The sequence below is a fragment of the Rhodococcus sp. NPDC004095 genome, assembly GCF_053604015.1.
In genome coordinates this window covers 55,729-99,143 of the sequence record NZ_JBSGGS010000016.1, presented here as the reverse complement: position 1 = coordinate 99,143, position 43,415 = coordinate 55,729, and the positions used below count along the sequence as shown (strand labels likewise).

The 43,415-nt window shown below is 69.8% G+C and carries 42 protein-coding genes and 3 tRNA genes; 23 read left to right on the top strand and 22 right to left on the bottom strand.

The window, feature by feature from the left end; all coding sequences use genetic code 11:
* From cysC to ACWEPG_RS24745, 6 genes are all read left to right on the top strand, one after another.
* Nucleotides 1-702, top strand: a 702-nt coding sequence (gene cysC / locus ACWEPG_RS24770; RefSeq protein WP_452595558.1) for an adenylyl-sulfate kinase, incomplete at its 5' end; no start/stop codon positions are given.
* Between the two features lie 40 nt (nucleotides 703-742).
* Nucleotides 743-1,102 carry a nuclear transport factor 2 family protein gene (locus ACWEPG_RS24765; RefSeq protein ID WP_450117247.1) on the top strand — a complete coding sequence of 120 codons (360 nt, stop codon included), beginning with the start codon at nucleotides 743-745 and terminating at the stop codon, nucleotides 1,100-1,102.
* Nucleotides 1,099-1,905, top strand: coding sequence for an SDR family oxidoreductase (locus ACWEPG_RS24760; RefSeq protein WP_450117248.1), 807 nt, complete (start codon nucleotides 1,099-1,101; stop codon nucleotides 1,903-1,905). The genes ACWEPG_RS24765 and ACWEPG_RS24760 overlap by 4 nt, the downstream gene beginning before the upstream one ends.
* A 25-nt stretch (nucleotides 1,906-1,930) precedes the next feature.
* Complete coding sequence (locus ACWEPG_RS24755; protein WP_450117249.1) at nucleotides 1,931-3,073, top strand: sulfotransferase family protein; 1,143 nt, start codon at nucleotides 1,931-1,933, stop codon at nucleotides 3,071-3,073.
* 25 nt (nucleotides 3,074-3,098) lie between these two features.
* On the top strand, nucleotides 3,099-4,163 hold the full coding sequence (locus ACWEPG_RS24750; RefSeq protein ID WP_452595557.1) for a DUF1214 domain-containing protein: 1,065 nt from the start codon (nucleotides 3,099-3,101) through the stop codon (nucleotides 4,161-4,163).
* Between the two features lie 11 nt (nucleotides 4,164-4,174).
* Nucleotides 4,175-5,047, top strand: a complete 873-nt coding sequence (locus ACWEPG_RS24745) for a TIGR03619 family F420-dependent LLM class oxidoreductase (RefSeq protein ID WP_452595556.1) — start codon at nucleotides 4,175-4,177, stop codon at nucleotides 5,045-5,047.
* Between the two features lie 82 nt (nucleotides 5,048-5,129).
* On the opposite strand, the gene ACWEPG_RS24740 is transcribed toward ACWEPG_RS24745, so the two are convergent.
* Together ACWEPG_RS24740 and ACWEPG_RS24735 are read right to left on the bottom strand one after the other, a co-directional pair.
* The gene (locus ACWEPG_RS24740; protein ID WP_450115623.1) at nucleotides 5,130-5,891 is read right to left on the bottom strand and encodes a decaprenylphospho-beta-D-erythro-pentofuranosid-2-ulose 2-reductase; all 762 of its coding nucleotides are present in this window, start codon (nucleotides 5,889-5,891) and stop codon (nucleotides 5,130-5,132) included.
* Entirely contained in the window at nucleotides 5,891-7,342 is a 1,452-nt protein-coding gene (locus tag ACWEPG_RS24735; RefSeq protein WP_450115622.1) for an FAD-binding protein, read from the bottom strand. Before ACWEPG_RS24735 ends, ACWEPG_RS24740 begins: the two co-directional genes overlap by 1 nt.
* Nucleotides 7,343-7,524: 182 nt before the next feature.
* Here ACWEPG_RS24735 and ACWEPG_RS24730 point away from each other — a divergent pair, with 182 nt between their 5' ends.
* Nucleotides 7,525-7,992 (top strand): GtrA family protein, encoded by a 468-nt coding sequence (locus tag ACWEPG_RS24730; protein ID WP_450115621.1) that lies wholly within the window; start codon nucleotides 7,525-7,527, stop codon nucleotides 7,990-7,992.
* On the opposite strand, the gene ACWEPG_RS24725 is transcribed toward ACWEPG_RS24730, so the two are convergent.
* The 4 genes from ACWEPG_RS24725 to rfbA form a co-directional block, all read right to left on the bottom strand.
* On the bottom strand, nucleotides 7,989-9,110 hold the full coding sequence (locus tag ACWEPG_RS24725) for a S1C family serine protease (RefSeq protein ID WP_452595555.1): 1,122 nt from the start codon (nucleotides 9,108-9,110) through the stop codon (nucleotides 7,989-7,991). The two genes, ACWEPG_RS24730 and ACWEPG_RS24725, sit on opposite strands and share 4 nt — an antisense overlap.
* 312 nt (nucleotides 9,111-9,422) lie before the next feature.
* Nucleotides 9,423-10,352, bottom strand: a complete 930-nt coding sequence (locus tag ACWEPG_RS24720) for a S1C family serine protease (protein WP_452595554.1) — start codon at nucleotides 10,350-10,352, stop codon at nucleotides 9,423-9,425.
* Nucleotides 10,353-10,411: 59 nt separating this feature from the next.
* Nucleotides 10,412-10,999 (bottom strand): dTDP-4-dehydrorhamnose 3,5-epimerase family protein, encoded by a 588-nt coding sequence (locus ACWEPG_RS24715; protein WP_452595553.1) that lies wholly within the window; start codon nucleotides 10,997-10,999, stop codon nucleotides 10,412-10,414.
* A 1-nt stretch (nucleotide 11,000) separates the two neighbouring features.
* Nucleotides 11,001-11,876: a glucose-1-phosphate thymidylyltransferase RfbA gene (rfbA, locus tag ACWEPG_RS24710; protein ID WP_450115617.1), complete on the bottom strand. Its 876-nt coding sequence runs from the start codon at nucleotides 11,874-11,876 to the stop codon at nucleotides 11,001-11,003.
* Nucleotides 11,877-11,917: 41 nt separating this feature from the next.
* On the opposite strand from rfbA, the gene rfbB reads away from it, so the two are divergent.
* Complete coding sequence (gene rfbB, locus ACWEPG_RS24705; protein ID WP_450115616.1) at nucleotides 11,918-12,913, top strand: dTDP-glucose 4,6-dehydratase; 996 nt, start codon at nucleotides 11,918-11,920, stop codon at nucleotides 12,911-12,913.
* Between the two features lie 170 nt (nucleotides 12,914-13,083).
* On the top strand, nucleotides 13,084-13,776 hold the full coding sequence (locus ACWEPG_RS24700) for a pentapeptide repeat-containing protein (RefSeq protein ID WP_450115615.1): 693 nt from the start codon (nucleotides 13,084-13,086) through the stop codon (nucleotides 13,774-13,776).
* Nucleotides 13,777-13,841: 65 nt separating this feature from the next.
* Here ACWEPG_RS24700 and ACWEPG_RS24695 read toward each other — a convergent pair whose 3' ends face one another.
* On the bottom strand, nucleotides 13,842-15,458 hold the full coding sequence (locus ACWEPG_RS24695; protein ID WP_450115614.1) for a DUF2142 domain-containing protein: 1,617 nt from the start codon (nucleotides 15,456-15,458) through the stop codon (nucleotides 13,842-13,844).
* Nucleotides 15,455-16,414, bottom strand: a complete 960-nt coding sequence (locus ACWEPG_RS24690) for a glycosyltransferase (RefSeq protein ID WP_450115613.1) — start codon at nucleotides 16,412-16,414, stop codon at nucleotides 15,455-15,457. Before ACWEPG_RS24690 ends, ACWEPG_RS24695 begins: the two co-directional genes overlap by 4 nt.
* 113 nt (nucleotides 16,415-16,527) lie before the next feature.
* On the opposite strand from ACWEPG_RS24690, the gene ACWEPG_RS24685 reads away from it, so the two are divergent.
* The 3 genes from ACWEPG_RS24685 to ACWEPG_RS24675 all read left to right on the top strand — a co-directional run bounded on the left by ACWEPG_RS24685 (nucleotide 16,528) and on the right by ACWEPG_RS24675 (nucleotide 20,492).
* Nucleotides 16,528-16,995: a GtrA family protein gene (locus ACWEPG_RS24685; RefSeq protein ID WP_450115612.1), complete on the top strand. Its 468-nt coding sequence runs from the start codon at nucleotides 16,528-16,530 to the stop codon at nucleotides 16,993-16,995.
* A gap of 97 nt (nucleotides 16,996-17,092) precedes the next feature.
* On the top strand, nucleotides 17,093-18,982 hold the full coding sequence (locus ACWEPG_RS24680) for a glycosyltransferase (protein WP_450115611.1): 1,890 nt from the start codon (nucleotides 17,093-17,095) through the stop codon (nucleotides 18,980-18,982).
* 4 nt (nucleotides 18,983-18,986) lie between these two features.
* Nucleotides 18,987-20,492, top strand: a complete 1,506-nt coding sequence (locus ACWEPG_RS24675; RefSeq protein WP_450115610.1) for a glycosyltransferase family 39 protein — start codon at nucleotides 18,987-18,989, stop codon at nucleotides 20,490-20,492.
* A gap of 24 nt (nucleotides 20,493-20,516) precedes the next feature.
* On the opposite strand, the gene ACWEPG_RS24670 is transcribed toward ACWEPG_RS24675, so the two are convergent.
* Both ACWEPG_RS24670 and ACWEPG_RS24665 read right to left on the bottom strand, forming a co-directional pair.
* Nucleotides 20,517-21,365, bottom strand: a complete 849-nt coding sequence (locus ACWEPG_RS24670) for a class I SAM-dependent methyltransferase (RefSeq protein ID WP_450115609.1) — start codon at nucleotides 21,363-21,365, stop codon at nucleotides 20,517-20,519.
* 475 nt (nucleotides 21,366-21,840) lie between these two features.
* The gene (locus tag ACWEPG_RS24665; protein ID WP_450115608.1) at nucleotides 21,841-23,064 is read right to left on the bottom strand and encodes a hypothetical protein; all 1,224 of its coding nucleotides are present in this window, start codon (nucleotides 23,062-23,064) and stop codon (nucleotides 21,841-21,843) included.
* Between the two features lie 347 nt (nucleotides 23,065-23,411).
* On the opposite strand from ACWEPG_RS24665, the gene ACWEPG_RS24660 reads away from it, so the two are divergent.
* Entirely contained in the window at nucleotides 23,412-24,107 is a 696-nt protein-coding gene (locus ACWEPG_RS24660) for a hypothetical protein (protein WP_452595552.1), read from the top strand.
* Here the strand turns inward: ACWEPG_RS24660 and ACWEPG_RS24655 are convergent.
* The 5 genes from ACWEPG_RS24655 to ACWEPG_RS24635 form a co-directional block, all read right to left on the bottom strand.
* On the bottom strand, nucleotides 24,064-27,327 hold the full coding sequence (locus tag ACWEPG_RS24655; protein WP_452595551.1) for a BTAD domain-containing putative transcriptional regulator: 3,264 nt from the start codon (nucleotides 27,325-27,327) through the stop codon (nucleotides 24,064-24,066). The two genes, ACWEPG_RS24660 and ACWEPG_RS24655, sit on opposite strands and share 44 nt — an antisense overlap.
* A gap of 62 nt (nucleotides 27,328-27,389) precedes the next feature.
* Nucleotides 27,390-28,277, bottom strand: coding sequence for a galactofuranosyltransferase GlfT1 (glfT1, locus tag ACWEPG_RS24650; protein ID WP_450115605.1), 888 nt, complete (start codon nucleotides 28,275-28,277; stop codon nucleotides 27,390-27,392).
* Nucleotides 28,274-29,086, bottom strand: a complete 813-nt coding sequence (gene wzt / locus ACWEPG_RS24645) for a galactan export ABC transporter ATP-binding subunit Wzt/RfbE (RefSeq protein ID WP_450115604.1) — start codon at nucleotides 29,084-29,086, stop codon at nucleotides 28,274-28,276. Before wzt ends, glfT1 begins: the two co-directional genes overlap by 4 nt.
* A gap of 10 nt (nucleotides 29,087-29,096) precedes the next feature.
* Entirely contained in the window at nucleotides 29,097-29,972 is an 876-nt protein-coding gene (gene wzm / locus ACWEPG_RS24640) for a galactan export ABC transporter permease subunit Wzm/RfbD (RefSeq protein WP_450115603.1), read from the bottom strand.
* A 97-nt stretch (nucleotides 29,973-30,069) separates the two neighbouring features.
* Nucleotides 30,070-30,660 carry a bacterial proteasome activator family protein gene (locus ACWEPG_RS24635; protein WP_450115602.1) on the bottom strand — a complete coding sequence of 197 codons (591 nt, stop codon included), beginning with the start codon at nucleotides 30,658-30,660 and terminating at the stop codon, nucleotides 30,070-30,072.
* A 142-nt stretch (nucleotides 30,661-30,802) separates the two neighbouring features.
* Between ACWEPG_RS24635 and ACWEPG_RS24630 the strand changes: the two genes are divergently transcribed.
* Nucleotides 30,803-32,002, top strand: coding sequence for a cysteine desulfurase-like protein (locus ACWEPG_RS24630; protein WP_450115601.1), 1,200 nt, complete (start codon nucleotides 30,803-30,805; stop codon nucleotides 32,000-32,002).
* Between the two features lie 108 nt (nucleotides 32,003-32,110).
* Here ACWEPG_RS24630 and ACWEPG_RS24625 read toward each other — a convergent pair whose 3' ends face one another.
* Nucleotides 32,111-33,097, bottom strand: coding sequence for an NAD(P)H-quinone oxidoreductase (locus tag ACWEPG_RS24625; RefSeq protein WP_452595550.1), 987 nt, complete (start codon nucleotides 33,095-33,097; stop codon nucleotides 32,111-32,113).
* Between the two features lie 98 nt (nucleotides 33,098-33,195).
* Here ACWEPG_RS24625 and ACWEPG_RS24620 point away from each other — a divergent pair, with 98 nt between their 5' ends.
* From ACWEPG_RS24620 to ACWEPG_RS24600, 5 genes are all read left to right on the top strand, one after another.
* The gene (locus ACWEPG_RS24620; protein WP_450115628.1) at nucleotides 33,196-34,353 is read left to right on the top strand and encodes an alpha-hydroxy-acid oxidizing protein; all 1,158 of its coding nucleotides are present in this window, start codon (nucleotides 33,196-33,198) and stop codon (nucleotides 34,351-34,353) included.
* 88 nt (nucleotides 34,354-34,441) lie between these two features.
* Nucleotides 34,442-34,876 (top strand): MarR family winged helix-turn-helix transcriptional regulator, encoded by a 435-nt coding sequence (locus ACWEPG_RS24615; protein WP_450115627.1) that lies wholly within the window; start codon nucleotides 34,442-34,444, stop codon nucleotides 34,874-34,876.
* 50 nt (nucleotides 34,877-34,926) lie between these two features.
* Nucleotides 34,927-35,014, top strand: a tRNA-Ser gene (locus ACWEPG_RS24610).
* Between the two features lie 153 nt (nucleotides 35,015-35,167).
* Nucleotides 35,168-35,446 carry a hypothetical protein gene (locus tag ACWEPG_RS24605; RefSeq protein ID WP_450115599.1) on the top strand — a complete coding sequence of 93 codons (279 nt, stop codon included), beginning with the start codon at nucleotides 35,168-35,170 and terminating at the stop codon, nucleotides 35,444-35,446.
* A gap of 13 nt (nucleotides 35,447-35,459) precedes the next feature.
* Entirely contained in the window at nucleotides 35,460-35,594 is a 135-nt protein-coding gene (locus ACWEPG_RS24600; protein ID WP_450115598.1) for a hypothetical protein, read from the top strand.
* A gap of 11 nt (nucleotides 35,595-35,605) precedes the next feature.
* Here the strand turns inward: ACWEPG_RS24600 and ACWEPG_RS24595 are convergent, their stop codons facing one another.
* A complete protein-coding gene (locus ACWEPG_RS24595) occupies nucleotides 35,606-35,962 on the bottom strand; it encodes a hypothetical protein (protein WP_450115597.1) in 357 nt (118 codons plus the stop codon).
* Between the two features lie 207 nt (nucleotides 35,963-36,169).
* The gene (locus tag ACWEPG_RS24590) at nucleotides 36,170-36,985 is read right to left on the bottom strand and encodes a DUF5602 domain-containing protein (RefSeq protein WP_450115596.1); all 816 of its coding nucleotides are present in this window, start codon (nucleotides 36,983-36,985) and stop codon (nucleotides 36,170-36,172) included.
* 258 nt (nucleotides 36,986-37,243) lie between these two features.
* Between ACWEPG_RS24590 and ACWEPG_RS24585 the strand changes: the two genes are divergently transcribed.
* A complete protein-coding gene (locus tag ACWEPG_RS24585) occupies nucleotides 37,244-38,233 on the top strand; it encodes an alpha/beta hydrolase (RefSeq protein WP_450115595.1) in 990 nt (329 codons plus the stop codon).
* A gap of 7 nt (nucleotides 38,234-38,240) precedes the next feature.
* On the opposite strand, the gene hisC is transcribed toward ACWEPG_RS24585, so the two are convergent.
* Nucleotides 38,241-39,323: a histidinol-phosphate transaminase gene (gene hisC, locus ACWEPG_RS24580; RefSeq protein WP_452595549.1), complete on the bottom strand. Its 1,083-nt coding sequence runs from the start codon at nucleotides 39,321-39,323 to the stop codon at nucleotides 38,241-38,243.
* Nucleotides 39,324-39,393: 70 nt separating this feature from the next.
* On the opposite strand from hisC, the gene ACWEPG_RS24575 reads away from it, so the two are divergent.
* From ACWEPG_RS24575 to ACWEPG_RS24565, 3 genes are all read left to right on the top strand, one after another.
* Entirely contained in the window at nucleotides 39,394-40,110 is a 717-nt protein-coding gene (locus ACWEPG_RS24575) for a dienelactone hydrolase family protein (protein WP_450115593.1), read from the top strand.
* An 83-nt stretch (nucleotides 40,111-40,193) separates the two neighbouring features.
* Nucleotides 40,194-40,285 (top strand) — tRNA-Ser (locus tag ACWEPG_RS24570).
* A gap of 50 nt (nucleotides 40,286-40,335) precedes the next feature.
* Nucleotides 40,336-40,408: transfer RNA gene (locus tag ACWEPG_RS24565), tRNA-Arg, on the top strand.
* 136 nt (nucleotides 40,409-40,544) lie between these two features.
* Here the strand turns inward: ACWEPG_RS24565 and ACWEPG_RS24560 are convergent.
* The 3 genes from ACWEPG_RS24560 to ACWEPG_RS24550 all read right to left on the bottom strand — a co-directional run bounded on the left by ACWEPG_RS24560 (nucleotide 40,545) and on the right by ACWEPG_RS24550 (nucleotide 43,405).
* Nucleotides 40,545-41,990: a PepSY-associated TM helix domain-containing protein gene (locus ACWEPG_RS24560; RefSeq protein ID WP_452595548.1), complete on the bottom strand. Its 1,446-nt coding sequence runs from the start codon at nucleotides 41,988-41,990 to the stop codon at nucleotides 40,545-40,547.
* A gap of 267 nt (nucleotides 41,991-42,257) precedes the next feature.
* A complete protein-coding gene (locus ACWEPG_RS24555) occupies nucleotides 42,258-42,785 on the bottom strand; it encodes a hypothetical protein (RefSeq protein ID WP_452595547.1) in 528 nt (175 codons plus the stop codon).
* Between the two features lie 98 nt (nucleotides 42,786-42,883).
* Nucleotides 42,884-43,405, bottom strand: a complete 522-nt coding sequence (locus ACWEPG_RS24550; protein WP_450115590.1) for a hypothetical protein — start codon at nucleotides 43,403-43,405, stop codon at nucleotides 42,884-42,886.
* Nucleotides 43,406-43,415: the final 10 nt, after the last annotated feature.

Sequence of the window (43,415 nt, the reverse complement as noted above, 5' to 3'; positions counted from 1 at the left end):
CCGTTCGACGCCTACGCCGACAACCGGGACACGGGCGGGTTCATCCTGATCGACCGGCTGACCAACACCACGGTCGGTGCGGGCATGATCGCGCACTCGCTGCGCCGGTCGGACAACATCCACTGGCAGGCCGTGGATGTGAACGCCGAGTCCCGGGCGGTCCTGAACGGTCACCGGCCGCAGGTGCTGTGGTTCACGGGTCTGTCCGGGTCCGGCAAGTCGACCATCGCGAACGAGCTCGAGCGGCAACTGCACGCAAGCGGCTGCCACACCTACCTGCTCGACGGCGACAACGTACGCCACGGTCTGAACCGGGACCTCGGGTTCACCGAGGCCGACCGGGTGGAGAACATTCGGCGGGTCACCGAGGTCGCCCGGCTGATGGCCGATGCCGGGCTGGTCGTGCTGGCGTCGTTCATCTCCCCGTTCCGGGCCGAGCGGGACGCGGCCCGCGAGCTGATCGGCGAGGACCGCTTCTGCGAGGTGTTCGTCGACACCCCGATCGACGTCGCCGAGTCGCGGGATCCGAAGGGGCTGTACAAGAAGGCGCGGCGGGGCGACCTGACGAACTTCACCGGCATCGATTCCCCGTACGAGTCGCCGGAGAACCCCGAGCTGCGAGTCGACACGACCGTGACGACTCCCGCGGAGGCCGCAGTTCAGATTGTCGAGAAGCTCCGCAGCCGCGGCGTCATCGCCTGATCCAGCCCGATTCACCAACCACACCCGAGGAGCGTTCCCTGTGCCCACCCGAGACGAAATCTGTTCGGTGATCGATTCGTACGTCAAGCATCTCGGCGATCACGACGTTGATCAGCTGGTGTCGCTGTTCGCGGCGGACGCGGTCCAGCACGAGCCGCTGGGCATGCGGACCTACACCGGTGTCGACGAGATCCGGGCCTTCGGCACCGAGAACGCGAAGGTGGCGTTCACGGTGAGCCGGTACTCGCCGATCACCGTCACCGGCCGGTTCGCGGCGATGCAGCTCCGCGTGCAGCGCGAGGGCATGCCCGACTTCCTGTCCACCGACCTGTTCGAATTCGGTGAGGACGGGAAGATCGTCTCGCTGAGCGTCGTTCTGGACCCCAAGGCGCAGGTATGACCTTGGGGTTGCAGCCGGTGATGCCGGCGATGCTCGACGGCAAGGTCGTGGTCGTCTCGGGTGTCGGTGAGGGGTTGGGACGCTCGGTCGCCGTGCGCAGCGCGCTCGCCGGTGCCCGGGTCGTCCTGGCCGCGCGGACCGAGTCCCGGCTGACGGAGGTCGCCGACGAGATCCGGGAACTCGGCGGTACCGCGCTGTCCGTGCCGACGGACCTCACCGACGACGCGTCGGTCACGAATCTCGCCGATGCGGCGCTGGCCGAGTTCGGAGCGGTCGACACGGTGGTGCACAACGCTTTCGTGCAGCCGCCGCACGAGCGGCTGCTCGACGCCGAGTTCGAGTCAGTCCGGCAGGGCCTTGACATCAACCTGCTGGCCGCACTCAACCTGACCCGCAAACTCGCTCCCGCACTGGAGAAGTCCGAGGGGTCGATCGTGGTGATCAACTCGATGGTGCTGCGCAACCAGCTGCCGAACTTCGGTGCCTACCGGGTGCAGAAGGCCGGGCTGCTCGCGCTCGCCCGCAGTCTCTCGGTGGAGCTGGGCCCGATGGGTGTCCGAGTGAACTCCGTTGCACCCGGCTATATCTGGGCGCACCGGGTCAAGGCGATGGTCCAGAAGCAGGCAGAGCAGCGCGGCGTCGACCCGGCCGAGGTCTACGCCGAGATCGCGGCAGACACCGACCTGCGCCGGCTGCCGGAACCCGACGACATCGCGAACGCGGTGATCTTCCTGGCCTCCGACCTCGCCCGCGCGATCACCGGGCAGTGCCTGGACGTCAACTGCGGCCACGCACATCACTGATCCACCTTTCGCAAGGATGTAGGAAATGACTCAGGATTACGACGGAATCGGTTCCATCGAGGACCTGCACGCGCAGGCGCGCAAGGAGACCGGCCTCGGCGACTTCGGCAGCGACGAGTACCTAAAGGGCCTGACGGTGCTGCTCGACTCGTTCGAGCGGGAAGCCGACCTCACCCCGCACGGAAAGGTGATCGCCCGCAAGATGATCCTGTCCGCGCTCCGGGGCCGGCTGATCAGCGAGGCTGCGTTCGCGCGGCACCCCGAGCATGTCGACGTTCCGATCGAGCGGCCGATCTTCATGTGCGGACTGACCCGCACGGGCACCACCGCGCTGCATCGCCTGCTCAGCGCCGACCCTGCCAACCAGGGTGTCGAGATGTGGCTGGCCGAGGCGCCGCAGCCCCGTCCCGCCCGTGAGACGTGGTCCGCGAACCCCGATTTCCTCCGCGCCGACGCCTTCTACCGTGCTCGCCAGCAGAACGAGGCGGACCTGATGAAGGTGCACTTCATGGGCGCCGAGGAGGTCGAGGAGTGTTGGCGACTGCTCCAGCAGACGCTGCTGTCGACCTCGTTCGACACCGTGGCGTACGTACCGTCGTACACGGAGTGGCTGGCGAAGCAGGACTGGACCGACACCTACGCCCGGTACAAGAAGAACCTGCAGCTGATCGGTATGAACGATCGTGATCGCCGCTGGGTTCTGAAGAGCCCGAGCCACGTCTTCGCGATCGACGACATCATGAAGGTCTTTCCGGACGCGCTGTTCGTCCGGACCTTCCGCGACCCGCACACCTCGATGGCGTCGACCTTCAGCCTGGCCGAGCAGGGCGGGCACGACATGTCGAAGGCCTTCGACCGCAAGACCATCGGACGGACCCAGTTGGACCTGTGGGCGCGCGGGAACGCGAACTTCCAGGAGGCCCGGGCCCGCCACAATCCGGAGCAGTTCATCGACATCGACTACCGGGACTTCGTGGCCGACCCGATCGGGACGGCCGAGACGGTCTACGACCGGTTCTCCCTGCCGTTCTCCGACGAGGCGCGCCGCGCGGTCGGCGCTGCCCACGAAGCCAGCCTCGCCGACCACCGTCGCCCGTCGCACAAGTACTCGCTAGAAGACTTCGGCATCACCGCGGCCGAGGTCGACGCCAAGTTCGCCGCCGTCTGACCCTTCACCTGGATAGGAATTCACAATGAACGCCACCTGGGAAAAGTTCTGCACCGACCTGCTCGAGGTCGGGAACATCCTGTCGGATCCGATTGTCCCGCAGGACGAGCTCACACAGGCCGAGGGCGTGCGCTATCTGTCACGACTGCTGCGCTACGCGACGATCAACTGCGTCGAGTACACCGACCCGCGGTGGCCGCAGTTCACGTCCGCGCCGAACCCGAACATGATGACCAAGATCGGCGCCGACAACCCGGACAACATCTACATGCGCGCCAACATCTCCGGGAAGTACACCTACCGGATCACCGGAACCCGGGGCACGATCCCGCTGATCACCTTCGGTTCCCGCGTCAACCGCTACCACATCGACGGCACCATGTTGCAGACCGGTGACCTGCACATCCACGACCTCGAGGTCGACGAGAACGGGCGTTTCGAATTCATCGCAAGCGCGGAGAAGCCTGCGGACGGCACTGCGTGGCTGCCGATGGATCCGGAGAGCAACCTCATCTCCGTGCGGCAGACCTACGCGAACCGGCGCGCCGAGGTGCCCGGCGAGCTGTCCATCGAATGCCTCAACCCGGACGGCGAATTCGTTCCGCTGACCGAGGACGAGCTGGGCCAGCGACTGGACCGGGCGATCGGCATGCTGAAGGGCTCGGCCGCCACGTTCCTCGAGTGGTCGCGCGACTTCATGCCGCAGCCCAACGAGATCTTCGACCGCGGGCAGGAGCAGTTCCAGAAGGCCGGCGGCGATCCGACGATCTTCTACTTCCACGGCTACTGGAAGCTCGCCGAGGACGAGGCATGGGTCATCGAGACCGAGGTGCCGAACTGCGAGTACTTCAACTTCGTGCTGCAGAACTTCTGGGTCGAGTCGCTCGACTACAACCGGACGAACATCTACCTCAACAACCACACCGCCAAGCTCAACGACGACGGGACGCTGACCATCGTGGTGGCGGCCAAGGATCCGGGCTACGGCAACTGGATCGACACCGACTTCCACACCGAGGGCACGTGGGCGATGCGCTGGATCAAGGCGGATTCGCACCCGATTCCCACGTCGAAGGTCGTGAAGGTCTGAGGGGCGGCGCAATGAAGTGGTCACTCGCCGCGGCGATGATCGACGCCCGCGACCTGTGCGAGCTCGCACAGGTCGCGGAGGAAGTCGGGTTCGACTCGATCGCGATGCCGGACTCGGTGTTCTACCCGGAGACGGTGTCGGCCGACTATCCGTACACGGCCGATGGCAAACGCATGTGGTCGGGCGAGACTCCGATGCCGGACCCGTTCATCGCGATGACCGCGATGGCCGCGGTCACCGAGCGGCTGCGCTTCTACACCAACGTGCTGAAGTTGCCGCTGCGTGATCCGCTGCTGACCGCCAAACAGATCGCGACCATGGCGGTGATGTCGGGCAACCGCATCGCCGTCGGCGTCGGGCTGTCGTGGATTCCGGAGGAGTTCCGGTTCACCGGTACCGAGATGCGCACGCGAGGTGCGCGCACCGACGAGGCGATCCAGATCGTCAAGGCGGTGTGTGCGGGTGGCGGTCCGCAGTGGGTCGAGTTCCACGGGAAACACTACGATTTCGACCGACTGATGATCAGCCCGGCGCCAGACCTGCCGGTACCGATCTACGTCGGTGGCCACAGCGAGCCCGGCCTGCGCCGCGCTGCGCGTCTCGCCGACGGCTGGATCTCCGTCAACGTCCCGGTGGAGGAGTTGACCACCGCGATCACGCGGTTGGAGAAGCTCCGCGCCGAGAACGGTCGCGCCGGTGAGCCGTTCGAGATCAACGTGTCCCCGACCGGGGTGCGGAATTTCGACGAGTATCGCGCGCTCGCGGACATCGGCGTCACCGAGTGCCGCGTCTCGCCCTGGTACCTCTACCGCGCCGATTTCACCAGCCGCACCGCCCGGCTCGACGCGGTCCGCCGGTTCGCGGACGAGGTCATCGCCGCCTGACGCCCCGAAACGCCGAACGGGAGTTCGCCGCACCTGTCGAGAAGGTGTGCGGCGGACTCCCGTTCGGGTGTTCGCGGCGGTACTAGACCGGCAGCTTGCGGAAGATCGCGCGCGGGACGTGCCGCAGCACCATCATCACGAAGCGGAACGGGCCCGGCGCCCAGACGATCTCCTTGCCCTTGTCGGACGCGGCGACCGCCAGCTTGGCGACATCCTCCTTGTTCACCGTCAGCGGTGCCTCGTCGACGTGCGCGCTGAACTGGGTGCGCACCATGCCGGGGCGGACGACCGTCACCTTCGGGCCGAACGGGGCCAGCGCTTCGCTCAGACCGAGGTAGAAGCCGTCCAGGCCGGCCTTGGTGGAGCCGTAGACGAAGTTGGCGCGCTTGACGCGCTCGCCGGCCACCGAGGACATCGCGATGATCCGGCCGAAGCCCTGCGCCTTCATCTTCTCCGCGAGCAGCACGCCGACCGAGACGGACGCGGTGTAGTTCACATTCGCCACCAGCACCGCCTTGCGCTGGTTCTGCCACAGCTCCTCGGCGTCGGCGTCGAGGGCGAACGCGACGATGGCGACGTCGACGTCGGACTTGGCCCACGCCTCGTCGATCACCTTCGGGTGCGACTCGGTGTCGAGCGCGTCGAAGTCGACGATGTCGACCTCGGTGGCACCGGCGTTCTTCATCTGCTGGGTGGCCTTCTCGCGCAGCGGATCACCCGGCAGCGCGGCGAGGATCACCCGCATCGGGGACTTGCGCAGGTACTCCTCGCAGATGGCCAGGCCGATCTCGGAAGTCCCGCCGAGCAGCAGCAGCGTCTGGGGGTTGCCCACCGCGTTGATCATCAGTTCAGCTCCAGCCTTCTGGACATGTCGGAGGCGAAAACGCCTGTGGGGTCGTACTTGCGGCGGGTGGCGATCCACTCGCCGATCCGCGGGTACATCGCGTGGAAGGTCTCGGCGTTGGTCCGCGAGTCCTTCGCGGTATAGAGCCGGCCGCCGAATTCGAGGACGCGCCTGTCGAGGTCGGTGACGAACTCGTTCAGGCCGGCCTTGATCGGGAAGTCGACGCAGACGTTCCAGCCGCGCATCGGGAAGCTCAGCGGCGCCTGGTTGCCCTCGCCGAACAGCTTGAACACGTTGAGGAACGAGTAGTGCCCGGACCGCTGGATGTCGACGATGATCTTCTTGAACTCGTCGACCGCGTCGGTCGGCACCACGAACTGGTACTGCAGGAAGCCCTTCGAACCGTAGGCGCGGTTCCACTCACCGAAGAGGTCGAGCGGGTGATAGAACGCGGTCAGGTTCTGAACCTGCCCGGTGGCGTTCTTCGTCTTCCGGTAGTACAGCTCGCCGACGATCGTGAAGTCGAACTTGTTGGCGAGGCCGTTCGGGAAGATGTCCGGGAACGTCACCAGCGGCTTGGCGTTGAACCGCAGCGGATCCTTCTGCAGCTTCGCGGGCAGCTGGTCGAGCTTGGCGAGCGAGCCGCGGGAGACGGCGGCGCGACCGAGCTTCGGCGGCGCGGAGATCGCGTCGAACCACGCCGACGAGTAGTCGTAGTTGTTCTCGGAGCCGTCGCTGTGCAGGGCGATGGTCTCGTCGAGGCCGCTGGTGCGCACGCTGTCGGCGATGAAGTACGCCGTCTCGGTGTGCGTCATCTGGATCGTGGCCTTGAGGATGATCCCGGTCAGGCCCATCCCGCCGACCGTCGCCCAGAACAGCGCACCCTTCGGGTCCTGCCTGCCACCCTTCGGGGTCAGCGTCCGGACCTTCCCGTCGGCGGTGAGCAGGTCCAGCGAGACCACGTGGTTGCCGAAGCTGCCGGCGCTGTGGTGGTTCTTGCCGTGGATGTCGGAGCCGATGGCGCCGCCGATGGTGACCTGCCGGGTGCCGGGTAGGACGGGAACCCACAGCCCGAACGGCAGCGCCGCGCGCATCAGCTGGTCCAGGTTCACGCCGGCGTCGACCTCGACGAGGCCGCTCTCCCGGTCGATCCGGTGGATCTTGTTCAGAGCATTCATGTCGATGACCAGGCCGCCCGCGTTCTGGGCCGGGTCGCCGTAGGAACGGCCGAGGCCGCGGGCGATGACGCCGCGGCGCAGGTGCGATGGCTTGCCCTCGTTCTTCTCGGCGACCTGGGCGACCGCGGCTGCGATCACCTCGACGTCGGGAGTGGAGAGCACCTCCGCGGTGGTGGGCGCGGTGCGCCCCCATCCGGTGAGGGTTCGGGTCTGGGTGGTCAGAGGCCGCGGTGCCGCGGGGGCAGTGGGCGCCTCGTCTGCTGTCGTGGACATCGCCACAGAGGTTACTCGGGCGGCAAGATCCGTGCGGTTCGCCGGACCGCTGTCGTCGAGTGTGCACCGGGGGGTACCTCCCTGCACGACGTGCTCGGGGGAGCTTCACCGCCACCCGGCCGACGCCCCGACAACTGCACGCTCGACGACAGCGGGCGGCGACCGTCGCCTACCCTCGACCCGTGCCAGGAACCCCGCATGCCCCCGAACCGCATCTGCCGACGGCCGTCGATCTGCCACTGCGCGACGAGGCCGGCGCCCCGGGAGTGGGGCTGATCACGCAGATCATCCGCTTCGGAGTGACGGGCGGGTTGTCTGCCATCGTGGACTTCGGGCTGCTCGTGGTGCTGCTCAAGGCCGGGTTGCCGTTCGTGGTGGCGAAGTCGATCAGCTTCGTCGCCGGTACCACCACGGCGTATCTGCTCAATCGTCGTTGGACCTTCCAGGCCGAGCCGAGCCGGGCCCGCTTCATCGCCGTCGTCGCGCTGTACGCGGTGACGTTCGCGGTCCAGGTCGGGATCAGCACCGCGCTGAACAGTCAATTCCCCGACGACGCCTGGTGGCGTGTGCCGCTGGCCTTCGTCATCGCGCAGGGCACCGCGACGGTGATCAACTTCATCGTCCAGCGCGCGGTGATCTTCAAGCTCTAGGGGGTTCCGGTCGCGAGGACCAGCGTCGCGGTGCGGCGCTGTCCCGAGCCGTCCACCCAGCCGAGTTCCACCCGGTCACCGGGTTTGCGGGCGGTCATCTCGACGGTGAGGTCCGTCTGCGAGCGGATCGGGCGGCCGTCCCAGCTGACGACGACGTCACCGCGCACCAGGCCGGCCTGCGCCGCCGGGCTGTCCACGCCGACCGCGACGACCTTCGCGCCGTCCTGTGTCTGCCCGACGTCGGTGACCGCGACGCCGAGCAGCGGCGTCGGTCCGACGTGCACGGTCTCGGAGGAGCGCCCGGTGCGGATCTGCACGGCGATCGCGACGGCGTCGTCGATGGGCAGCGCATAGGACTCGACCGGGATCGGGGTGCCCGTGGTCGGTTCGGCGGGATCGGGACGCATGCCGGTGTTGCCCGCGGTGCTGACGCCGACCACCCGCCCATAGGCGTCGACGAGCGGTCCGCCGGAGTCACCGGGCCGGATGTCGGCGTTCACCTCGATCATCCCGGTGAGCCGGTTGCGGCTGCCGTCGGTGGAGTTGCGGGCGACCACCGACTCACCGAGGCCGGTGACCACGCCCGGCGCGGACAGCAACACCCCGCCGCCGTCGGCATTGCCGATCGCGGTCACCGCGTCCTGCAGGCGCAGTTCGGCGGACCTGCCGAGCGGCGCGACGGGCAGCCCGTCCGCGCCGAGCAGTCGCAGCACCGCGACGTCGCGGAACCGGTCGTAGCCGAGGATCTCGGTGTCGTATCCGGTGCCGGTCGCCATGGCTACCGCATTCACGTCGTTGGCGCCGTCGATGACGTGGTGGTTGGTCAGCACCAGGCCGTCCGGGCTGAGCAGGATGCCGGTGCCTGCGGTGGTGAGTGCGCCCGCGGACGCGTTCAGGGTTACGAGGGTCGGGACCATTCGCGCCTCGAGCGCGGCCGCGTCGAGCGGTACCGGAGGGGACGGTGGCGGTGGCGCCGCCGTGATCGGCACCTCGGACGGGGTGGGCTGTGTCGGTAGTTCGTGTCCGACGAGCAGCAGGCCGGCGAGCGCGACGAGCACCAGGGCGGCAGACAACACGCGGCGGCGCTGTGGTCGCGTTCGGTCCGGTGTGCTGTTCATGACCCCGCATCTCAATCTGCGCACTGGTGTGCAACGACCGTACTGCGTCTGGGGACCGGCTGCGGGATGGTCCGCCGTGCGAAGGAGATGGGCCGCCAGGACAGAAAGAGTGAAGCCGCCGACACGCAAGGTGTCGACGGCTTCGGGGCGACAACGCCCGCCATATCGCCTCTCGGCAAGTGGTCGCTCGCAGCGACGAAATAATTTGGTACCCGGGGTATGCCCGGACGCTGTCGCACGGTCCAACCTACTCCGTTGACGGGATATTCCACGAGTTCCCGGAAGGTCGGAATCGTCACGTCCGTCGTACCGCTACGAGCCGGGCTTCAGTTCGCGGGGCACGGCGATCACATCGACGAGCGCCCCGGACCGCCAGACGGTGATCTCCACCGGGCGGTCGATCGCGTTCTCCATCATCAGCGACTGCAGGGCGGTCGCGGTGGCGACGTCGGCGCCGCCGGCCGCGACGACGATGTCCCCGGTGCGCAGCCCGGCGCGATCGGCGGGACTGCCCGCGACGACCTGCGCGATCCGCAGGCCGGTCCGACGACCGGTCCGGGCGGCCAGCGCCGCAGGCAGCTGGGCCTGGGCTCCGGCGAGGCCGAGCCACGCCCGGCGCACCCGCCCGGCGGACATCAGCGTCGCGATGATCCTGCGGGTGGTGGAGTTGATCGGGACCGCCAGGCCGACGCCGATCCCGGCGACCGCGGTGTTCACCCCCACCATCCGGCCCGCGCTGTCGGCGAGCACGCCCCCGCTGTTGCCCGGATTCAGAGCCGCATCCGTCTGGATCACCTCGTCGACGACGCGTCCCTCGCTGGTCGGCAGGGAGCGGCCCAGGCCGGAGACGATGCCTGCGGTCACGCTGCCGGCCAGGCCGAGGGGATTGCCCACCGCAACGACCAGTTGGCCCACGCGCAGCCGTGCCGCGTCTCCCTGGTCGAGCGGGGGCGGCACCGGTCCGCGGGCACGTAGCACCGCGAGGTCGGAGAGCACGTCACGGCCGACGACATCCGCCCGGATCTCGGTGCCGTCGGCGAACGCCGCCTCGACGGCCGACGCACCGCCGACGACGTGTGCGCTGGTCAGCAGGAATCCGTCGGCGGTGAGCACGCTCGCGCTGCCTGCGCCCGTGCCCCGAGGCAGGCGCACCCGCAGGCTGGCCACGCTGGGCAGCACCCGTCGAGCCACCCCGGTCACCACCGCCGAGTAGGCGTCCAGCGCCTCGTCGTCACCGGCCATGACCGGTGGAACACCGTGGAGGCCGCCGGCATGCCCGGTTTCGCCGACAGCGGAGCCGCTCACCGGGCGAAGGTCGGCAGCACCCCGTCCGCGAGCAGCTGCGCCAGCGGCGGCGCGGCGGCGTCCTTGTCGGACAGCTGGTAGTCGAGCGGGCGGCCGTCGCGGCCGACGGTGGGCCAGTCGATGGCCAGGTCCGGGTCGAGGGGATTCAGGTCGCGGTCCAGGGCAGGGTTGTACTCGATCGAGCACAGGTACATCACCGTCGAGGCGTCCTCGAGCGAGAGGATCGCGTGCCCGAGGCCTTCGGACAGGTAGACCGCGCGGCGGTCGACGTCGTCGATCAGCACCGAGTCCCAGGTTCCGAAGGTGGGGGAGCCGACGCGCAGGTCGACGATCACGTCGAGGAACGCGCCGCGCACGCAGGTGACGTACTTGGCCTGGCCGGGCGGGTGGTCGGTGAAGTGCACCCCGCGCAGCACCCCGGCCGCGGACACCGAGCAGTTCGCCTGGCGCAGCTCCAGCGGCTGCCCGACCGCGTCCCGGAAGGCGGAGTCCTTGAACCATTCGAGGAAGACGCCGCGGTCGTCGCCGAACTGCCGGGGGGTGATCTCCCACGCGCCGGGGATGCTCAGTTCACGAAATTCCACGTCACCCGTCCTTGCCTCGCTCGAGCAGGTCGAGCAGGTAGTTGCCGTATCCGGACTTGACCAGGCGCTCGGCCCGGATGCGCAGCGCGTCGTCGTCGATGAACCCGCATCGCCACGCGACCTCTTCGGGCACCCCGATCTTCAGGCCCTGCCGCTGCTCGATGGTGCGGACGTAGTTCGACGCGTCGAGCAGCGAGTCGAAGGTGCCGGTGTCGAGCCATGCCGTGCCGCGGGGCAGCACCTCGACCTGCAGTCGGCCGGCCTCGAGGTAGGCGAGGTTGACGTCGGTGATCTCGTACTCACCGCGGTCGGACGGGCGCAGGTCCCGGGCGATGGACACGACGTCGTTGTCGTAGAAGTACAGCCCCGGCACCGCGTACTGGGACCGCGGCACCTTCGGCTTCTCCTCCAGCGACACCGCGCGGCCGTCGCCGTCGAACTCGATCACGCCGTATGCCGACGGGTCCGACACGTGATACGCGAAAACGGCTCCGCCGCTGAGGGATTCGAATCGGCTCAGTTGGGTGCCGATACGGGGGCCGTAGAAGATGTTGTCGCCGAGGACGAGTGCGACGGTGTCGGATCCGACGTGGTCGGATCCGATCACGAACGCCTGCGCCAGGCCGTTGGGTTCGGGCTGCACGGCGTAGCTGATGGCGACGCCGAACTGCGAGCCGTCGCCGAGCAGGCGGTGGAACTGCGGTGCGTCGTCCGGGGTGGTGATCACCAGGATGTCGCGGATCCCGGCCAGCATCAGTGTGGACAGCGGGTAGTAGATCATCGGCTTGTCGTAGACGGGCACCAGTTGTTTGCTCACCCCGAGGGTGATCGGGTGCAGCCTGGACCCCGTCCCACCGGCCAGAATGATTCCGCGCATGGCTGCCAGTGTCCCACGCCCGGTCGGTAGTCTTGACCCCCATGAGGCTGCTCGTCACCGGCGGTGCCGGATTCATCGGTGCGAACTTCGTCCACCAGACCGTCACCGAATGGCCCGACGTCCACGTCACCGTCCTCGACGCCCTCACCTACGCGGGCAACCGCGCCTCCCTCGAACCGGTCGCCGACCGAATCACGTTCGTGCACGGCAACATCACCGACGCCGATCTCGTGAACGGGCTCGTCGGTGCATCCGACGCGGTGGTGCACTTCGCCGCCGAGTCGCACAACGACCACTCGCTGGCGAACCCGCTGCCGTTCGTGCAGACCAACATCATGGGCACCTACACGCTGCTCGAGGCGGTGCGCAGGCACGACGTGCGCTATCACCACATCTCGACCGACGAGGTGTACGGCGACCTCGAACTCGACGACCCGGCCCGGTTCACCGAGACCACCCCGTACAACCCGTCGAGCCCGTACTCGTCGACGAAGGCGTCGAGCGACCTGCTGGTGCGCGCGTGGGTGCGCTCGTTCGGGATCCGCGCGACGATCTCGAACTGCTCCAACAACTACGGCCCGTACCAGCACGTGGAGAAGTTCATTCCGCGGCAGATCACCAACCTGATCGACGGCGGCCGCCCCAAGCTGTACGGCCGCGGCCGGAACGTGCGGGACTGGATCCACGTCGACGACCACAACCGGGCGGTGTGGGACGTGCTCGACCGCGGCCGGACCGGGCAGACGTACCTGATCGGGGCGGACGGCGAGGTGGACAACCGGACCGTCGTCGCGCTGCTCCTGGAATTGTTCGGGCGCGACCCAGGCGATTTCGACGTCGTCCCCGACCGGCCCGGTCACGACCTGCGGTACGCGATCGACTCGACGCTGCTTCGCACAGAACTCGGCTGGGCGCCGCGGTACCGGGACTTCAGGGCGGGGTTGGAGGCGACGGTCGAGTGGTATCGGGAGAACGAGTCGTGGTGGCGGCCGCAGAAGGCGGCGACCGAGGCGTTCTACGCGGACACCGAACAGTGACGATCGATTTGCCGCGCGCTGTCTGGCGTTGACCCCAGGCCGCGGGTCGGCGCCGCGCGGCGATTCGCCGCGCGCAAGCGCACCCGCGGCGGTACCGTGGTCGACCGCGAGACGAGATTTCGTCCACATGACCGGATTCACTGAGAGTTGGCTCGAGCAAGGAGCGCTCCATGAAGGCTGTCACTCGCACGACCACCGGCACCCGGCGCGCATTCGTCGTCGGCGCATCGCTTTCCGCACTGGCACTCACCGGTACCGGGCTCGCTCACGCCGACGGCTCCGTCGACCCCGGTTCGCTGAGCCCCGCGGCCGCCGTCCACGCGTGCGCGCCGCTCGGGCTCTCCGACGTCGCGGTGCTGGTGCAGGTCGCGCTTCCGGGCACCGTGCTGCCGTGCCGGGACGTCGCGGGCAGCCTCGGTCTCGGCGGTGGCTCCGTCGGCGGGGGCTCGATGGGCGGGGGCTCGGCCACGAGCGCCAGCGCGATCGGCTCGAACAACCTCGGCGAGAACAACACCGGTTCCTTCAACGTCGGCCCGGAGAACACCGGATCCAACAACGTGGGTTCGCAGAACACGGGCTCCGGCAATGTCGGTTCCTCGAACACCGGGTCGGGCAACGTCGGGTCGGCGAACACCGGGTCCGGAAACGTGGGGTCGGCGAACACCGGTACCGGCAACAGCGGGTCCGCCAACACCGGAAACCTGAACCTCGGCTCGGCCAACACGGGCTCGACCAACGTCGGCTCGGTCAACACCGGCTCGTCGAATACCGGCGTCGGCAACACCGGCTCCCTGGTCGAGGGCTTCGGGCTCACCGGGCTCGGATCGGTTGCCATCGGCTCCACGGGCATCAACTGGAACTAGTCGCTGCGCCACCCGTGCGCACTTTGGTGGCCCTGGCAACCAAACGACGCACGGGCGCGGAGTGTCTACCCCCAGACGACGGTGTTGTACTTGAGCAGCGTCGCGACCAGTGAGCCGACGGTGAGCAGGGCGATCGCGATCGGCACCCCGCGCCCCGGGGCGCGACCGTCGGAAACGGTGATGCGCAACGGGATCCAGCGCAGCAGCACGGTGAAACCGACGAACGCGAGCGGCAGGAAGTACCTGCCCTGCACGCCGTCGATGATGTAGAAGCCGACCGGTGAGAACGACAGGTACAGGGTGCCGAAGATCATCCCGACGCTGAGCAGCACCACGAGGGTGGTGGCCGTGGTGCTCCAGCGGCGCGGGTCGAGCCGCTCGGCGATCCCGAAAGCCAGGATGATCGCCGTCAACGCCAGCACGATGGCGGTCGCGGGCACATCCACGTACCCGAAACCGAGTTCGCCGAAGAACTGCACGAAGTACAGCTGGTCGCGGTACACCAGCGTGCGGTAGAAGGTGTCGAGGAAGCCGAGCGGATCGGACAGGATGCCCTGCATCTGATCCGCCGGAATCACCGAGTACCACTGGTTCTGCGGCCGCATCAGGCCCATGCCCTCGGTGGTGCCCGAGGAGATCTTCGTCCACAGCCCGAACAGCCCCAGCCCCACCAGGGCGGTCAGCTGCGGCACCCAGCGGACCGCGGGCAACCCCGCCAGCCGGTCCCGCGGGACGAAGACGACGAGCATCGCCAGCAGGAAGTACGTCGGCTTGCACAGCGGCAGCGCCAGCACCGAGGCGAGCAGGACCAGCGACTCCGGCTTCGACAGCCGGTCGCGCAGGAACACCGCCTTGACGAACAGTGCCGAGAACAGCAGTGCCATCCCGTTGGTCACGGTGTCGGCGGTGACGGTGCCGGCCTGGAACATCGCGATCGGCAGCAGCGCCAGGGTGAACGCCAGCCACGCGATCCGCGATCCGCGCAGCACGTGCAGCGCGAACCCGGCGAGCGCCAGGTAGGCGGCGAGTCCGGCGAGGCGGGCGGCGAGGAGGGTGCCGCCGACGTCGAGGTCGAGTGCCTCCGCGACCCGGAGTCCGGCCGCGACGGGCGCGTAGGGGACGGGCGAGTAGGCCGCGGTGTTGGTGAACCACACGTCCACCGGGGGCCCGTCGACGGCGGCGCCCTCGAGCCGGTCGTAGCCGCTCGGGTCGGCGACCATCGGCGCCGGTTCCTTGTCGTTCTCGCGGTAATCGGTCAACGCGAAGTCCATCAGCGCGTCGATGCTCGCCGGCACCTGCCCGCCGTACGCGACCGCGCGGTCGTCGTGGATCTCCTGCGGCAGGAACCCGCCCTCCGCGACCTGGTAGGCGCGACCGAACTGGGTGAGCTCGTCGTGTCCCCAGAAGGGCGGTGTGAGGACGGCGAACGCGGTTCCGAAGATCGCCCCGAGCACCACGAACAGGATCGACGCGACGCCGAAGCGGCGGACCCGGCGGGCCGGCGCCGCGGTGCCGGGATCGGTCGCGGTGACGGCTGCCCCGCCGGCGGGTTCGGGCGCGGCGGCCGCGTCGGGTTCGGTGACGGTGTCGGTGTCGGCTGCGGTGGCAGGGAGGCCGACGGGGAGCGCATCGGTCACCGTCGGTTCGGTCGTCTCGTCGGCGGTGGCCGGGCGGTCGCTCATTCCGCGCAGTCCCGCGAGTGCTCGCCGAGCGCCGGGTAGCGCAGGTACGTCAACCGGGCGGCCTCGTGGCGGGAGCGGCGGATGCCGTCGAGGATCAGGCCCGCGGTCCAGGCCAGGCAGCCGACGATCACGAGGGTGAACGCGAGGAACAGCGTCGGGAAGCGGGGCACGAGGCCGGTGTCGTAGAACTCGATCACGATCGGGATCGCCAGGATCAGCGACACCAGCAGGCTCAGCGTGCCGAACAGGCCGTAGAACGCGACCGGCCGTTCGTGCCGGGCCAGGCCGATGATCAGGGCCAGGATCTTGGTGCCGTCGCGGTAGGTCCGCAGTTTCGACTCGCTGCCCGCGGGACGGTCCCGGAAGTCGACCTCCACCTCGGTCTGCGGCACCCGCAGGTGCAGCGAGTGCACGGTCAGTTCGGTTTCGATCTCGAACTCGCGGGAGACAGCGGGGAAGCTCTTGACGAACCGGCGGGAGAACACCCGGAAACCGCTGAGCATGTCCTTGACGTTGTTGCCGAACACCTGGCCGACGATGCCGTTGAGCACCTTGTTCCCGGTTTCGTGGCCCGGGCGGTAGGCGCCCTCGGTGTCCGCGATCTCGCGGCGGACCCCGAGCACGTGGTCGTAGGGGCCGGACATCAGCGTCTCGATCATCCGCGGCGTCGCGAAGGCGTCGTAGGTGTCGTCGCCGTCGATGAGGACGTACACGTCGGCCTCGATGTCGGCGAACGCGCGCCGCACCACGTTGCCCTTGCCCTTGACGTTCTCGCGGCGGACGATCGCGCCCGCCCGCTGCGCCTCGGCGGCGGTGTCGTCGGTGCTCAGGTTGTCGTAGACATAGACCGTCATCCCTGGAACGGCGGTGCGTAGATCGCTGACGACCTTCGCGACCGCGGCCTGCTCGTTGTGGCACGGGACGATCGCGACGATCCGAAGCTCGGAGGTGTCCACCGCTTCGTTTCCTCCAGTTCCTGGGAATACGCTGCGAAGGCAGGCTAGCCGACACGGCCACTAACACAGAATCGGCCCAGACCCGCCGGATTTCCACAATGTAGGGTCGCGAGGTGCCCTTGACCGTCCCCACCGTCGCCGAACTGACCGGAATGCTCCGGAAGGGTGGCGCGTTCCTCGTGGTCGGTGTCCTGGGCTTTCTCGTCGACGCCGGGGTCTACAACGCGTTGGTGTTCTTCGGTGGCGAGGGCCCGATGTTCCACGCGCCGCTGCCCGCGAAACTGATCGCGATCGGCGTGGCGACGGTCGTCACCTACTTCGGCAACAAGTACTGGACCTTCAAACACCGGCCGTCCGGGAACGCGGCGCAGCAGTGGGTGCTGTACGCCCTGTTCAACGTCGTCGCGATCGGCCTGCAGCTGGCCTGCCTGGGCTTCTCCCGGTACGTGCTGAACCTCGACAGCCCGCTCGCCGACAACGTCTCCGGAACGCTGATCGGGCAGATCGTCGCCGTCGTGTTCCGCTTCTGGGCGTACGACAAGTTCGTTTTCAAGCGCGCCCCGGAGCCGGCCGCCGTCTGACCCCGCTCGGCCCGGCGCGGGCGTTGGTATCCTGGCCCCCGGATTTCACCCGGCGCCCAGGCGCGCCGCGGCCCGGTCGAGAACAGTTGGGGATCACATGGCGCAGCCCGCACGCGAGGCACTCACTCCGGGGGCCGAGGCCACCGCCGACACCGCCGACACCGCCGCGCTGACCGCGCGCCCGGCGACGGGGCGACTGCTCGCCCAGCGAGGGGTGTTCCTCGGGCCGTCGGAGAACATCTCCGACGACCTCTACGCGACGGTGAAGGGCTCCGCCGAGCGCGAGCGCCTCGCGATCCGCATCGGCAAGGGCGCGGCCCTGTCCACCAACACCTACTTCGGCCGCTTCGCCGCCAGCTACTGGCAGCGGTGGACCGTCGTCACCGAGGTGCAGGTGTCGCTGCACGTCGCCGCCGAGGGCCGGTTCCGGGTGCGCCTGGTCGCCTCCGACATCGCCGGGCACCGCCGGGTGACCGAGACCGTGACCCGCAGCGGGGAGCAGACGGTGACGCTGTCCGCGCCGCTCGACAAGTTCGTCGACGGCGGCGCGCTGTGGGTGGAGGTCGACGCGCTCGGCGGGCCGCTGACCGTCGACCGTCTCGAGTGGACGGTCGAGTCCCCGGAGACTGTCCGGCCGGTCGCGATCGCGATCTGCACCTTCAACCGGGCCGACGACTGCTCGAAGACGGTCGCCGCGCTCGCCTCGGACGACCGGGTGCTCGGCGCGATCGACGCCGTCTACGTCGTCGACCAGGGCACCGACCTGGTTCGTGACCGTGACCTGTTCAACGAGGTGGCGCCCCGGTTCGGGGACAAGCTGCACTACATCCAGCAGCCGAACCTCGGTGGTGCGGGCGGGTTCACCCGCGGCCTGTACGAGGTGTCCGCGACGAACGAGCACGCCGACGTGATCCTGATGGACGACGACATCCTGTGCGAACCGGAGACGGTGCTGCGCCTGAACGCGTTCGCGAACGTCACCGTCGAACCCACCCTCGTGGGCGCGCAGATGCTGTTCCTGCTCAACCCCGACTTCCTCAACGTCGGTGCCGAGGACGTGGACCTGGCCCACCTGGCGCACGGGCAGCGGGTGCCGAAGGCGCTCCGCAACACCAGCATGCTCAAGAAGAACCAGGAACGGCGCGTCGACGCCGGATACAACGCCTGGTGGACGTGCCTGATCCCGGCCGAGGTGGTCGCGAAGATCGGCCTGCCGATCCCGATCTTCTTCCAGTGGGACGACGTCGAGTACGGGGTCCGGGCCCGCGAGGCCGGGTTCGTCACCGTCACCCTGCCGAACGCGGCGGTGTGGCACGCGGACTTCTACTGGAAGGACTTCGACGACTGGGCCCGCTACTTCAGCACCCGTAACTCGCTGGTCGTCGGCGCCCTGCACAGCGAACTCGACACGAAGATGCTCTCGCGCATGTTCTTCCGGCACATCGCCGAGTTCCTCGTCGCGATGCAGTACGGCCTCGCCGCCACCACGCTGCGGGGGATCGAGGACTTCCTCGAGGGTCCGGACGCCCTGCGGGACGGCGGCATCGAGGCGATGGCCGCGATCCGCGCGGAGCGCGCCGCGTACCCGGAGACGGTCAAGCACGACGCCGCGACGGCACCGGTCCGGGACGCGGAGCTGGTGACCCGCCGGGCCGGCGGCGAACCGAGCATGATGCGGGTGGTGCTGGCCAAGCGGGCACTGAACCAGTGGCTCGGCCGTACGCAGCACGGGCTGGTGAACATTCCGCGCGAGGACGCTCACTGGTGGCACATCGCGCTGTTCGATCACGTGGTCGTCACCGACGCCTCCCAGTCGGGTGTGCGAATCCGGCAGCGGAACAAGGAGACCGCGGTGGCGCTGCTGCGCCGGGCGGTGCGGACCCTCAAGCGGCTCCGGGACGAGGGCGCCGACGTGTCCCGCCGGTACCGGGAGGCGGTTCCGGAGCTGACCAGCCGCGAGAACTGGGAACGGTTGTACGGCAAGTAGTCCCGTGAAGGCCGCACCCGCCCGGATCGACGCCCCACTGGTGGGGGCGCTCGGCTTCCTCGTCGGCGTGGCCGGGGCGGGGCGCCCGTCGTTCTGGTACGACGAGGTCGCGACCGTCCACTCGGCGACCCGCAGCCCGTCCGAGTTGTGGGCGCTGCTCGCCAATCAGGATGCGGTGCACGGGCTCTACTACTGGGTGATGCACCACTGGTTCGCGGTGTTCGGCGTCTCGCCGCTGTCCGCGCGGGTGCCGAGCGCACTGGCAGCGGGCGTCGCGGCGGCCGGGGTGGTCGTGCTCGGTCGCCGGCTGGCCGACCGCCGCACCGGGCTGCTCGCCGGACTGGTGTTCGTCGTGCTCCCCGCGGTCACCTGGTCCGCCGTCGAGGCGAGGTCCTTCGCCGGGTCCGCGGCGGTCGCGGTGTGGCTGACGGTGCTCCTGCTCGTCGCCGCGGACGCGGCGCCGGGTCGACGGTTGATCCTCTGGGCCACATACGGTTTCGGTGTCGCCCTCGCGGTCGTCACGCTGGTGTACCTCGCGGCGATGGTGCCCGTGCATGCCGTCGTTCTCGCGTTCCGGCGCGCCCCGCGGCGCACCTGGATCGGCTGGGCATCGGCGTCGGCGGCCGGGGCGCTCCTTGCCTCGCCGGTGGCGCTGGAGGTCATCGGCCAGTCCGGCCAGGTGGCGTGGATCCCGCCGGTGGATCATCGGGTGTGGCGCGCGATCACCGAGTACCAGTGGTTCGTCGGGGCGCCCGCCTTCGCGGCGGCGGCCGCCGCCCTCGTGGCGGCGGCGCTGCTCGCGCGGCGATCCCCGGTGTCCGCGGTGACCGTGCCGGTCGTGGCGTTGCCGTGGTTGCTCCTGCCCACCATCGCCCTGGTGGGGTATTCGCTTGTCGGGCAACCGATGTACACGCCGCGCTACCTCCTGTTCACGGTGCCGGCGGCGGCGTTGCTGATCGGCTGGGCGCTGACACGGGTGACCGCGCGGGCGTGGGTCGCCGGTCTCGGTGTCGCGGTGCTCGCGGCGCTGGCGCTGCCGAACTACCTGGCGCAGCGGGCACCCGACGCCAAGCCCAGCGGCATGGACTTCTCGGCGGTCAACCGCTTCGCCGCCGAGCACATGCGGCCGGGGGACTGCGTGCTGTTCGGGAAGCCCGGCTGGAACCCCGCCTCACAACGGCTGGTCATGAACGCGAACCCGGCCGCGTTCGACGGCGTCCGCGACATCGGACTCGGCCGGACCGCGGCGAGCCAGGGCTGGCTGTGGGACGAGGAACGGCCGATCACCGACCTCGCCGAGCCGCTGACCTCCTGCACCACGCTCTGGTACTTCACCGACCGCGATCGCGACCAGCCGTACACCATCCGGCACATCTCCAACGAACTCTGGACGGTGCCACCCCACCGCTTCGAGGACGCCCCGGAGTTCGGCGAGTTGACCCGCGCGGGCCTGCACATCGAGCAGCGGTGGTCGTTCCCGGTCTCGCAGGTCGTGCTGCTGCGCAGGTAGCGGGGTACCGGGTGTCAGGCGACGTCAGTCGCACACCCGGACCGCCACCTGCTCGTCGTCGGCGGTGTAGGCCAGGTACTCGAACCTCAGTCCGGTGCGCTCGACGAGTTCGGTCCACGCGCGGTACTCGTGGGCCTGCCAGCCCGGGTAGTTGAAGAACTCGTCGAACACCAACACCGTGCCCGGCACCAGCCGGTCGGCGATCAGGTGAAGGACCGTGCTGGTCGACGAGTACAGGTCGGCGTCGAGGTGGGCGAACGCGACGGGACCGGGGTGCTCGGCCAGGAACTGCGGCAGGGTGTCGGCGAACAGTCCGGGGACGATCTGGGCGCCGGGCACGTTCGGGATCGCCGGCTGGGCGAACTCGCCGGCAGGGAAGCCGGTACGCCAGGTCTCCGGCAGTCCGGTGAACACGTCGAAACCGTAGACGCGGGGCAGCGCGTCGGCGATGATCCGCAGACTCGTGCCCCCGGCGACACCGAACTCGAGCGCCAGGCCGTCGACGCGCGCCCGGGACAGCGCCAGGCGCAGGGTCTCGTGCGGGTGCCGGCGCACCGCGGTGGTCGGCATGTGCTCGACCACGAACGCGGCGGACTCGGCGCAGGCGCGGACGTCGAGCGCGTAGGGCAGGTCCCGGCGGGCCCGGTGCTCGAGTTCCGCCAGGTACTCCCGGACCGTCGCGATCTGACCGCGCGCCGCTTCCAGTTCGGCGAGCACCCGATTCAATTCGCCGCTGGTGGCGGCCAGGTCGGCCAGCAGCTGATCGTGCCGGTTCTCCTGCTCCTGCCGCGCCTGGACACTGGCGTCGTGGATCACCTCGGCCAACGCGCGCTGGAGCTTGAGCCGCGCGGTCCGGCGAAGGCCGCGAATCATCCGATTCCACCTCCTCGATCGTGGGTACGGTCGATCGGATGCCGGTCGGATGGGCGAGCCCGGCCGAGCCGGGCGCCCCGTCAGCCACGCTACCCGGGTCACCGGGGCCGGGCGACCGGGGCGGGCGTCCCGGTATCGCTGCCACGGCGCAGGCGACCCCGTTGGACACTGGGGCGGCCGCTACATCTGGCAGCTCGCCGATCACGCCGACCTGCTCGTCGGATGGAAGCCCACCCCCGACGATGACGCCCGCGCGATCGAACGCGAGATGATTGCCCACTCAAGGCCGCGCACCGTCAACGGCCGTTCGCGAACCTGGCCGGCTGAACCTCACCGGGGTCGTGCCTCGGTGGTTGCCTCTCGCGGCGTTGTACTCACGCACTGTGATATCCACGCCTCTTTCAAAGCGGGCCAACTGCCAATCGCCAACATACTCACGGATACCCCTATCGATTGCACAGGACCTCCTCGACGCCTAGAGAACCTCCAGTCCGCCGACGATTCGACCCGCTCGGGCGCGCACTGAGAAGTCGGAGGTGTCTGGTGGCGTCTTACTGCTGTCGCTCCAGGTGATGAACGCAGATTCGGGTTCCCCGAAGCCTCCGGCTCTCGCGACAACTGCTCCGAACCGGTCGCCAGCCGTTGTGGTGTTGACCTGTACTTCGTCGCCAACGGAATTCCCCTGCTGGGCGGAAAACACGCGCGCTCTGACACTTGTCGTGGTGTCGAACGTGTCTGCTCGCTTCTGCACCCATGTCAATAGGAAGCGGCTCTCCTGCAGTGGCGCAAGGGCAGGCGACAAGCAATTGATCTCTTGTCCGCCGACGGTGGCGAAGATCGGTATGTTCGCAGAGACGCCGTTGGGTTCAAACACGTTGGCGTGCACCGCACTCTTCGTAACCCCTATGTCGCTGGTGCCCAGAGTTCTCACGTGGGCGATGACGAAGCGCCCATCATCGAGGAGCGTCATGCTTTTGCCGCCATTGAAGCCGGAGAGGTTGGGTCGGGTTTCACCGGTCACAGGTGTTCCGTCGAAGTTGAATATGCGAAACGTCAGCGCTCCACCCCCAGGCGGCGAAGGATCACTGCGCCAGGCGATGACATAGTTTCCCTGGTTTCCGTTAGCGTCTTCGCCTTCTAGGCGCGTCACGATCGGGTTCTGGTGAAATCCTTCGGTGATGTTGACGGTGAACTCAGGACCGCTCCTCGTGCCGTCGATGTTGAATCGTTGCGCTCGTATCCGCTGATCGGGCCGTGCGTCGACCCACACGACAATGAAGCCACCGTCGATCATCGAGGTGATCGCAGGGCGGTGTTCGGGGTCGATATCTGACGTGCTGATCTGAATTTCCGGGCCCAACTTCTGGGCCTCGCTGTTGAATCGCTGAGCCTTGACATGGGGAGGCGGGCCCGGCGGGTTGAATGCCTGCTCGATCCAAGCCACGACCGGCCCGGAGAAGGTTCCAGAGACGATAGGCAGTTGTCGGTTCGTATTCGCTCCGGCTGGCGTCGATGTGTTGATCACGAGTTCACCGTCGGATGGAGCTCCGTCTGGCGAGAAGATGCGGCCCTTGATGGTTGCGTCGCTGCTGTCCGACCACACGGCGAAGAACCGCGGAATGCCTGACGTGGAGAATCCCGCGACATAGGGCTGATGCTGAAGCTGATGGGTGGTCGTGTTGACCAATAGCTCGGCCATGGTAATTCCTTGCCTAGATCGTGAGCACTGCGGAATCAGGACGCTCTTCTCAAGAGTGTGTCGGTTATCGAACATGTTCGAACGAGTAGTGGCCTACTCGAATCCGAGGATTCCGCGAAAGATGAAGGCGCGGCACTGCATAGCCTCACCGGTAACCATGCGTGGAGGCGGCTGCCTTGAACGCAGGCCTCGGGGTGACACTCTCCGAGCGGCAACTCGAGCACCCGCGTTCACGTGCCGCGCCGGCGCGGTCTGTACGACGCCAGTGGCCCTCACCGACCACATCGGTGGTCTCGAAGGCGGCCGACGACAAGTCGCCGACAAGTGCGCGGCGCGATGGTGGGGCCATGACCATCACACCTGCACTGCTCTACCGCCTCAGCGGGTTCGCCCTCGTGGTCGCGCTCGCGTTCAACCTGACCGGGGGCATCCTGCACCCGGTGGCCGACGACAGCGGCCACTCGGTCGCCGCGCTGTCCGCCAATGCCGTCCCCTACCCGCAGTACCTGCTGTTCGTCGGCACGCTGCTCCTGCTGCTGGGCCTGCCGGGCATGTATTCCTGGGTGTCGGCCCGCGCCGGACTGCCCGGCCTGGTCGCGTTCGTCGTCTACTTCGTGTCGTCGACGGTGATCGGGATCGCGCACCTCGCGGTCGAGGCGTTCATCGCGGTGCCGTTGGCGCTCGACGCGGACGGTGCCGGCGTGCTGTCCGGCACCGATTCGATCATCGACACCACCCCGTTCGCCGCGTTGATGACGGTCTCCGGGCTGGGCCTGATGATCGGCGAGGTGCTGCTCGGCGCCGCGTTGTGGCGTTCGCGGGCGGTCCCGCGGTGGATCGCGGCGTTGATGATCGCCGGCGGCATCGTGTTGCTGATCCCGGTGCCGTACGTGCAGGGGCTCAGCGGCCTGATGATCGAACTGCCCCGCGGATTGGCGTTCGCGGCGATCGGGGTGCTGATGGTGCGGGCCTTCCGCGCCTCGGCTCCCTCCCGATCGGCTACCGCTGCCGGGCCCGCAACCGCTGTCGCGTCTGCGCACTGAGCGCGGTCGCGGCCTCCTGATGACGCGCCGCCCAGGCAGGGTCCCCGAGATACTCGGCGAGCTCCGCCAGGGCGGCGTCCACCGGTCCCGCATACATCGACCCGGAGTCGAGCCCGGCGAACCGGCCGGCGAACGGCGTCAGTTCGTCTCGGCACCGCTCGGCGGTGGCCCGGTCGCCGAGCCGGACCGCGGCCCGGGCCCGGAAGGTCGTCATGGCCAGCCAGTAGTAGTCGCGCGGCGGGTCGACGAGGCCCGCCCACAACTCCCGGGCCCGGGTCTCGTCGCCGGCGTCGAGCAGCGCGAGCACCACCGCGGGCCGCAGCGCCTGCGGCCAGTGTTCCTCGACGACGACAAGGTCGGCGGCGACGTCGGCGAGGCTTCCGGCCGCGACTCCGACGCCGACCCGTCCGATCACCCGCAACCAGTCGGCATTGCCGGTGCCCGCCGCGGCCAGCTGCTGAGCCGCCGCGTCGTAGCGTTCGAGAGCGGAATCGAGTTCTCCGGCAACGATGTCCGTGAGACCGCGGAAGGTGTCGAGCGCCCCGAGCATCTGCGACAGCTGGTTGCCCGCGGCGTACTCGACCGCCTCGGTGGCCTGCTCGCGCGCCTCGTCGAGGTCGCCGTCGGCCGCGGCCGCCATGAACAACTGAAAGTGGGCCTGCGCCTGGAACCCCGGATCGCCGGACGCGCCCGCGACGGCGAGCAGTTCTTCCGCGACGGCCCGCCGCTCGGCCGCGAAGTCCGGGCCGTACGCGATGTAGCCGTACGCGTTGAGCGCCCGGCGCAGCACCATCGGGTCGCCGACGGTGCGCGCGAGCCGCAGCGCCTCGTGTGCCGCGTCCAGCACGGCGGCGAAATCGTTCTCCTCGATCTCGAAGACCTTGGCTACCAACAGCAGAGCCCGATCCGAGTCGGAGAGGTCGGCGGAGCGCAGCAGCGCCTCGAGTGGGCCGACGACCGCCTCGTCGACGTCCGGGCCGGTGCGGATGTACCAGGTCACCGGCGCGGTCCAGGCGGTCAGCGCCCGGATCAGAGCCGCTTCGTCACCCTGGCGGGTCGCCGCGTCGATCGCGGCCTGGCGGTACCGGCGCGCGGAGACGACGTCGCCGGTGCGGGCGAGTGCGCCGACGTAGGGGACGAGCACGTCGAGCAACAGGGCTTCGTCCGGCGTGGACGACATTTCGCACAGGTGCAGGGCCGCGCCCCACAGCTGGGCCGACTCCCGGTACGACGACAGCGCGTCCGCCTGCCCGGCCGCGCGAGCCACGTGCCGGGCGGCCGCCGCCGCGGTCGCCGGTGTCGCCGACGCGATCGCGTGCCGGGCCAGTGTCGCGAGGTCGTCGGGTGCCCGCGCGGAGAGTGCGGTGAGCGCGGCGGCGTGCAGGCGTGACCGCCGGATCCCGGGCAGGTCCGCGTAGAGGGTGTCGCGAATGAGCATGTGCGGGAACCGGAGCCGATCGGGCCCGGATTCGGCGAGCAGGTTCGCCGCGAGCGCCGGCTCGAGCGCGTCGAGCAGCGCGTCCTCGCTCTGGTCGCCGACGGCCAGCAGGATGTCCAGGTCGAGTTCGCGCCCGAGCACCGATGCGCGACGCAGTGCCGCCACGCTCGGCTCGGGCAGTCGCGCGATGCGCCGGCGGAGCACGTCGCGAACACCCTCGGGCACCGTCAGTTCCGCGGAGCCGGTGCCGCCGGTTGCGATCAGCCGGGCGAACTCCTTGACGAACAACGGGTTTCCGCCGGTGCGGTCGGTGAGCCGGGTGATGTCGGGCCCGGACAGCGCGTCGAGCCCGGCGTCCCGGGCGACCGCCGCGACGCCCGCTTCGGACAGCGCACCCAACTCGATCCGGACACCCGGTGCTCCGGCCGTCGCCGCCCGGGCCGCGGACAGCTCGGGCGATTCCTCGCGGAAGGTCGCGAGCACCAGGAGCGGTGAACCCGATGCCCGGGCCGCGACGTGCCGCAGCAGCTGCAGGGTCAGCTCGTCGGCGCGGTGGACGTCGTCGAGGGCGAGCACGAGCGGGGCCCGCTGCGCCACCGACGACAGGTACGGGGGCAGCGCCTGCGACAGCCAGAACGGGCTCGCACCCGAGGCGTGGAAACCGTTCTCCCCGAGCAGGTTCGACAGCTGCTGCGCGGTCGTGGGGTCCATCGGGTACCGCTCGCGCAGATCGCGCAGCGCCTCACCCCACGGCCATCCGGGCGGTGCGCCGTCGACCTCCGGGCAGTGCCCCCACGCGGCACACCAGCCGCGTGCGGTCAGGGCGGTGACGAGGTGCGTGAGCAGGGTGGTCTTCCCGGCACCCGCTTCGCCGCCGACCCAGACCAGCCGCAGACCGGTGGCGGCGGCGCGCTCGGCCTCGGCGAGCAGCGCGGCCAGCTCGTCCGGGCGCCCGTTCGCCGGCGTCGGCGGGGCGGCCACCGGCGTCGGAGCCGGTGCGAGGGCGGGGGCGTGGGTGAGGATGTCGCGCTCGAGGTCGCGCAGCCGCGGTCCGGGGTCGACGCCGAGTTCGTCGGCGAGGTACTCGCGTGCGGTGCGCAGGGTGGTCAGGGCGTCGGCGGGGCGCCCGGCCCGGTAGTGCGCCGTCGCCAGCAGCGCGACCGCCGCCTCCCGTCCGGGATTGTCGGCGACGTGCCGGTCCAACCGCGCCGCCACCGACTCCGGGTTGCCCAGTTCCAGTGCGCTTCTCGCGTGTTCCTCCACGGCGGTGCGGCGCAACTCCTGCAGCCGGGCGATCTCGGGCAGTGCCCAGTCGACGTCGGCCAGTTCCTGGAACGGGGGACCGGTCCACACGTCCAGCGCCCGCTCGAACAGGTCCGCTCGGCGCGCCGGATCGGCGGCGTCGAGCCCACGCCGCACCAGCGCCTCGAAGTGCCAGACGTCCACGGCGGTTCCGGGCAGGGTCAGCGCGTATCCGGGCGGGTCGCTGACCAGCACCCGCGCCGGGGTCCGGGCCCGGCGGCCCGGCTCGAGGATGCGGCGCAGGTAGGAGATGTGCACCTGCAGCGCGGCCAGCGCCTTCGGCGGGGCGCCTCCGGACCACAGGTCCTCGATCAGCAGATCCGTCGACACCACCGCCCCGCGCGCCGCCGCCAGCCGCGCCAGCACCGCCCGCCGGCTCGGGCCACCGAGATCGACCGGTGTCCCGCCGACCCGGGCCCGCACCGACCCCAGGACGTGCACCGACACCGGGGGATCCGGTGCGGCGGCGGGGGCGCTCATGGGGACGAACACTAGCGCGGGCCGCGGCCTCGCGACCGGTCATCGTTTCCCGCGCGAAGGCGTCAGGGACGCTCGAACCTCTCCCGGCGGCCCAGCCCGCGCAGGCGCATCCACTCCCGGAACCCGCGGACGTCGCGTTGCTGGACGAGGAAGTACCAGCCGAAGCGGGCGTACTCCTGCGGCAGCAGCTTGCGCATGCCGGGCTGCGACATCACGTAGCCGCGGTTGCGGTAGGTGAAGAACCGCTTCGTCTCGTTGTCCGGGTACTGGGTGTGCATCCGCCCGCCGAGGATCGGCTTGAACTCGTCCGCGCCGTTCGGGTGCACGTACGCGGTCCGCAGGCACGTCCCGAACGGCAGCCCCGACCGGACCAGACGGCGGTGCACCTCGACCTCGTCACCGCGGACGAACAGCCGCAGGTCCGGCACCCCGACCGCGTCGATCGCGGCGGCGGTGAACAGGGCGCCGTTGAACAGGGAGGCGATCCCCGGCAGGAACTCCTCGTCGCCGAGTTCGCTGCGGCGGCGGCGCCACTCGACGCCGCGGCGCAGCGGGAACGCCAGCCGGTCGGGGTCGTCGATGTCGCAGACCACCGGCGACACCTCGGCCAGTCCGTGCCGGGTCGCGCAGTCGAGCAGGGTGGCGAGGACGTCCGGTCCGTCGGGGCGGCCGTCGTCGTCGGCGAGCCAGACACGGTCCGCGCCGAGCGAGAGCGCGTACAGCATGCCGAGCGCGAAGCCGCCGGCGCCGCCGAGGTTGTGCTTCGACCCGAGATACGTGGTGGGGATCGGCGTCGACTCGACCAGTTCCCGCACCGCGTCCTCGTCGGCGTTGTCGACGACGACCAGGTGGTCCAGCGGCCGGGACTGGGCGGCGAGAACCGCCAGGGACTCGGCGAGGAGTTCGCGTCGGCGGTGCGTGACGACGACACCGACGATCCGTTCGCTCATTTCGTCTGCCCGGCCTGTTCGCGTTCCATCTCGGCGATCACGTGCCGGACGTGGTCGGCGGCGTCGTCGCCCTCGTAGGAGCGCACGACCTCCTCGATGCCGCCCTGCATGCGGATCCGGCCGTGGTCGATCCACATCGCGCTGTTGCACAGCTGCGCGAGGAACTCGTTGGAGTGGCTCGCGAACACCAGGATGCCGGAGCGTTCGACCAGTGCCTGCAGCCGGACGCGCGCCTTCTTCATGAACTCGGCGTCGACGGCGCCGATGCCCTCGTCGAGCAGAAGGATCTCCGGGTCGATCGAGGTGACGACGCCCATCGCGACCCGCACCCGCATGCCCGTCGAGTACGTGCGCAGCGGCATGTTCAGGTACTCGCCGAGTTCGGTGAAGTCGGCGATCTCGTCCATCTTCGCGAGCATCTGCTTGCGGGTCTGCCCGAGGAACAGGCCGCGGATGATGATGTTCTCGTAGCCGGAGATCTCCGGGTCCATGCCGACACCGAGGTCGAAGACGGGCGCGACGCGGCCGCGGATGTGGGCGCTGCCGCGGGTCGGCTCGTAGATGCCGGACAGCAGCCGCAGCAGCGTCGACTTGCCGGCGCCGTTGTGGCCGACCAGTCCGACCCGGTCGCCCTCCTTCAGCGACATCGTGATGTCGTTGAGCGCCTCGACGACGACGACGTCGGAGTCGGTGCGGCCGATCGCGCCGCCGGCCTTGCCGAGGAACGCCTTCTTCAGCGACCGGGACTTGGCGTCGAAGATCGGGAAGTCGACGCACGCGTTGTGGGTGTCGATGCTGACCTTGCTCACGGTGGACCCCCTAGACCCAGTAGGGCACGCGGGCCCGGTACTTGCGCAGTGCCAGCAGGGCGACCGCCCAGCCGACGACGGTGATCCCCAGCACGATGTACCAGTGGTACAGCTCCTGCGGCTGCCCGATCATCGGCGCGCGCACGATGTCGAGGTAGTGGAACAGCGGGTTGAGTTCGGCGATCTTCGCCCGATCGGCGACCGCGCCGCCCTGCGCCTCGAGGCTCTGCGTCGTCCACATGATCGGCGTCAGCACGAACAGCAGCAGGGTCAGCGACGACAGGATCGGCGCGATGTCCCGGTAGCGGGTCGCGAAGATGCCGAACACGATCGACACCCACAGCGCGTTGAGCACGATCAGTGCGATGGCGGGGATCGCCGCCAGCGACGCCCAGCTCAGGTCCCGCCACACCGCGAACGCGACCACCATGATCACGTAGATCACCAGGTTGTGCGCGAAGAACAGCAGCTGCCGCCACACCAGGCGATATATGTGCACGCTCAGCGCCGACGGCAGCTGTTTGATCAGACCCTCGTTCGCGATGAACACCTCGGACCCCTCGATGATCGAGGCGTTGATGAGGTTCCACACGATCAGGCCGACGGTGACGTACGGCAGGAACTCGTCGAGCGGCATGTCGAGCAGCGCCGCGTACAGGATGCCGATCGCGGTGGCCTGCACGCCGGTGGCGATGGTGATCCAGAACGGACCGATCACCGACCGCCGGTAACGCTGCTTGATGTCCTGCCAGCCCAGGCTGAGCCACAGTTCACGCTGTGCGAACCCGTCGCGGAGGTCCTTGACCGCGCGGCGGAAGGTCTGCGAGTCGGAGGCCGGCGGCGAGGCGGTCGCGGCGGTCTCGGATTCGAGGGCGGATGCTGACACGAGGTCCGAGCCTACCGGCCTGCCGAGAACGCCCCCGCCGCTCGTGCGCACTTCACGGGTGGACGGACCCGCGAACCGCGCACGAGCAGCACACCGCCTACAGGTACTGGCCCGTGCCCGGCTGCGCCTGCTGACCCGGCTGGACGTGAGCGGCGCCACCGAGACCAGGCGGCAGCGCGCCCTGCCGCATCTGCTCGAGCTGCGCCCGCGCCGCCATCTGCTGCGCGAACAGCGCCGTCTGGATGCCGTGGAACAAGCCCTCCAGCCAGCCAACCAGCTGGGCCTGCGCGATCCGCAGCTCGGCGTCGGACGGCACGTTGTCGTCGGTGAACGGCAGCGCGAGCCGTTCCAGCTCCTCGCGCAGTTCCGGCGCGAGACCCTGCTCGAGCTCGCGGATGGACGACTTGTGGATCTCCTTGAGCCGGTTGCGGCTGGCGTCGTCGAGCGGAGCCGCGCGCACCTCCTCGAGGAGTTGCTTGATCATCGTGCCGATCCGCATGACCTTCGCCGGCTGCTCGACCATGTCGGCGAGGGACTCGCCGCCCTGCTCGTCGCCACCGCCCGGTTCGCCGCTGCCGTTGTCCGAGGCCGCGGCGGTCGGGTCCGGCGCCGGGCCGGTCGACGTCAGGGCCACGGGTTGACCGTCGGGTCCGATCACGACGACGTGTTCATTCTCCGGTTGCGTCATGACTCCATCTTGTCGGTTCCAGCGGCGATCCGCTAAGACCCCACGTGACCCGCCGTGCCGCGGCATTTCAGATCGGCTGCCGGGGTGTGCAATCCGTCATCCCGATCGCATCGCGATGAAAACAGGTCTTAGGCTGTCGGGCATGGCTTACGACGTCGCCCGGGTGCGGGGACTGATCCCGTCACTCGGGGACGGATGGATCCATCTCGATCCGCAGTCCGGAATGTTGCACCCCGATTCCGTGTCGACCGCCGTGTCGACCGCGTTCCGTGGATCGGCCTCCTCGCAGGTCGGCAGGCATGTCGGTGCCCGCCGTGCCGCCGAGATCCTCGAGGCCGCCCGCGAAGCGGTCGCGGACCTCGTCGGTGGTGACCCCGCCGGTGTCGTCCTCGGACCGGACCGGGCGACGCTGCTCGCGTGGCTGGCGGAGGCGCTCAGTTCGCGGCTCGGGCTCGGCACCGGTGTCGTGCTGTCGCGGCTCGACGAGGAGGCCAACGTCGCGCCCTGGCTGCGAGTGGCGAACCGGTACGGCGCGCAGGTCCGCTGGGCGGAGGTCGAGATCGACACCTGCGACCTGCCGAGCTGGCAGTTCGCCGAACTCATCGGGCCGACCACCCGGCTGGTCGCGTTGACCGCCGCGTCGCCGATCGTCGGCTCCGCGCCCGACGTCCGGGTCGCGTCGGACCGGATCCACGAGATGGGCGGGTTGATGGTGTGCGACGCCGTCGCCGCCGCCCCGTACGCGCACGTCGACATCCACGAACTCGGCGCGGACGTGCTCGCGGTCAGCGGGCCCAGCTGGGGTGGCCCGCAGATCGGTGCGCTGGTGTTCCGCGACCCGGGGCTGATCGACCGGATCCCGTCGATCTCGCTGAACCCGCACGCCACCGGCCCGAGCCGCCTCGAACTCGGCGGCCACCAGTACGCGCTGCTGGCGGGGCTCACGGCGTCCATCGACTACCTCGCGAACCTCGACGAGTCCGCGACCGGATCCCGCCGGGAGCGGCTGGAGACGTCGATCAGTTCGCTGCAGGACTACCACGACCGGCTGTTCGAGCGGCTCCTCGCGTCGCTGCGCCGGCTGCCGCAGGTGACGTTGATCGGCACCTCGTACAGCCGGGTCCCGACGATCAGCTTCACCGTCGCCGGGGTGCCCGCCGAGAAGGTCGCCGTGCACTTCGCCGAGCGCCGCATCGGCACGGTCGTCGGCGGCAAGGGCAGCCGCCTGCTCGACTCCCTCGGCGTCAACGAGGAGGGCGGCGCCGTGACGATCGGCCTGGCCCCCTACACCACCCGCTACGAGATCGACCAGCTCGTCCGCGCCGTCGCCTCGCTCGGCTGACCGCGCCCCCACCCCAAAGTTCCGTAATGTCACATCGGCTCACTTGACGCCAGCCGATGTGACATTACGGAACCGGAGGCCTGGTGAATCGGGGATCGGTGGGCAGGGTCAGGCGAGGGTGAGGACGACCTTGCCGACGGTGTCGGCGGAGTCGAGCATCTCGTGGGCGGTGGCGGCCTCGGTGATCGGCAGCTCCGCGTGCACGACCGGACGGACGGTGCCGTCCGCGACCAGCGGCCACAGTTTCCGCGTCACCTCGGTGACGATCTCCGCCTTGCTGGAGCGGCCGGTCTCGGGACGGCCCCGCAGGCCGGTCGCGAAGACCCGGCCCCGCTTGGCGATCAGCTTGCCCAGGTTCAGCTCCCCGACCGCGCCGCCCTGCATGCCGATCACGCAGAGCTGTCCGTCCTTGGCGAGCGCGTCGACGTTGCGGTCCAGGTACTTGGCGCCCATGTTGTCGAGGATCAGGTCGGCGCCGCGCTGCGGGGTGTCACGGACCGCGGCGACGAAGTCGTCCTCGCGGTAGTTGACGGTGAGCGTCGCGCCGAGGTCGCGGCAGGCGGCGAGCTTGTGCTCGGAACCGGCGGTGACGGCGACCGTGGCGCCGAGTGCCACCGCGACCTGGATCGCGTGGGTGCCGATGCCGCCGCCGCCGCCGTGGATGAGCACCAGCTGTCCCGCGTGCATCCCGCCGATCATCACCAGGTTCGACCACACCGTGCACGCGACCTCGGGCAGCGACGCCGCGGCCACGAGGTCCAGGCCGTCCGGCACCGGCAGCAGCTGGCCCGCCGGGACCACGACCTTCTCCGCGTAGCCGCCGCCGGCGAGCAGCGCGCACACCCGGTCGCCGACCTGCCAGTCGCGCACCCCGTCGCCGACCGCGGCGACGGTGCCGGAACATTCGAGGCCGAGGATGTCGCTGGCGCCGGGCGGCGGCGGATACAGGCCGCGTCGCTGCAGCACGTCGGCGCGGTTGACGGCGGTGGCGGCGACGTCCAGGAGAACCTGGCCCGGACCGGGTGCCGGGTCCGGAACCTCCGCCCACTGCAGGGCCTCGGGGCCGCCGGGACTGGTGACGGTGATCGCATGCATGGCTCGACGCTATCGGTTGTTCCCGCGCAAGCAACTGCAGTCCCGGCCCGGCGGGGCGTTTCGGGCGCTACGGTCACGCGGTGACCTACTTCGGCAACATGCAGAACGAGATCTACTTCGCCGGGCTCGGCGGTGCGGTGCCCGAACTGCCGATGACGGCGGCCGGTCTCGAGGAGCTGGCCCGGCAGCGGCTCTCGCCGGAGGCGTTCGGCTACATCGCGGGCAGCGCGTCCACCGAACGCACCGCCGCGGCGAATCTGGCGGCGTTCGACAAGCACCGGATCGTGCCGCGGATGCTGCGCGGCACCGCCGCGGCGGACGCCCGGGACCTGAGCGTCGAGGTGCTGGGGACCAAGCTCGCCGCGCCGGTGCTGACCGCGCCGGTCGGGGTGCTCGAACTCGTGCACCCGGCCGCGGAGGCCGCGGTCGGGGCGGTGGCGGCGGAACTCGGTGTCGGGTCGGTGCTCTCGACCGCGGCGTCCACCCCGATCGAGACCGTCGCGCAGGTGTCCGGGGACACCTGGTGGTATCAGCTGTACTGGCCGTCGGACGACGGGGTCGCCGAATCGTTGGTTCGGCGCGCCACCACCGCCGGCGCGAAGGCCATCGTGGTCACCGCGGACACTCCCGGAATGGGCTGGCGGCCACGCGATCTCGAACTCGGTCACCTGCCGTTCCTGAAAGCGAAGGGGATCGCAAACTATCTCTCCGATCCGGTGTTCCGGTCCCGGCTGGCCAGTCCGCCGGAGGAGAGCACCGAGGCCATGCAGATGGCGGTGCTGACCTGGGTGTCGATGTTCGGCAACCACGCGATCCGCGCGAACGACATTGCGCGCCTGCGGGAGTGGACGGACCTACCGGTCGTGGTGAAGGGCGTCGTGCACCCCGACGACGCCCGCGCGGTCGTCGACGCCGGTGCGTCCGGTGTGGTGGTGAGCAACCACGGCGGCCGCCAGGTGGACGGCGCGATCGGTGCGCTCGACGCGCTCGGCCCGGTCGCGGCGGCGGTGGGGGAGCGGGCGACGGTGCTGCTCGACTCCGGGATCCGCAGCGGCGCCGACGTCATCAAGGCACTCGCCCTCGGCGCGGACGCGGTGCTGTACGGGCGGCCGTGGGTGTACGGGCTGGGAATCGCCGGTGCGGACGGCGTCCGGCACGCGCTGCGGATGCTCCTCGCCGACCTCGACGTCACCCTCGGCCTGGCCGGCTTCGCGTCGGTCGCGGAACTGGACACGTCAATCCTGAGCGGCGACTGATCGGCGGATCGGTCACTAGACTGGCCGGGTGGCAGTAGAGATCGCAGACGCGGAGGACGCGTCCCCCCGGTGGCTCGACGCCGTGGAGATGCGGGCGTGGCGCGGATTCATCGACGGCAGTCAGCGCCTGATGGAGGTGCTCAACCGGGAACTGCAGTCCCGGCACGACATCTCCCTCGCCGACTACCGGATTCTGGTCATGCTCTCCGAGTCGCCGGACGGGTCCGTGCGGATGAGCGAGCTGGCGGACGGGGTGCTGTCCTCCCGCAGCCGGTTGACCCACCAGGTGCGGCGGATGGAGTCGGAGAACCTGGTCACCCGCAGCACCTGCGTCGAGGACGGCCGCGGCGTCCTCGCCCTGATCACCGACGCCGGCCGGGCGAAACTGGCCGAGGCGGCGCCGACGCACGTGCGCGGCGTGCGCAGCTACCTGATCGACCTGCTCGACGCCGACGAACTCGTCGGAGTGGCGACGGTGTTCGACAAGGTCGACGCCGCGCTCGACGCCCGTCCCGACGCCTGAGACGCGCGCCGGTTCGTCCCACACCGCCCCCGGCGGCTAGGATTCGCCACGGAAGCGTGGCAGAGCGGCCGAATGCACTCGCCTTGAAAGCGAGCTTGGGTAAAACCAACGGGGGTTCAAATCCCTCCGCTTCCGCCAAGGGCCCCGACCTGGCATCTCCAGGTCGGGGCCTTTTCGTTGGCCTCGGGTGGTTGCCGACCCGGGAAGGCCGCGGCCGGGGTGTCCCGCGCGACCGCGGAGGGCTGTCGGTGGCCGCTGCGACACTGGTGCCCGAACTGTCAGGAGGCGGACATGCGCAAGGTACCGGGCGGCTGGATCGGCGCCGCGATCGTTCTGGTGTTGGTGCTGAGCCTGTGGATGCTGATCCTCGGTGCCATCGTGCTGGGCGTGGTCGGCTGGGGCTCCTACAAGCTCGGCAGCGCCGCCCTCGCGCGCCGCCGCGACCGCCTGAACGGCGAACGCGCCCAGGCGTCGGCGCTCGCTGCTCGCGCGCAGATCCAGCACGAGCAGTACCTCGCCGGCGACGACCGCGGCGTGTACGGCGAGTACCGTCCCGCGTCGCTCGTGTGAAAGGCTCGCGCCCATGACGCGATTGGTGGCAGCAACCGCCGTGGTCGTCGCCGCCGGACTTGCCGTCCGGTGGCTGCGCTCGGGTACCGCGATGAGCACGGAAGCCTGGGCCGAGGATCCGATCGGACCGGACGAGCTCGCCGGATAGGCGGCCCGACGCTAGCCCGGTGTGTTGATGTACGTCTCGATGGCCTGCTGGGCCTTCGGGTTCCCGTTTCCGATGCCGACGATGGCGCCGATGGCTGCACCGGTCGGGGCACCGATCATGCAGCCGGCGAGGCTGCCCGGGAACATCGATATGCAGCCGATGCCGAGGCCGATCGCCGCGCCGATCGCGGTACCCGCGGCACCGCCCTGCGCCCAGCCCAGCCCCAGTTCGGCGAGCATGTTGTCGAGGGCCTGCTGCTTCGTGAGCGGCGGCGGAGGCGGTGCCGGATCCGCGTACGCGGTACCCGCTCCGACGAACAGTGCTCCGGCGACCAGGGCCGTTGCCGACATCTTCGTAATCGACTTCATCGCGATCCCCACCTTGCGGACGAAGAGACGAGTTGAACGAGACGAGTTGGGTCGACTGTAGTCCCGTCATCGCCGTCCGGAAAGCGAATGACGGCACCGTTATCGTCCTGCTGCGTCAGGAGGTGCGGGTGCGGACTCGCTCGTGTGGCCCGTGCCGGGTTGGGGAGCGCGCCAGAACTATTTGGTTTCAAAAGCGTTCGTAATCCTTCAGGACGCCTGCCGCATCGTCATCCCGCCGAGTTCGATGACGTACTCGTTCGCGGGTTCGTCGAAGCGCACGGTGTAGGTGGTCGGGTACCAGCCGGACTTCGCGTATGCCGCGGGTTGCTTGACCTGCTCGTCGACGCTCTGCTTCGTGAGCATCCACTCGCGGGTCATCATCGGCTCGAGAAACGTGTAGGCGCCGTCCCAGGATCCGGCGATCAGCACCTGCCGGAAATCGAATCCGGGCGCGATTCCCGCTGCGCCGTCGAACCAGTGCAGCCCCATGTCGGGCACCGTGTTCATGGCCGGTATCCCGGGTGGGGCCATGTATCCGGTCGGCATGTACTGCGCCGGTGGAACATTCGATGCACGAGGAACGAAATCGACTCGCATGGGCGTGATCTCGCCGACCGCCGCCGCGTCGATCATGTAGAAGTGCATGTCGAAGTGCGGCTTGGTGAACACCCCGGCAGGTTCGTGCCCGTGCGGGTTCCAGTCGAGGGTGAGGTGGTCGAACACCGTGGCCGGGGCGCCCTGCGGCAGTGCTAGCTGGAAGGTCTGCATCGGCACGTCGGCGGCCGTGGTCAGCCCGTCCAGTGCGGCCGGCGTCATCCGAATCCCGGTCGCGGCCGGGGTGCCGTCAGCGCCGACGGTGACGTACGAGTGCGCGCTTCCGTTGCCGACGTTCACGACAGGGCCGTTGAGGGTGTCGCCGGTCGCGGCCTCGGCGGGATCGGAGGCGCAGGCGCTGCCGACTGCGAGGGTCGCGCAGGCGGCGAGTGCGACGCCCGCGGACCGGAAACGAGGACGAATTCGCATGATGCACCTCGGTTGATGGAGGGATCGGCGCGACAATCCTAACTCCGCATCGGTGGACGTTCCTGCCGAACGGCGTTCTGAACTGGGAAGTTTCGCGTGGTAACGATCTTCTTACGCGGGTGCCATGTTCTGGTCGACCGTCCGACAACGAGATGGGGCAACGGGATTCGTCTCGCACTGCGGGCCCCCGGCACATCCGCTACCGTGGCCCGCAGCGGTCCGTCCGCAACCCGGCGGGGTGCCGCACGAGGTGGGCTCATGAAGCTACTCGCGACCTTGGCTCTGTCCGTGGTCCTGTGCGGCCTGATCACTCCCTCGGCCGGGGCCGGACCCCGTGGGCCGTCCCTGCGGGAGGCCGCGGCCGTCGACCACGTCACGATGCTCACCGACCGCCGCGCCGCCGTCTTCGTGCACTCGCCGTCGATGCGCGAGACCGTGCAGGTCCAGGTGCTGCTGCCGCCGCCGGGTACCGGTCCACGGCCGACCCTCTACCTCCTCGACGGTGCCGGTGGTGGCGAGGAGTCGAACTACCGGGAAAGTACCTGGACGCAGCGGACCGACGCCGTCGACTTCTTCGCCGACAAGCCCGTCAACGTGGTGCTGCCGGTCGGCGGGACCGGCAGCTACTACACCGACTGGTTGCGGCCCGATCCGACACTCGGCGTCGACGAGTGGGAGACGTTCCTGACGCAGGAGTTGCCGCCGATCGTCGACGCCCGGTTCGCCGGCAACGGCGTCAACGCGATCGCCGGGCTGTCGATGGGCGCGCACGCCGCCCTGAACCTGGCCACCCGGCACCCCGACAGGTTCGCGGGCGTGGCCGCGTTCAGCGGCTGCGCGGACAACGGGCAGTCGAACTCCCGGCTGTCGGTGCGGGCCACCGTCGCGTGGAAGGGCGGCGACGCCGACAACATGTGGGGCCCGGACGGCGACCCGGCGTGGGCGGCGAACGATCCGATGCGGAATGCGGAAGCGTTGCGCGGTAAGCAGATCTACGTCTCCACCGGCAACGGTGCCGTGGGCCTGCTGGACGATCCGACGACCGTCGACGGCCTCAGCGCGATGACCCTGGGCGCCGCACTCGAGGCGGCCGCGCTGCAGTGCACCCGTCTGTTCGACACCCGACTACGCGACCTCGGTATCCCCGCGACCTTCCGCTACCGGGACACCGGCACGCATTCGTGGCCGTACTGGCAGCAGGACCTGCACGACGCGTGGCCCACGCTGGCCCGCGCGCTGCGGGTCTGAGCCACCGTCAGGACTGCACGAGGTCGCGGCCGGTGCCGGTCGCGAACTTGAGGAACGCGTCGTTCTCGTCCGGGTCGCCGATCGTGACCCGCACCCCGTCCACGCCGTAGGGGCGCACCAGGACACCCGCTTCGGCGCTGGCCTCGCCGTACGCGGCGGCCAGCTCGCCGAGCGGCAGCCACACGAAGTTGCCGTTCGACTCGGGCACCTCGTAGCCGGCGGCGAGCAGCGCCTCGCGCACCCGGGTCCGTTCGGCGGCGACGGCGTCGGTGTGGGCGAGCAGCTCGGCGGACGCGGACAGGGACGCGACCGCCGCGGCCTGAGCGACGACGCTGACCGCGAACGGGGTGTGCACCTTGCCCAGTGCGGCGACGATCGCCGGATCCGCGACCGCGTAGCCGACCCGCAGGCCCGCCAGGCCGTACGCCTTGGAGAACGTCCGCAGCACAACGACATTCGATCGCCCCTCGGCGAGGGCGACACCGTCCGCGATCGGCGTGCCCGCGTCGTCGCCGGGACGCACGTACTCGAAGTACGCCTCGTCGAGCGCGACCAGCACGTGCGCGGGGACCTTGTCGAGGAACGCGGTGATCTCGGCCGCGCTCAGCGTCCGGCCGGTCGGGTTGTTCGGGTTGCAGACGAAGATCAGCCGGGTGCGGTCGGTGACCGCGGCCGCCATCGCGTCCAGGTCGTGCGCGTGATCGGCGGTCAACGGCACCGGCACCGGGGTGGCGCCGGCGACCTTCGTCACCACCGGGTAGGCCTCGAACGAGCGCCACGGGAAGATCACCTCGTCGCCGGTGCCTGCCGCGATCTGCACCAGCTCCTGGCACAGGCTCACCGACCCGCAGCCGATGGCGACCCGATCCGCGCCGACGCCGAGCGCCGCGCCCAGCGCCTCCCGCAACACGGCATTGGTGTTGTCCGGGTAGCGGTTCGCGCCCGCGGCCGCCTCGGCGATCGCCGCCGCCACCGACGGCAGCGGGCCGGAGGTGATCTCGTTGCTCGCCAGCTTGATGGCGCCGGGGAAGCTGCGCCCGGGCACGTAAGCGGGGAAATCGGCCAGGTCGGGGCGGATGCGTGCGGTCACGGGGTCCAATTATGCGCGGCCCGGAAAACTGGTGGGGGCGCGGTCGCCCGCCGCGTGCCAAGGTGGACGTATGTCGGGAATCTTCACGGACGGCGCGGTCCTCCGTGCCGGCGGGGAGCAGCGCGACGATGCTCCCGAGCGAGTGCCCTTGACGGCCGTCGCCCCGGACGGACCCGCGCGCGGCGGAGTCGTCGTCCTGTACGAGTCCCGCGCACTGTCCGATGCCCTGCTCGACCTGATGCGGCTGCTCGCAGGCGAGGGCTGGCTGGTCGTCGCACCGGACCTGTTCCACCGCGAGCCGGCGCACAGCGACGTAGAGGTCTTCGGCGACGCGCTGTTCGCCGACTTCGACGCCACGTTCGACTGGCTCGTCGCGCGCGGGGTGTACCCGGACTGCGTCGGGGTGCTCGGGTTCGACGACGCGGGCACCGCGGCGCTGCTGGTCGCCACCAACCGCCCGATCGGCGCCGCGGTCAGCGTCGCCGCCCGCGGCATCGTCGCGCGGCTCGGTGCGGACGTGCCCGCACTCGTCGACGCTGCCCGCGAACTGCAGGCGCCCTGGCTCGGGCTGTACGGGGAGGACGATCCGCAGACCCCGCCCGAACAGGTGGAGGCGCTGCGGGACGCCGTCGCGAAGGCCCCGGTCGCGACGAACGTGGTCAGCTACCCGGGCCTCGCGCATCGAGCGGACGAGCCGCCGCGCCTGACGCCCGACGTTGAGGAGGGCGATCCGATCCTCGACGCGCACCAGCGGATCCTCGGCTGGTTCGACAGCAACCTGCGATAACGCGGGGGTGACCAGCCGTTTTGCAGAATCGAGCGGACCCTGTGTAATCTTTCGTCCCGGCGGTTCGAAAGGACCTGAGCCTAGGAAGCGTGCCAGAGCGGCCGAATGGGACTCACTGCTAATGAGTTGTCCTCCTTACAGGGGACCGGAGGTTCAAATCCTCTCGCTTCCGCCATGTCAGCTTGCTGGCACCGTCGGTTCACGGACCGACACAACTGAAGACCTGCGCCCGTAGCTCAACGGATAGAGCATCTGACTACGGATCAGAAGGTTAGGGGTTCGAATCCCTTCGGGCGCACAACCGACATCCCCGTCACCACCAGGTGGCGGGGATGTCGCGTATCCGGGCATCGGACGTCGCTGCCGAACGGGCAGTTGCCGGGGGTGGCACTCGACCGAGTGCCGAGCCGGCAACCGCCCGTTCGGGGCTTACGTCAGGCGCGGGCGCGAGTGGCCAGCCCGACCGCGGTGTCGACCAGAAGGAACCCGAGCAGGCTCAGCCCGAGCAGCGGGACGAACCAGCCGACCGCGACCGCCGCGACCGCCACGCCGCCCGCGACGGCCGGATGCACCTGCTGGAGAGCGCCGCGCAGCGGGGGCCTTCCGACCGCCCAATCCGAGCCGCGGGTCGGGCGGCGACGCCACCACAGGATGTAGCCGCGCACGATCACCGTCACCAGCGCGACCGCGAGCGCGGCCAGTGCGAGCTGGTTGAGCAGCCCGAACTGCAGACCCATGTGCAGCTGGATGCCCCACGACGTCAGCTTCGCGGCCAGCGGCCACGACGCGAACCGGAGCAGGTCGGTGACCTGACCGGTGGCGCCGTCGACGGCGATCGAATCTGTGGCGAACACCCACGGCTGCCGCGTCTCGGCGACGGTGAACGCGGTCGTCGCGTCCGCGGGGATCGAGGCCTCGACGGCGCCCTCGACGCCGTTCTCGCGGGCGACGGTCAGGACGGAGTCGACCCGGTCGATGTTCGTGCCCGCAATCGGGGTGTCCGCAGGCGCGTGGGGTGCCCCGTCGTGGCCGTCGTGGCCACCGCCGGTACCGGTTGGTGCGGCGCCGAGGGTCTTGTCGAGGGCCGGGGTGGTCCAGCTCAGCGCCGAGCGCAGCTCCGAGACGTTCTCACCGGCGTACTTCGACCACGTCAGCCCCGTCGCCGACAGGAACACCAGACCCACGGCGATCCAGACACCCACGGCCCCATGCCAGCCCAGCGTGCGACCGCGTCCCGTCGCCGAGCGGTCCACGGTGAGCAGCCGTGCGGTCGCGCCGTCACGGGCACGGGCCTTGCGGTAGCGGTCCCACCACAGGTACACGCCGCCGAGGGCGATCACCCACATCCACGACGAGGCGAGTTCGCTGTAGATCCGGCCCGGCTCACCCAGGTGCAGATGCCGGTGCAGCTGCGAGATCCAGGTGCGCATCGGCAGCGCGCTGCTGCTGCCGTACACCACGAGCTCGCCGATCGGCTGCGCCGTCGCCGGGTCGACGAACACCGACAGCCGCTCGGATTCGCCGAGCGAGGGGTCGGTGAACAGGACGCGGGTGGTGTCGCCCGGTTCCGGGGCCGGGCGGACGGCCGCGACGGTCAGGTCGGGACGCACCCGTTCGGCCGCGCGGATCTGTTCGGCCACCGGGCGGGCCGGGCCGGTGGACTCGACGTGCAGGTAGTCGCGGTAGACGACCTGCTCGAGGGTGGGTGCGATGGCGTAGAGGGCGCCGCTGACGGCGGCGACCAGGATGAACGGTGCGACGAGGATCCCCGCGTAGAAGTGCAGGCGCATCATCAGCGGCCGCAGCGTGCGCCGCCGGCCGGGCGGCGCGGCGTCGGGGGAGGGGGCGGGGATGGCCCGCTCGATGTCGGGTGCGGACATGAGGTGTCTCGATTCGGGTCGGCTCGTCGTGTCGGCTGATCCGCGCGGGCGCAGGCCGGAGCGGTCGCCGGGACGCGGCGAGCGGGAACACCGCGGCGGCGGACGACACGGGACGGTCGGCTGCGCCGGGCGTTGTCGGATGCCACCGGGACGCGGGCGCGATGCGCTGCGTGACCGCGCGCGTCGATGTCGCAGTCCCGGTGGAGGAGAAGGGCACGCGAAAGGGCGCCGTCCCGGATCGGTTCCGCGGCGGCGGGTTTCGTGTGGTCAGGCGGGGAGGGGTGGCCCTCGGATGCCGAGGCGGGCACCGACGAGCAGCCAGCGTTCGAGGCGCGGCCGGTAGGGCGGGGCGGACGGCGTCCGCGGCACATCGACAGGGACGGTGGCGAACGGTGCCGGGAGGATCGCGCGCAGGGAGGCGACGGCGCGGGCGCAGCCGCGTCCCCCGCCGCGGATCAGGACCGCCGACACCGACACGGCGACCGCGTGCGCGGTCAGCATCGCGGGGGTGAACTGGGTGCCGTGATGGGCGCCGGCGCCGACCATCAACGCGGCGTGGCCGACGACCTGACCGACCGTCAGTGCGGCGGCGAGGAAGGGCAGTTCGTGGGTGCGCACGCGGGCCGCGGACACCAGCGCGCCGACGGCGGCGCACGCCAGCACCAGCAACACCACGGCGCTTTCGGAGGGGGCAGCCCCACCGCCCATCGCGTGGGCGGCGACGGCGACGGTGCCGGACACGGAGCCGGCGAAGCCGCCGCGCATCCGCGCGAAGGCCGTCCGACGTGTCGTCACGCCGCGAAGACTACAAGTGCGCGGCTACCAGCGCGAATGTCCGGTTCGCCGGGGTTGCGTCGGATGGTGCTCGACGACCGTGGCGACCGCCCGTTCGGTCACCAGCTGCAGCCGCAGGTTCCGGTCAGCGACTGCACCTGGAAGCACTCGCCGCAGGTGCTGACCAGCTCGCGGCGGCGGCTGCGGTCCCGCTTCTGGGCCTTCGCCCGTGCCAGCACCACGCTCGGTGCCAGTGTCGCGACGCCGCCGTCGGCGGGCAGGTCGATCGCGGCGAAGTGGCGGTAGCACCGCAGGCGTTCCTCGGCGGCGTGCAGTTCGAGATCGTGGGGGTCGATCCCGTAGGTGGCACGCACCGCCTTCGCGTAACCCTCGCCGACGGTGCCGTTGACACTCACACACAGCGAGGACAGCAACGGTTCACCGCGGTCGGCGCAGTCCCCGCCGACCCGGCTGAGGGTCTTCCCGATCCAGTTCTGCAGCAGGTTCCGGGTCCGGACGCCGGACCGCTCCTGGATGGTGTCGGCGAGTTCCTGGTAGGTGAGGGTGCGCTGGTAGGTGCCGGCCACTTCGATCAGGACGAGGCGAGCCTCGGCGGACCAGATCTCCTGATTGTCGGCCATCGAAAACCTC

Coding starts and splice junctions, on each gene's coding strand:
- ACWEPG_RS24760 (WP_450117248.1), top strand. CDS start 1,099: ATGACCTTGGGGTTGCAGCCGGTGATGCCGGCGATGCTCGACGGCAAG.
- ACWEPG_RS24755 (WP_450117249.1), top strand. CDS start 1,931: ATGACTCAGGATTACGACGGAATCGGTTCCATCGAGGACCTGCACGCG.
- ACWEPG_RS24750 (WP_452595557.1), top strand. CDS start 3,099: ATGAACGCCACCTGGGAAAAGTTCTGCACCGACCTGCTCGAGGTCGGG.
- ACWEPG_RS24745 (WP_452595556.1), top strand. CDS start 4,175: ATGAAGTGGTCACTCGCCGCGGCGATGATCGACGCCCGCGACCTGTGC.
- ACWEPG_RS24740 (WP_450115623.1), bottom strand. CDS start 5,891: ATGATCAACGCGGTGGGCAACCCCCAGACGCTGCTGCTGCTCGGCGGG.
- ACWEPG_RS24735 (WP_450115622.1), bottom strand. CDS start 7,342: ATGTCCACGACAGCAGACGAGGCGCCCACTGCCCCCGCGGCACCGCGG.
- ACWEPG_RS24725 (WP_452595555.1), bottom strand. CDS start 9,110: ATGAACAGCACACCGGACCGAACGCGACCACAGCGCCGCCGCGTGTTG.
- ACWEPG_RS24720 (WP_452595554.1), bottom strand. CDS start 10,352: ATGGCCGGTGACGACGAGGCGCTGGACGCCTACTCGGCGGTGGTGACC.
- rfbA (WP_450115617.1), bottom strand. CDS start 11,876: ATGCGCGGAATCATTCTGGCCGGTGGGACGGGGTCCAGGCTGCACCCG.
- rfbB (WP_450115616.1), top strand. CDS start 11,918: ATGAGGCTGCTCGTCACCGGCGGTGCCGGATTCATCGGTGCGAACTTC.
- ACWEPG_RS24700 (WP_450115615.1), top strand. CDS start 13,084: ATGAAGGCTGTCACTCGCACGACCACCGGCACCCGGCGCGCATTCGTC.
- ACWEPG_RS24695 (WP_450115614.1), bottom strand. CDS start 15,458: ATGAGCGACCGCCCGGCCACCGCCGACGAGACGACCGAACCGACGGTG.
- ACWEPG_RS24680 (WP_450115611.1), top strand. CDS start 17,093: ATGGCGCAGCCCGCACGCGAGGCACTCACTCCGGGGGCCGAGGCCACC.
- ACWEPG_RS24670 (WP_450115609.1), bottom strand. CDS start 21,365: ATGATTCGCGGCCTTCGCCGGACCGCGCGGCTCAAGCTCCAGCGCGCG.
- ACWEPG_RS24665 (WP_450115608.1), bottom strand. CDS start 23,064: ATGGCCGAGCTATTGGTCAACACGACCACCCATCAGCTTCAGCATCAG.
- ACWEPG_RS24660 (WP_452595552.1), top strand. CDS start 23,412: ATGACCATCACACCTGCACTGCTCTACCGCCTCAGCGGGTTCGCCCTC.
- ACWEPG_RS24655 (WP_452595551.1), bottom strand. CDS start 27,327: ATGAGCGCCCCCGCCGCCGCACCGGATCCCCCGGTGTCGGTGCACGTC.
- glfT1 (WP_450115605.1), bottom strand. CDS start 28,277: ATGAGCGAACGGATCGTCGGTGTCGTCGTCACGCACCGCCGACGCGAA.
- ACWEPG_RS24635 (WP_450115602.1), bottom strand. CDS start 30,660: ATGACGCAACCGGAGAATGAACACGTCGTCGTGATCGGACCCGACGGT.
- ACWEPG_RS24630 (WP_450115601.1), top strand. CDS start 30,803: ATGGCTTACGACGTCGCCCGGGTGCGGGGACTGATCCCGTCACTCGGG.
- ACWEPG_RS24625 (WP_452595550.1), bottom strand. CDS start 33,097: ATGCATGCGATCACCGTCACCAGTCCCGGCGGCCCCGAGGCCCTGCAG.
- ACWEPG_RS24620 (WP_450115628.1), top strand. CDS start 33,196: ATGCAGAACGAGATCTACTTCGCCGGGCTCGGCGGTGCGGTGCCCGAA.
- ACWEPG_RS24615 (WP_450115627.1), top strand. CDS start 34,442: ATGCGGGCGTGGCGCGGATTCATCGACGGCAGTCAGCGCCTGATGGAG.
- ACWEPG_RS24605 (WP_450115599.1), top strand. CDS start 35,168: ATGCGCAAGGTACCGGGCGGCTGGATCGGCGCCGCGATCGTTCTGGTG.
- ACWEPG_RS24600 (WP_450115598.1), top strand. CDS start 35,460: ATGACGCGATTGGTGGCAGCAACCGCCGTGGTCGTCGCCGCCGGACTT.
- ACWEPG_RS24595 (WP_450115597.1), bottom strand. CDS start 35,962: ATGAAGTCGATTACGAAGATGTCGGCAACGGCCCTGGTCGCCGGAGCA.
- ACWEPG_RS24590 (WP_450115596.1), bottom strand. CDS start 36,985: ATGCGAATTCGTCCTCGTTTCCGGTCCGCGGGCGTCGCACTCGCCGCC.
- ACWEPG_RS24585 (WP_450115595.1), top strand. CDS start 37,244: ATGAAGCTACTCGCGACCTTGGCTCTGTCCGTGGTCCTGTGCGGCCTG.
- ACWEPG_RS24575 (WP_450115593.1), top strand. CDS start 39,394: ATGTCGGGAATCTTCACGGACGGCGCGGTCCTCCGTGCCGGCGGGGAG.
- ACWEPG_RS24560 (WP_452595548.1), bottom strand. CDS start 41,990: ATGTCCGCACCCGACATCGAGCGGGCCATCCCCGCCCCCTCCCCCGAC.
- ACWEPG_RS24550 (WP_450115590.1), bottom strand. CDS start 43,405: ATGGCCGACAATCAGGAGATCTGGTCCGCCGAGGCTCGCCTCGTCCTG.